Origin of the sequence: Paenibacillus silvestris (assembly GCF_009882985.1) — a bacterium.
In the GTDB taxonomy this organism is placed as follows: Bacteria; Bacillota; Bacilli; order Paenibacillales; family NBRC-103111; genus Paenibacillus_E; species Paenibacillus_E silvestris.
Genome location: NZ_WTUZ01000014.1, coordinates 124,677 through 182,347 on the forward strand (window position 1 = coordinate 124,677; position 57,671 = coordinate 182,347).

The 57,671-nt window shown below is 49.1% G+C and carries 57 protein-coding genes and 1 pseudogene (2 of these 58 cut by a window edge); 17 read left to right on the forward strand and 41 right to left on the reverse strand.

Annotation, left to right across the window (positions count from 1 at the left end; all coding sequences use genetic code 11):
* From GQF01_RS10425 to GQF01_RS10460, 8 genes are all read right to left on the reverse strand, one after another.
* On the reverse strand, positions 1-230 hold the beginning of the coding sequence (locus tag GQF01_RS10425) for a DUF1003 domain-containing protein (protein ID WP_235959398.1). 304 nt of this gene lie to the left of the window's left edge; 230 of the gene's 534 nt are visible here — the first part of the coding sequence; it begins with the start codon at positions 228-230; its stop codon lies beyond the left edge, outside the window.
* A gap of 156 nt (positions 231-386) precedes the next feature.
* The gene (locus GQF01_RS10430) at positions 387-1,244 is read right to left on the reverse strand and encodes a CheR family methyltransferase (RefSeq protein WP_161406855.1); all 858 of its coding nucleotides are present in this window, start codon (positions 1,242-1,244) and stop codon (positions 387-389) included.
* A gap of 5 nt (positions 1,245-1,249) precedes the next feature.
* Complete coding sequence (locus GQF01_RS10435) at positions 1,250-4,045, reverse strand: CHASE3 domain-containing protein (protein WP_161406719.1); 2,796 nt, start codon at positions 4,043-4,045, stop codon at positions 1,250-1,252.
* 93 nt (positions 4,046-4,138) lie between these two features.
* A complete protein-coding gene (locus tag GQF01_RS10440) occupies positions 4,139-4,954 on the reverse strand; it encodes a PPK2 family polyphosphate kinase (RefSeq protein ID WP_161406720.1) in 816 nt (271 codons plus the stop codon).
* Between the two features lie 13 nt (positions 4,955-4,967).
* Entirely contained in the window at positions 4,968-5,735 is a 768-nt protein-coding gene (locus tag GQF01_RS10445; RefSeq protein ID WP_161406721.1) for a sigma-70 family RNA polymerase sigma factor, read from the reverse strand.
* On the reverse strand, positions 5,732-6,190 hold the full coding sequence (rsbW, locus tag GQF01_RS10450; RefSeq protein ID WP_161406722.1) for an anti-sigma B factor RsbW: 459 nt from the start codon (positions 6,188-6,190) through the stop codon (positions 5,732-5,734). Before rsbW (GQF01_RS10450) ends, GQF01_RS10445 begins: the two co-directional genes overlap by 4 nt.
* Positions 6,187-6,555 carry an STAS domain-containing protein gene (locus tag GQF01_RS10455; RefSeq protein WP_161406723.1) on the reverse strand — a complete coding sequence of 123 codons (369 nt, stop codon included), beginning with the start codon at positions 6,553-6,555 and terminating at the stop codon, positions 6,187-6,189. The genes rsbW (GQF01_RS10450) and GQF01_RS10455 overlap by 4 nt, the downstream gene beginning before the upstream one ends.
* 15 nt (positions 6,556-6,570) lie before the next feature.
* The gene (locus tag GQF01_RS10460) at positions 6,571-7,026 is read right to left on the reverse strand and encodes a DUF948 domain-containing protein (protein ID WP_161406724.1); all 456 of its coding nucleotides are present in this window, start codon (positions 7,024-7,026) and stop codon (positions 6,571-6,573) included.
* 185 nt (positions 7,027-7,211) lie between these two features.
* Between GQF01_RS10460 and GQF01_RS10465 the strand changes: the two genes are divergently transcribed.
* Positions 7,212-7,670, forward strand: a complete 459-nt coding sequence (locus GQF01_RS10465) for a Dps family protein (RefSeq protein WP_161406725.1) — start codon at positions 7,212-7,214, stop codon at positions 7,668-7,670.
* A 100-nt stretch (positions 7,671-7,770) separates the two neighbouring features.
* On the opposite strand, the gene rsbW (GQF01_RS10470) is transcribed toward GQF01_RS10465, so the two are convergent.
* The 6 genes from rsbW (GQF01_RS10470) to GQF01_RS10495 all read right to left on the reverse strand — a co-directional run bounded on the left by rsbW (GQF01_RS10470) (position 7,771) and on the right by GQF01_RS10495 (position 14,194).
* On the reverse strand, positions 7,771-8,190 hold the full coding sequence (gene rsbW, locus GQF01_RS10470) for an anti-sigma B factor RsbW (protein ID WP_161406726.1): 420 nt from the start codon (positions 8,188-8,190) through the stop codon (positions 7,771-7,773).
* Positions 8,187-8,519, reverse strand: coding sequence for an STAS domain-containing protein (locus GQF01_RS10475; protein ID WP_145667817.1), 333 nt, complete (start codon positions 8,517-8,519; stop codon positions 8,187-8,189). Before GQF01_RS10475 ends, rsbW (GQF01_RS10470) begins: the two co-directional genes overlap by 4 nt.
* A 140-nt stretch (positions 8,520-8,659) precedes the next feature.
* Entirely contained in the window at positions 8,660-9,754 is a 1,095-nt protein-coding gene (glgD, locus tag GQF01_RS10480; RefSeq protein ID WP_161406727.1) for a glucose-1-phosphate adenylyltransferase subunit GlgD, read from the reverse strand.
* Between the two features lie 50 nt (positions 9,755-9,804).
* A complete protein-coding gene (locus tag GQF01_RS10485; protein ID WP_328803432.1) occupies positions 9,805-11,007 on the reverse strand; it encodes a glucose-1-phosphate adenylyltransferase in 1,203 nt (400 codons plus the stop codon).
* A 7-nt stretch (positions 11,008-11,014) separates the two neighbouring features.
* Positions 11,015-12,916: a 1,4-alpha-glucan branching protein GlgB gene (glgB, locus tag GQF01_RS10490; RefSeq protein ID WP_235959401.1), complete on the reverse strand. Its 1,902-nt coding sequence runs from the start codon at positions 12,914-12,916 to the stop codon at positions 11,015-11,017.
* Positions 12,917-13,054: 138 nt separating this feature from the next.
* Positions 13,055-14,194 carry a SpoIIE family protein phosphatase gene (locus tag GQF01_RS10495; protein ID WP_161406729.1) on the reverse strand — a complete coding sequence of 380 codons (1,140 nt, stop codon included), beginning with the start codon at positions 14,192-14,194 and terminating at the stop codon, positions 13,055-13,057.
* 227 nt (positions 14,195-14,421) lie between these two features.
* Between GQF01_RS10495 and GQF01_RS10500 the strand changes: the two genes are divergently transcribed.
* The gene (locus GQF01_RS10500; RefSeq protein WP_161406730.1) at positions 14,422-14,967 is read left to right on the forward strand and encodes a YtxH domain-containing protein; all 546 of its coding nucleotides are present in this window, start codon (positions 14,422-14,424) and stop codon (positions 14,965-14,967) included.
* A gap of 41 nt (positions 14,968-15,008) precedes the next feature.
* Positions 15,009-15,422, forward strand: a complete 414-nt coding sequence (locus GQF01_RS35905; RefSeq protein WP_202556258.1) for a hypothetical protein — start codon at positions 15,009-15,011, stop codon at positions 15,420-15,422.
* 358 nt (positions 15,423-15,780) lie between these two features.
* Here GQF01_RS35905 and fumC read toward each other — a convergent pair whose 3' ends face one another.
* A complete protein-coding gene (gene fumC / locus GQF01_RS10505; RefSeq protein WP_328803434.1) occupies positions 15,781-17,166 on the reverse strand; it encodes a class II fumarate hydratase in 1,386 nt (461 codons plus the stop codon).
* Positions 17,167-17,373: 207 nt separating this feature from the next.
* On the opposite strand from fumC, the gene GQF01_RS10510 reads away from it, so the two are divergent.
* Complete coding sequence (locus GQF01_RS10510; protein ID WP_161406732.1) at positions 17,374-17,766, forward strand: acyl-CoA thioesterase; 393 nt, start codon at positions 17,374-17,376, stop codon at positions 17,764-17,766.
* Positions 17,767-17,778: 12 nt separating this feature from the next.
* Here GQF01_RS10510 and GQF01_RS10515 read toward each other — a convergent pair whose 3' ends face one another.
* On the reverse strand, positions 17,779-18,348 hold the full coding sequence (locus tag GQF01_RS10515; RefSeq protein WP_161406733.1) for a pyridoxamine 5'-phosphate oxidase family protein: 570 nt from the start codon (positions 18,346-18,348) through the stop codon (positions 17,779-17,781).
* Between the two features lie 196 nt (positions 18,349-18,544).
* Here GQF01_RS10515 and GQF01_RS10520 point away from each other — a divergent pair, with 196 nt between their 5' ends.
* The gene (locus GQF01_RS10520; protein WP_161406734.1) at positions 18,545-18,703 is read left to right on the forward strand and encodes a hypothetical protein; all 159 of its coding nucleotides are present in this window, start codon (positions 18,545-18,547) and stop codon (positions 18,701-18,703) included.
* 173 nt (positions 18,704-18,876) lie between these two features.
* Entirely contained in the window at positions 18,877-19,485 is a 609-nt protein-coding gene (locus GQF01_RS10525; RefSeq protein ID WP_161406735.1) for a DUF3298 and DUF4163 domain-containing protein, read from the forward strand.
* Here the strand turns inward: GQF01_RS10525 and GQF01_RS10530 are convergent.
* A complete protein-coding gene (locus GQF01_RS10530; protein ID WP_161406736.1) occupies positions 19,482-20,498 on the reverse strand; it encodes a TRM11 family SAM-dependent methyltransferase in 1,017 nt (338 codons plus the stop codon). The two genes, GQF01_RS10525 and GQF01_RS10530, sit on opposite strands and share 4 nt — an antisense overlap.
* Before the next feature lie 34 nt (positions 20,499-20,532).
* On the reverse strand, positions 20,533-21,429 hold the full coding sequence (locus tag GQF01_RS10535; protein WP_161406737.1) for a LysR family transcriptional regulator: 897 nt from the start codon (positions 21,427-21,429) through the stop codon (positions 20,533-20,535).
* 127 nt (positions 21,430-21,556) lie between these two features.
* Here GQF01_RS10535 and GQF01_RS10540 point away from each other — a divergent pair, with 127 nt between their 5' ends.
* On the forward strand, positions 21,557-22,627 hold the full coding sequence (locus GQF01_RS10540; protein WP_161406738.1) for a branched-chain amino acid aminotransferase: 1,071 nt from the start codon (positions 21,557-21,559) through the stop codon (positions 22,625-22,627).
* Between the two features lie 377 nt (positions 22,628-23,004).
* On the opposite strand, the gene GQF01_RS10545 is transcribed toward GQF01_RS10540, so the two are convergent.
* The 5 genes from GQF01_RS10545 to GQF01_RS10565 form a co-directional block, all read right to left on the reverse strand.
* On the reverse strand, positions 23,005-24,522 hold the full coding sequence (locus GQF01_RS10545) for a malate:quinone oxidoreductase (protein ID WP_161406739.1): 1,518 nt from the start codon (positions 24,520-24,522) through the stop codon (positions 23,005-23,007).
* A gap of 346 nt (positions 24,523-24,868) precedes the next feature.
* Positions 24,869-25,294 carry a YkvA family protein gene (locus GQF01_RS10550; protein ID WP_161406740.1) on the reverse strand — a complete coding sequence of 142 codons (426 nt, stop codon included), beginning with the start codon at positions 25,292-25,294 and terminating at the stop codon, positions 24,869-24,871.
* Positions 25,295-25,384: 90 nt separating this feature from the next.
* Positions 25,385-26,005, reverse strand: a complete 621-nt coding sequence (locus GQF01_RS10555) for a LysE/ArgO family amino acid transporter (protein WP_161406741.1) — start codon at positions 26,003-26,005, stop codon at positions 25,385-25,387.
* Positions 26,006-26,008: 3 nt separating this feature from the next.
* Complete coding sequence (gene aguB / locus GQF01_RS10560) at positions 26,009-26,884, reverse strand: N-carbamoylputrescine amidase (RefSeq protein ID WP_161406742.1); 876 nt, start codon at positions 26,882-26,884, stop codon at positions 26,009-26,011.
* A 6-nt stretch (positions 26,885-26,890) separates the two neighbouring features.
* Positions 26,891-27,928, reverse strand: a complete 1,038-nt coding sequence (locus tag GQF01_RS10565) for an agmatine deiminase family protein (protein WP_161406743.1) — start codon at positions 27,926-27,928, stop codon at positions 26,891-26,893.
* Positions 27,929-28,182: 254 nt separating this feature from the next.
* On the opposite strand from GQF01_RS10565, the gene GQF01_RS10570 reads away from it, so the two are divergent.
* Positions 28,183-28,818, forward strand: coding sequence for an FMN-dependent NADH-azoreductase (locus GQF01_RS10570; protein WP_161406744.1), 636 nt, complete (start codon positions 28,183-28,185; stop codon positions 28,816-28,818).
* Between the two features lie 325 nt (positions 28,819-29,143).
* On the opposite strand, the gene GQF01_RS10575 is transcribed toward GQF01_RS10570, so the two are convergent.
* Together GQF01_RS10575 and GQF01_RS10580 are read right to left on the reverse strand one after the other, a co-directional pair.
* Positions 29,144-29,878 (reverse strand): metallophosphoesterase family protein, encoded by a 735-nt coding sequence (locus GQF01_RS10575; RefSeq protein WP_161406857.1) that lies wholly within the window; start codon positions 29,876-29,878, stop codon positions 29,144-29,146.
* Positions 29,879-29,899: 21 nt separating this feature from the next.
* Positions 29,900-31,555, reverse strand: coding sequence for a dihydroorotate dehydrogenase (locus tag GQF01_RS10580; RefSeq protein WP_328803435.1), 1,656 nt, complete (start codon positions 31,553-31,555; stop codon positions 29,900-29,902).
* 490 nt (positions 31,556-32,045) lie between these two features.
* On the opposite strand from GQF01_RS10580, the gene hmpA reads away from it, so the two are divergent.
* Positions 32,046-33,260, forward strand: coding sequence for an NO-inducible flavohemoprotein (hmpA, locus tag GQF01_RS10585; protein ID WP_161406746.1), 1,215 nt, complete (start codon positions 32,046-32,048; stop codon positions 33,258-33,260).
* Here hmpA and GQF01_RS10590 read toward each other — a convergent pair.
* The 3 genes from GQF01_RS10590 to GQF01_RS10600 form a co-directional block, all read right to left on the reverse strand.
* A complete protein-coding gene (locus GQF01_RS10590) occupies positions 33,255-33,761 on the reverse strand; it encodes a Crp/Fnr family transcriptional regulator (RefSeq protein WP_161406747.1) in 507 nt (168 codons plus the stop codon). The two genes, hmpA and GQF01_RS10590, sit on opposite strands and share 6 nt — an antisense overlap.
* 61 nt (positions 33,762-33,822) lie before the next feature.
* Entirely contained in the window at positions 33,823-34,338 is a 516-nt protein-coding gene (locus tag GQF01_RS10595) for a hypothetical protein (protein ID WP_161406748.1), read from the reverse strand.
* A 125-nt stretch (positions 34,339-34,463) separates the two neighbouring features.
* Positions 34,464-35,639, reverse strand: a complete 1,176-nt coding sequence (locus GQF01_RS10600) for an ROK family transcriptional regulator (RefSeq protein ID WP_161406749.1) — start codon at positions 35,637-35,639, stop codon at positions 34,464-34,466.
* A gap of 173 nt (positions 35,640-35,812) precedes the next feature.
* Between GQF01_RS10600 and xylA the strand changes: the two genes are divergently transcribed.
* Positions 35,813-37,132 carry a xylose isomerase gene (gene xylA, locus GQF01_RS10605; RefSeq protein ID WP_161406750.1) on the forward strand — a complete coding sequence of 440 codons (1,320 nt, stop codon included), beginning with the start codon at positions 35,813-35,815 and terminating at the stop codon, positions 37,130-37,132.
* Between the two features lie 408 nt (positions 37,133-37,540).
* Here xylA and GQF01_RS10610 read toward each other — a convergent pair whose 3' ends face one another.
* The 6 genes and pseudogenes from GQF01_RS10610 to GQF01_RS35915 form a co-directional block, all read right to left on the reverse strand.
* The gene (locus GQF01_RS10610) at positions 37,541-38,047 is read right to left on the reverse strand and encodes a CBO0543 family protein (protein WP_161406751.1); all 507 of its coding nucleotides are present in this window, start codon (positions 38,045-38,047) and stop codon (positions 37,541-37,543) included.
* Between the two features lie 10 nt (positions 38,048-38,057).
* On the reverse strand, positions 38,058-38,537 hold the full coding sequence (locus GQF01_RS10615; RefSeq protein WP_161406752.1) for a CBO0543 family protein: 480 nt from the start codon (positions 38,535-38,537) through the stop codon (positions 38,058-38,060).
* Between the two features lie 91 nt (positions 38,538-38,628).
* Entirely contained in the window at positions 38,629-38,832 is a 204-nt protein-coding gene (locus GQF01_RS10620; RefSeq protein WP_268894347.1) for a YiaA/YiaB family inner membrane protein, read from the reverse strand.
* 42 nt (positions 38,833-38,874) lie between these two features.
* Positions 38,875-39,081: pseudogene (locus tag GQF01_RS36620) on the reverse strand (YiaA/YiaB family inner membrane protein); the annotation flags it as partial.
* 110 nt (positions 39,082-39,191) lie between these two features.
* Entirely contained in the window at positions 39,192-39,647 is a 456-nt protein-coding gene (locus GQF01_RS35910; protein WP_202556243.1) for a hypothetical protein, read from the reverse strand.
* A gap of 10 nt (positions 39,648-39,657) precedes the next feature.
* Positions 39,658-40,431 carry a hypothetical protein gene (locus tag GQF01_RS35915; protein ID WP_235959404.1) on the reverse strand — a complete coding sequence of 258 codons (774 nt, stop codon included), beginning with the start codon at positions 40,429-40,431 and terminating at the stop codon, positions 39,658-39,660.
* Positions 40,432-40,619: 188 nt separating this feature from the next.
* On the opposite strand from GQF01_RS35915, the gene GQF01_RS10630 reads away from it, so the two are divergent.
* Positions 40,620-41,909, forward strand: coding sequence for a glycoside hydrolase family 18 protein (locus GQF01_RS10630; RefSeq protein ID WP_161406754.1), 1,290 nt, complete (start codon positions 40,620-40,622; stop codon positions 41,907-41,909).
* 61 nt (positions 41,910-41,970) lie between these two features.
* Here GQF01_RS10630 and GQF01_RS10635 read toward each other — a convergent pair whose 3' ends face one another.
* The 6 genes from GQF01_RS10635 to GQF01_RS10660 all read right to left on the reverse strand — a co-directional run bounded on the left by GQF01_RS10635 (position 41,971) and on the right by GQF01_RS10660 (position 49,374).
* On the reverse strand, positions 41,971-43,512 hold the full coding sequence (locus GQF01_RS10635; protein ID WP_161406755.1) for a helix-turn-helix domain-containing protein: 1,542 nt from the start codon (positions 43,510-43,512) through the stop codon (positions 41,971-41,973).
* Positions 43,513-43,609: 97 nt separating this feature from the next.
* Entirely contained in the window at positions 43,610-44,182 is a 573-nt protein-coding gene (locus tag GQF01_RS10640) for a nitroreductase family protein (protein ID WP_161406756.1), read from the reverse strand.
* Between the two features lie 45 nt (positions 44,183-44,227).
* Entirely contained in the window at positions 44,228-45,268 is a 1,041-nt protein-coding gene (locus tag GQF01_RS10645; RefSeq protein WP_161406757.1) for a FecCD family ABC transporter permease, read from the reverse strand.
* Positions 45,265-46,275: a FecCD family ABC transporter permease gene (locus tag GQF01_RS10650; protein WP_161406758.1), complete on the reverse strand. Its 1,011-nt coding sequence runs from the start codon at positions 46,273-46,275 to the stop codon at positions 45,265-45,267. Before GQF01_RS10650 ends, GQF01_RS10645 begins: the two co-directional genes overlap by 4 nt.
* Before the next feature lie 66 nt (positions 46,276-46,341).
* Positions 46,342-47,331 carry an ABC transporter substrate-binding protein gene (locus GQF01_RS10655; protein ID WP_161406759.1) on the reverse strand — a complete coding sequence of 330 codons (990 nt, stop codon included), beginning with the start codon at positions 47,329-47,331 and terminating at the stop codon, positions 46,342-46,344.
* Between the two features lie 333 nt (positions 47,332-47,664).
* A complete protein-coding gene (locus GQF01_RS10660) occupies positions 47,665-49,374 on the reverse strand; it encodes a methyl-accepting chemotaxis protein (protein WP_161406760.1) in 1,710 nt (569 codons plus the stop codon).
* 297 nt (positions 49,375-49,671) lie between these two features.
* Between GQF01_RS10660 and GQF01_RS10665 the strand changes: the two genes are divergently transcribed.
* From GQF01_RS10665 to GQF01_RS10685, 5 genes are all read left to right on the forward strand, one after another.
* Complete coding sequence (locus GQF01_RS10665; protein ID WP_161406761.1) at positions 49,672-52,263, forward strand: Ig-like domain-containing protein; 2,592 nt, start codon at positions 49,672-49,674, stop codon at positions 52,261-52,263.
* Between the two features lie 130 nt (positions 52,264-52,393).
* Positions 52,394-53,011 (forward strand): PH domain-containing protein, encoded by a 618-nt coding sequence (locus GQF01_RS10670; RefSeq protein ID WP_161406762.1) that lies wholly within the window; start codon positions 52,394-52,396, stop codon positions 53,009-53,011.
* 102 nt (positions 53,012-53,113) lie between these two features.
* A complete protein-coding gene (locus tag GQF01_RS10675; RefSeq protein ID WP_161406763.1) occupies positions 53,114-53,503 on the forward strand; it encodes a hypothetical protein in 390 nt (129 codons plus the stop codon).
* A gap of 144 nt (positions 53,504-53,647) precedes the next feature.
* Positions 53,648-54,766 (forward strand): carbohydrate kinase, encoded by a 1,119-nt coding sequence (locus GQF01_RS10680; RefSeq protein WP_161406764.1) that lies wholly within the window; start codon positions 53,648-53,650, stop codon positions 54,764-54,766.
* Positions 54,763-55,674, forward strand: coding sequence for a pseudouridine-5'-phosphate glycosidase (locus GQF01_RS10685; RefSeq protein ID WP_161406765.1), 912 nt, complete (start codon positions 54,763-54,765; stop codon positions 55,672-55,674). The genes GQF01_RS10680 and GQF01_RS10685 overlap by 4 nt, the downstream gene beginning before the upstream one ends.
* A 137-nt stretch (positions 55,675-55,811) precedes the next feature.
* On the opposite strand, the gene GQF01_RS10690 is transcribed toward GQF01_RS10685, so the two are convergent.
* A complete protein-coding gene (locus GQF01_RS10690) occupies positions 55,812-56,390 on the reverse strand; it encodes a nitroreductase family protein (protein ID WP_161406766.1) in 579 nt (192 codons plus the stop codon).
* Between the two features lie 354 nt (positions 56,391-56,744).
* On the opposite strand from GQF01_RS10690, the gene GQF01_RS10695 reads away from it, so the two are divergent.
* On the forward strand, positions 56,745-57,671 hold the 5' portion of the coding sequence (locus GQF01_RS10695) for an S-layer homology domain-containing protein (protein ID WP_161406767.1). It continues 678 nt past the right edge of the window; only the first 927 of its 1,605 coding nucleotides appear in the window; it begins with the start codon at positions 56,745-56,747; the stop codon falls past the right edge of the window.

The following is a 57,671-nucleotide window of genomic DNA, read 5'->3' on the forward strand; positions in this document are numbered from 1 at the left end:
CTGCCGCCAAAAAGCGCGATACGGTCGGCAATGCGGTCTGCCCAGGATGATTTTTTGGCCTGGTGCTGCGTCAAATGCGATTTGACGTTTCCTTGATATTCTCTGACCATGGCAGTAATTCGGGTTAACTGCTCTATATTAAGCTTGGTGTGCGTTTCGTCGTCCAACTCTTGAATCAGCTTGTCGGGCATACGATCATCTGGATATTTATGCTCGTCCTCTGTGCTCATTGAGATCCCCTTCTTTCTGTTGATTTATAAACATTGTTTAACCACTGCGGCTGTAGGCGAAACAGGCGTGGTAGAGCGGACCAGCAGCGCTGCTGGCTACGGCGCAATTACAAAATAAAACCACTCATGACGATACTCTCATCGTCTCAAGTGGTTTTATTTCTTACGATATATCCGTTCCTGTGGAACAAACTCCTCATAATGCACACCTTCCGGCACGAAAAGGATGGACTCCTTCTTGCCTAAACCCAAATACCCTCCGCCTACTAAGCTGCCGTGAAACAAGCTGTGTACCTGGGTCTGCAGCTTATGGTCGAAGTAGATCAAGACATTGCGGCACAATATCACATGAAACTCGTTAAAAGAGCCGTCCGTTGCCAGATTGTGCTGCGCAAACATCAAGTTATCCTTCATGACCGGCTGGAAGTAGGCGTACTGATGATCCGTTGTGTAATATTCGGAGAAGGCCTTCGTCCCGCCAGAATCCAAATAATTCTTGGTGAAGTATTGCATCTGCTTAAGTGGGAATGCCCCTCTTTGCGCAGCATCAATCGCCTTCTCATTCATATCCGTGGCATAGATCTTCGTTCTCTCCGCCAACCCCTCTTCCTGCATTAGAATCGCCATGGAGTACACTTCCTCCCCTGTCGCGCAGCCAGCGTGCCAGATACGAATCTCGGGGTACTGCCTGAGCTCAGGCACGACCAAATTGCGAAAAGCACGGAAAAAGCTAGGGTCCCGGAACATCTCCGTGACGCGGATCGACATGTCATTGAGCAAGCGATCCACAAAGCCAGGTTCATGCAGAACCTTCTCCAATAGTGCAGTGACATTCGGCAGCTTCTCTGCTTTCATGCGATTAAGAACCCGCCTCCGTAAGGAAGATCGGACATAGTGGCGGAAGTCAAATCCGTACATTTGGTACAGGCCTTCTAGGAGGAGATTAATCTCAATGTTTTGTCGTTCTTCCTCATACGATGTTTTCTCCAAATCGACGGGCTCCTCCACAGACATACGATTCAATGTTTCTTCACCTGCTTCGTTAGCCATACCCGCATAAGCGAAAATAGCTGATCCATATTTAGCGGCTTCGTAATATAGTCCGAAGCGCCGGCTTCCAGGCATTTCTCTTTCTCACTTTTCATCGCTTTGGCCGTAAGGGCAATGATTGGCAGCTCACGCATATGCAGCTCTCCTCGAATCGCCTGCATGGCTTCATAACCGTCCATGACCGGCATCATGATGTCCATCAAAATGAGATCGTAGTTGGCATCTTCGCTCAACATCTCCAGGGCATCTTTCCCGTGGTCTGCCACATCCACGGTAACACCCTTTGTCTCCAGCGCTGTAACGAGCGCGAAAACGTTACGCGCGTCATCGTCGACGAGCAGCACCCTCTTGCCGTGGAACAACTGCGTATCCGAATGGATGATTTCCACGTCAGAGATAATCGTTTCAACCGACGACACGCCAGAACTCGGCTCCGCCGATTGTGTGGAAATAATCGGTCGTTCTTCAACGGCTGCGGCAATTTCTCCCTCATGAGGGTCCTTGCCAAGCGTCTCATGATCCTGGTCTGTTTCAAGTGCGTTAGGTACGTAAAGCGTAAATGTACTGCCTTTGTGCACCTCGCTTTTCACAACAATAGAGCCCCCGAGCAGACGCGTAAACTCGCGGCATATCGATAAACCAAGCCCTGTTCCGCCAAATTGGCGGTTTGTTGTCCCATCCACCTGACGGAACGCCTCGAAAATGACCTGCTGCTTGTCGATTGGAATCCCGATACCCGTATCCGTAATCGAGATAGCAACCACCTTCTCTGCTGGGTCCCTGTGCAGCAGCTCCTTCACACGAACCGGGTCAGCAAGCGCTATTTTCATCATGACCGAGCCTTGTTCCGTAAATTTAAACGCATTGGAGAGCAGGTTCTTCAAGATTTGCTGAAGGCGCTGACCATCCGTCTGAATGACATTCGGCACATCCGGTTCCAAGATGACGTCGAAATCGAGCCCTTTTTTCTCCGCAACGGGAGCAAACATTAGTTTCATCAATTGCGGCAGTTCGGTCACATTGAAGTCGTCCGTCATTATTTCTATTTTGCCAGCTTCGACTTTGGATAAATCCAGAATATCGTCGATCAGCGCCAGCAGGTCTTTCCCTGCGGCATTAACCACGCGCGAATACTCCACAATCTCAGACATTTGCAAATCGCCATTATTCTCAGCGAGCATCTGCGACAAAATCATGATGCTGTTCAGCGGTGTGCGCAGCTCATGCGACATATTCGCCAGAAAATCCGATTTGTACTGGGAACTTGTCTCCAGCTTAAGCGAATAATCCTCCAGCTCGTCTTTCGCTTTCTTTAATTCCAACGCCTTTTGCTCAGAGAAATGGTTCTGCTCCTCTAAGAATTCGTTGGTCATGCGAAGCTGTTCCTGCTGCATTTGCAACTCCTCCGACTGCGCTTGAAGCTCCTCGGATTGCGCTTGTAGTTCTTCTGTCAGCATCTGAGACTCGGATAACAGTCGCTCTACTTCCATACGGCTGCGCACATTCGTGATGGCCGTGCCGAATTTCTCCTGCAACGAGTCAACCAAGGTCAAATGCTGAGCCTGAAACGTTTGAAGAGACGCTAGCTCAATCACAGCCTCTGTACGGCCATCCACGAGAATAGGTGCCACCAGCAAGGTACGAGGGGCAGAGTCACCTAAACCAGACGTTAGTTTCACATGATTTTCAGGCAGGTTATCAATCAGGAATATGCGCTGATCCAGTGCACACTGGCCAATCAAACCCTCTCCCAACCGGAAAACAGTCGCAGAAGGATCCTTCCCGGACGCCGCATAACCGGCTATTTTCACATAATGGTCTTGCTCCTCGATGTTCTCTCGCAGGTAGACAACTCCATAAACACTATCAAGCATCGGCGCCAACTTACTTATGAAGGTTCCGCCCAACGTCCTGATATCATTGATTCCCTGGTACAAAGTGGCGACTTCGGCGATATTCGTCTGAACCCAGTTTTGCTTCTCCAAGTCGCCCAACATATTATTAGTGGCTTCTGCCAACTCTCTTATTTCATCATGACTGGTCAATTCAATTCTTGACGCCAAATTTCCTTCGGAAGAAGTAATATAGCGAATCATTCTCGTAACTTGCTTGATCGTATTCGTAATAGAGTTTGATAGGATTAGTGCAACGATAATAGCAAAAATAGAAATGACACCTAGAAGGGTAAAAAGAACAATTCTAAGATTCTTATTGCTTTGAGCAAGCTGATCGGCCCTGGCCTTCGTCAACTGCTTCTCGGCTGCGAGAAACGAATCGAACTGTGTGCGCAGTTGATCCATCAGTTTCTTTCCTGAGTTCTGCTTAAAATATTCGTCGATCGCAGCTTGTTTGTTTTCTTTCTTCAAAAGAATCACATTATCGCCTGCCGTGCGGATCCAGCTCTGGATCGTCGGCTTAATGCGCTCTAAACTCTCCTTCTGAGCGGTGTTGTAGCTGACCAACTGCAGAAGCTTATTATAATTATCGAGCCATGTTTTGTTGGCTGTATCGTAGGGTTCTAGGTACTGCGTGTCTCCAGTAATGATGTAGCCTCGCATGCCGGTTTCCATATCAACCATATTCTTTTGTATGGCGTTGATAAGATCATGCGCTTCCAAATCATGACTGGAGACGAAATCCACTTCCTTCTGCAGCGAACTGACACGACCGCTCACAATGAGAAGAGCGATACCTAAGCATATGATAATAAATACATATCCCATAATAATTTTTGCACGTATATTCATACGAAAAAATTTGCCCATAGCTGCCTCCTAATACAGTTCATAGAGAACGTATGTTAACATTCTACTATACTAACTATACCATAGTTGCGGAGGTAGAGAGAAAAACTACGCCTATTCCTGTAGTTTTTCTAGTATTAAATCCAGCTCTGGATCTGATTCCGGAAATGCTAGATTCATGCTCTCTAGCGCTTCTACGGCAATTTGCAGCACGGCCCAATCCCGGTACCAGCGGTGATTAGCTGGCACAATGTACCATGGCGCTGATTCAGAGCTGCAATGCTTGAATACGGCTTCATAGGCTTCCTCATATTCAGCCCATGACTCCCGTTCTACCAAATCATTCTTATCAAATTTCCAATGTTTGGTGGGGTCAGTCAACCGATTCCGCAGTCTGGCCATTTGGAAATCCTTCGAGATGTGGAGGAAAATCTTCACGATTTTCACACCGCCGCTCTCTAACAATTTCTCAAACCGGTTGATATGCTTGAACCTGCTCTTCACTTCCTCCCCGCTAATCCAATTATGGACTCTCGTGATGAGCACATCTTCGTAATACGAACGAATGAAAGCTCCGATCATCCCCTTGGCGGGTGCAATCTGATGAGCGCGCCATAAGAAGTCATGCGCACTTTCCTCCTCCGTAGGCGCACGGAAACTGTTCACCTTAAACCCCTGCGGATGCAAACCGCCAAGCGCATGCTTAACCAGGCCGTCTTTACCGCTGCAATCCATCCCCTGAATAACAAAGAGAACGGATTGCTTCTTCCCGGCGTACAGCTTATTTTGCAAAGCTTCCAACTGCTCTTTCAAGCTCTTCAATTCAGCTTCTACTTCTTCCCTATCATGCTCAGAACCTGTTTCATTAGGGTCGATACTCGCTAACCGAAATTTTTTCCCATATTCCAATTTAAAACGCTGGACTGGCATAGGCCGGCCTCCTCTAAGGATTGGTTGTAAGAACTGCCTTCAACTTCAGTATTGCCCGCTTCTGAATGCGGGAAACACTCATCTGGGATATCCCTAGCTGATCCGCAATTTGGCGCTGTGAGAGGCCATCTTGATAGATGAGGTGAATGACTTTCTTCTCTTCCTCTTTCAAGCAGGTCATCGCCTCTTCCAAGTCCATTCGTCTTTCCAGTGATAGATACTCGTCGGTCGAACCGGCTATCATATCGCCAATCGTCGCACTATCCCCTTCACTGTTAAGCGGCGTATCCAGAGAGGTGTAGTGGTAATAGTCACGACCAGCCAGAATCTCTATGGTCTCTTCCGTGCTCAGCTCCAAATAAGCCGCCATTTCATCGATATTTGGCGAGCGTTCGAGCTTGACGGTGAGCTCATCCAAAGCTCTCTGGACGAGAGCCCCCTTCTCCTTAATTCGTCGTGGAACCTGTATGTACCATGATTTGTCACGCAAATAGTTCTTCAGGTGACCAATCAGGCTTTTCATCGCATAGGCTTCAAAAGGAGTTTCCAGTGTACTATCGTACTGGGTAAACAACCTGAGCAAAGACATCTGCCCAACTTGATACAGATCTTCATATAAATCAGGACGGCTCCTCGACATCTTGCCGACTGCCATACGAACGATAGGTTCATAGTGCAGCAGCAATGCCGTAGCCGTCTCTTGGCAAGCCGTCTCTTTGTAAATTTTCATTTTCAAATACATGTCATATAGAGGTTTGGAAGATGATGCATTCACATTCATACCATTTCCTCTTTTCTATTCATTTGCCCTGTAAGCTGCTTCTTCAAAACAACCTGCGTACCTCTTCCGCTGTCCGTTAGCACCTGCACATCATCCATTAAAGCCTGCATGAGGAACAATCCTAACCCCCCCACCGCCGCTTCATTAATGGATTTGTGATGCAAAGCAGCCGTATCGGATTCGGCTTGCACATAATGAAAGCTGTTCCCTTCATCCTTGACGCTAATTTGCAAAAAACCATCCTGCTGCTCGTACTGAATCTCAATTGTTCCTGACTGCCCTTGCTCATAAGCATGCAGAATCGCATTATTGCAAGCTTCTGCTACAGCTACTTTCATATCTTCAATATCCTCAAAGGAAAAGCCCGCTTTCGAGGCCACACCGTATAAGGTAAGTCGCACAATATCCAGATATTCCGCTTGCGCCGGGATCGTAAGGCCGATGTATGGGTTCATATAATTTCTTCTTTCCTTTCTGCTCTGCCTTGATTATGGAATTGCAGTTCACCGTCGACAAAATAGCGGGCAACACCCGTGATTTCAAATAAACGCTGAATTCTGGCGGGAATATGCTGAATACGGAAAGATGCCCCCATCGCAGCTCTTACTTTGAGCACCGAGACAATTAAGCCGATCCCTGTGCTGTCAATATAGCGTAATTCTTTTAAATCTAACGTTAAGTTCTGATCGCCTTGGGAGACGACAGAATCTAGGACGGCCGAAAGCTCCGATGCGGCTGACAAATCAAGCTCCCCGCTTAAGTATATAATATTTTCTTCCCCATTCGATTGCTTATAAACCGTAAATTTACGTATGTTCACAAAGATAGCTCCTCTCTATTTCATGCTGCTCATATGCGGTGTCTTCTTGTCCTTGAATTTCTTCCACAACTCTACCGAGACGGCTGCCCCCTGCAAAATGGTTTGCCATCTGCGGCTTAATGTCGGTGTATCCTTAGGCAACCGCGTTTGTTTCACCGCGTCGATGAAGCCTGTCGCTGATTGTTTCATGGAAGATGTTAGCTCGTGCACGACTTGACCGACGTCGTTCACTGAGCTGAATAGATGATTCAGCTTGGCCAGCTTCGAACGAACATCTATAGCCATCTCATTGGTATTGAGAATAACGTCCTGTACTTCGGAAGAAATCTGTGTGACCTCATCTTTCATTTGGCCCATCGTCAGAGTGATCTGATCCAGGGATATCTTCAGTGACTTCAAGGTTTGAATCAAATAGAAGACAAGGAATACGAAAGCTATGGCTGCAAGGACTGCGCTAAGTTCGACTAACATGACAATCACCCCTGTTCGCTTGATTAGTTTACTTGATTACTTATCGTTACCCGCATGGCTGAGAAATGAAACAGCCCTTCACATATTTCCAGATGTTTCTACCTCTGTTTCAAAAGTGGAGCTTCCGGGTAAAGACGAGATAGGAACAATGAAACCAACCTATAAATTGAATGGAGGAATTTCACATGGCGAAAACCGCATTGAAAGAAAATACCCTGACAGAAACGTTGGACAAGCAGGTAGCGAACTTCTCAATTCTATATATGAAATTGCACAACTATCATTGGTATGTAAAAGGTGAGAATTTCTTCACCCTGCATCTGAAATTTGAAGAATTGTACGTAGAGGCTGCGCTGCATCTCGACGTCATCGCGGAGCGAATGCTTTCGCTGCGCGCCATACCAACAGCTACCCTGCAGGAGCATCTCGAGCTTGCTTCCATCAAAGAAGCGAGCAAAGGCGCTTCCGCAGCGGAGATGGTGAAGCAGCTGGCAAGCGACTTCACCCTGATCTGCTCGGAGCTGACCGAGGGTATCGCGCTTGCGGAGGAGAGCAAAGATCAGCCGACGGCTGACATGCTGATCAAGATTCGCGCTTCCCTCGAGAAGCACAGCTGGATGCTGGAGTCTTTCCTCGGCCGCTAAGAGCCGAACATAGCGGAACATAGCGGAACCTAGTTCCCACAACCAAAAAAGGGTTATCTCTTTAAGGTCAAGCCTGACCTCGGGAGATAACCCTTTTGTATTAAACATATTTGATGAGCGTGACTTCAGTCCCTTGCTCGGTGTTCACCGTCACCTCATCCATCAACGCTTGCATGAGATAAATGCCAAGGCCACCAGACTGCAGCTCGCTGACTGTCTGGCCAACCGGCGGTTCCGCCGATTGCTCTTGTTGACTTTGATAATCAAAGCCAGGGCCGTTATCTTTCACTTTCACAATCAGCCTGTCTTCATCAAGCTCATAGCTAATCTGGATTTGCCCCAGAATGGCCGACGTCTCCCCATGAAGCACCGCATTGTTGCAGGCTTCCGATACCGCTACTTTCATATCCTCGATGTCCTCATAGGAAAAGCCCAGCTTAGAGGCAACCCCGTAAAGACTAAGCCTGACGATGTCTAGGTACTCCGCTGCTGCGGGTATGTGCAGACGAACGACGTTCATGCGGTTCCTTCGATCCCTTCGTTAAGAAATCCGGAGATGCCTGTAAGGTCAAAAAGCCTTTTGATACCAGATGGAATATGGCGCACAGCGAACGGCGCTTTCAACTCATCACGTATTTTCAAAGCAGAAACCACAATACCAATCCCCGTGCTATCGATATATGTTAACTCACCTACGTCTAGAATTAACGCTTTATCGGTTCTATGAACAACCGCCTCAAGCGCATGACGGAACGTTAAAGCCGCTGCCAAATCGAGTTCACCACGGATATGAAGCTGTATAGATTTCTCCAATTCTTCTTGATCAACTTGGAACTTTTCTACTGACATGCGCCACACTCCTTCTATGTGATTTGCTCCTTCAAGTGTAACAAGTGCCTAACCTTTACACAAGCTTTATGGCCAAAAGCCTGACCTGTCAGGCTTTTCACAGATAGACAACGAAGCCGGCCTATCCGGCCAGCCTCCTCTTATAACACTCCGCTCTTCTCCGCTACAAACGGATGGGCGTACTCACCGCAAATGATCGCCCCCTGCTCCACCATAACCTGTTTGTCCAAAATAACCCGATCCAAATAAGCGCCTGCCTGGATGATGCAATCCTGCATGATCACGCTATTTTTGACATGGGCCCCTGGATGAACGACAACCCCCGGGAACAAGATGCTATTCTCCACGTAGCCTTCTATTCGGCACCCTGGTGCGACGAACGAATTACGAATCAAGGCTTGCTGATGGCAAGCAATCGCGGCCTCGTCCTCTTTTCGCGTATACACGGATTCTTGATGCTTCATGAACTGCCTCCATCCATGCGGCTGCAAAAGCTGCATACTGTGCGCATAATAGCTGTCGACAGAATCCATGATTGCCATATAGCCATGGTTGGCATAGCCCTGTACATGAAGCTGGGCCAGCTGCTCCCAAATCACCTGTTTCAGATCCATGCCTCTACCGGGCTTCATGCTCATCTCAATGAGATCAATCAGCAGCTTTCGCTCCAGTACCACCGTATCCAGATCAATGTTTTGCGGGGCGAGACTCGGCATCGCATGGTAGGTGTGAGCGGCACTAACAACGCGGCCTTGATCATTCATCTCCAAGCTATAAGCATGTCCAATATGCGCATGGCGGTCCATCTCCGTCAAATGTTTGAAGAGCGCCGTAATATCCGCCCCACTGCTGAGATGGTAATCGATCATCTGCTCATAATGAGAATGATAAATAATCCGGCTGGATGCTAGCAAAACGTACTTTTCATTCCTCGATTTCAAGTAAGTTAGGTGGTTGTCCAATTGAGGCTGATTGCCATGCTGGGCAGTTAGCGTATGCAGCGCCTCCAACCCGTAATGCTGCCCGTTTCCGATATGATGGAGCAGCGATTCCGCCTTCGGAGTCGCCAGCACCACAACCTCATGAATACCTGCATTGCTCATATTGGAAAGGGCAAAATCCGCTAACCGGTAGCGGCCGGCAAATGGCACCGCACCCACACACCGGTCACGGGTAAGTATCGACAAATCACTTTGTTCGCTCATGAGATTAATTAGGCCAAGAACATTCTCCATACGGCATTCCTCCTCCGAATTCTGCTTGGTCAGAACAACTAGACGAGAGCTTAAACGAAATTCAGCCGCGTACCGGTCAATTGAGCAGGTATAGAGGCTGGGTAGTGACGGCCAATCACGGATCTCTCACCGACAACCGTAACACCTGGATTCCCCGGCTTGCCAACAATAGCACCATCTTTAATAATCGAGCCTTCTCCGATAATGGCATTGAGGATAAGCGCATGTCTCCCGATCTGAACGCCGGGCATAATAACGCTGTTGAGCACCCGGCTATGCTCGCCAACCCTCACACCATCGAAGAGAACTGAGTGGCTGACATTCCCATATATGGAGACACCTTCGCCAATTTCGGCATTATTGACCCGCGCGTCGAGCGCCACTTCACTTTTGGGAAGCTCACGCTTTGCCGTCCATACAGGCCATGCCTCCTGATTCAGCTGCAGCCTTGGATAATACCCCAGTAAATCCATGTGAGATTCCCATAGGCTTTCTATCGTGCCGACATCCTTCCAGTAGCCTTCAAAGGGATAAGCCGATACATGAGCCCCCTCAGCCAGCAGCCCGGGAATAATATCATGACCAAAATCATGGCTAGAAGCCGGATTATCTGCATCCTGCTCCAAACGTGACTTCAGGAATTCCCAGTTAAATACGTAAATTCCCATGGAGGCCAAGTTGCTGGCTGCTTTGAACGGCTTCTCGGCAAAAGCCGTAATCCGATGCTGCTCATCAGCGCTAACAATGCCAAAGCGGCTGGTTTCCTCCCATTTCACAGGCATCACCGAAATCGTAGCATCTGCGCCAGTTGCCTGATGATGCTCGAGCATCGTCCGATAATCCATGTTATAGATATGATCGCCTGAGAGGATTAACACATACTTCGGATTATGCTCCTGCAAGTAGGCTAAGTTTTGATAAATGGCATCTGCGGTTCCCTTATACGCATTGGGTGCCCCGGCCTGCCGTTCCAGGATGGAGATGCCGCTACTACCATTATGGCTGCTGTTACCGCCTTCCACCTGCCAAGCGTCCCCGCTCCCGATGTGCGCATGCAGAACAGCCGGCTTATACTGCGTCAGCACACCAACCGTACCGATCCCTGAATTACGGCAATTGCTTAAAGCAAAATCAATCATCCGGTATTTCGCTCCAAAGTGTACCGCCGGCTTCGCCATATACTTCGTTAACGGACGAAGCCTGCTTCCTTCACCGCCAGCTAACAGCATAGCTACGCATTCCTGCTTCTTCATCATCATCTCATCCTTCCATTTGTTTTTTTTGGAAAATGACAGCCGCCAGTGGCGGTATCGTTACCGTAATACTGTAAGGTTGGTTCTGACACGACCACTCTTCCGCAGTCTGTGCAGACTCGTTAATCACGCCCGATCCGCCGAAATCTGAGTGATCACTGTTAAATACTTCTCGGTATTGCGCAGGCTCCTTAACCCCGATACGATAACCTTCGTGAGTCTCAGGCTTGAAATTACAGACCATGATGAGCGCTTCGTCCTCCTTCCCTTTCCGCCCAAACATCACCAGTCCGTCAGTCGTATCCTCCAAATCAATCCCTTCAAACCCTTCAGGCGCATAATCCAGCTCCCATAGAGCCTTCTCCGATATGTAAAAATGATTCAATGCTTTCACAAAATGTTGAAACTGTTCATGTTCACGATCCTGCAGAACGTCCCAAGCGAGCGCCGCTTCCGAGTCCCAATCCTGCTCCTGGCCGAACTCGCTGCCCATGAATAGGAGCTTCTTGCCCGGATGCCCAATCAGATAGGCGTACAGAACACGCAGATTAGCAAATCGCTGCCAATTGTCGCTGCCCGACATTTTACCTAGCAGAGATTTATCTGGGTGAGCCATCTCATCATGCGAATAGGGGAGGATGTAATTCTCATTCCTTCGCTCCTGCAGTGACTTCGTCAACTGCGGCTCCAGTCCGCTGCGCTGCTCTTGGCTCTTCTTCATATAGTCGAGTGTGTTCCACGTAAAACTTAAGTCCCATTTGTAATTGAAACCTAATCCTCCCTGCTGGGCCGGCTCCGTTACTCCCGGGAATGAACTGGAATCCTCCGCCATCATCAAGGCGTTCGGGTATCTGGCGAATATGACGGCATTCAGCTTTTGGAGAAAAGCTATGCCTTCCAAATTTTCCTCGCCACCCTCGTCATTCGTGATGCGTTCTTCTTCGGATCTGTCGAAATTCAGCGTCAGCATACTGTACACCGCATCGACACGCAAACCGTCAATATGATAAACATCCATCCAGAACAAAGCATTGGAAATCAAAAAGCTGTGCACTTCAGGCTTCCCATAATCGAAAATATGAGTCCCCCAAGTCGGATGCTCACCTTTGCGGCTATCCGTATATTCATAAAGGGGCACGCCATCGAATCGGGATAGTCCATGAGCGTCTTTGCAAAAGTGCGCCGGGACCCAATCCATAATGACGCCGATCCCCCTCTGATGGCAGCGATCAACCAAATACATGAACTCCTGCGGCGTGCCAAAACGGCTAGTCACCGAGTAATAACCCGTCACCTGATAGCCCCAGGATTTATCCAGCGGATGCTCCATAAGCGGCATAAGCTCGATGTGAGTAAAGCCATGTTCCACGACATAGTCGACCAGCTCGTCAGCCAATTCTCCATAACTGTAAAAGCCGCCGTCCTCCTTACGCTTCCAGCTGCCCAGATGCACCTCATAGATCAGAAGCGGCTGCTGTAAAAATTGGTGCGCTGTCTTCCTTGCCAGCCAATCTTCGTCCTGCCAAGCATAACCGCCCAAGGAAGTCACAATGGAAGCGGTTCCCGGTCTAAGTTCCGAAGAAAACGCATAAGGGTCTGATTTCAAATAACAATCATCGTTTGACGTAATGATTTCGTATTTGTATAAAGTACCTTCCTTCAATTCGGGGATAAAAAGCGTCCACACACCGTCTGACACCGACATCGCGTGATTTCGGCCATCCCACCCGTTAAAGCTGCCCGATACGTTCACTTGCTTCGCATTGGGCGCCCAAACAGCAAAATGGACACCTCCCACAGCATCCCTTTCTTCCAAATGAGAGCCCAGAAACCGGTAACTTTGATACTGCGTACCCTCATGAAACAGATATAAAGCGTCCGAACTGGGTGACGATGTCATCGTTGTCATCCATTTTCCTCCCCGCCATCGAATAATTGCCTACCTCTTAATACCCCCATTCCCGCCTATTGAAACAAAAAATGCACAAGTTGCCCATTATTTGGGACGAACTTGTGCATGTATCCATTTTTTATAAATAAGTGCCACTTACGAAATGCTGATCATGACCAGGCACATGTCGTCCTGTGGAGCCCCGCTTTTGTCATGCGGGTAGATGCGCTCCACCAGCCCCTCTGGATCGTGTGCGCTGCCAGAAAACTGCAGTCCTTGCTGTATTTTCGCGATACCATCCTGCTCCTCATCATCCAGCCATTCCGATAGACCGTCTGTGAATAGAACAATACGCGCTTCTTTCTCATAACGAATGACGCCTTTCGTCACTTCGATTCCCTCAAAAAAACCAATGGCGCAGCAGCCTTCCGTCAACAGCTTCACCTCGCCGTCGAGCATCGCAATGCCAGCCGGATGTCCCGCATTCACATACTCAATCGTCCGCTCTTCCGTATCCAGCACCATGTAGATCGCCGTGAAATAATAATTGATCAAACTGTCCGATTGATGCAGCTGATTCATCCGTCCGTTCAGCCCCTGCATTACGCCCTCTGGATCGCAAATATGCGTAATGGTATCCTTCAATGCCGAGTAAATATACATACATACTAAAGAAGACGAAATACCGTGCCCCATCATATCCAGCAAAATAACCCCATAGCGGTTCGGTCCAATCGGATACCACGCGTAGAAGTCCCCCGCCAATTCCGACGATGGCTTGTAGACCGCAGAGATTCGGATACCATCCTCCTCTATGGGGCTGCTGAGCACGCTGCGCTGTACTTGCTTCGCCAGATCCAGCTCATATTTAATCCGCTTATCCCGCTCTTTATGCCAGTCCTTCTCATATTTCAAACGGAGTGTCGAACGGATCCGGGCAAGCAGCTCCACCTTATTAATCGGCTTCATCACATAATCAAGCGCCCCTGCATCCAAGGCCTCAGCGAGCTTATTGGAATCCCCCATCGCCGTTACGAAAATAATCGGAATATCCCGCAGCCTCTCATCCGCTTGAATCGTGCGGCAGGCCTCTACGCCATCGATTTCCGGCATCATCATATCCATTAGAATGAGATCTACCGGCACCTCCGCTGGACTGGGTGAATGCATATCTAATAACTGATACAGCTCTTTGGCCGAGGATACCATTTGGAGATCAGTGTATCCGGCTTTAAGCAGAATTTTTTCGATAATTAGTAAATTTGTCGCGTTATCGTCCACAATGACAATACCCATCGTCATAACCCCTTTCGGGTAAAAGTTAACTGGAACCCTCACCTAGTTTACCATAATTTTAAAAAGAAGCTGCTTCTATATGTACTACCCGCGTACAGAAATTTCAATCATTATCAACAGACGTCCACCCGTTAAAAATAACCTTCCCTGTTTCAAAACGACGCAATAGGGTTACAACCTAGTATAAGGCATGACCCACTATACCCCAATCGAAGGAGAGATGACTTATGAGTGAAACAGTCGAAACAAACAGAAGCGGACTATTGTTAGGCCTAGTAATCGGTGGTGCGGTAGGCGCTGTAGCCTCATTGTTATTAGCCCCGAAAAAGGGAGCAGAGCTGCGAGACAATCTCACAACAACCTATCGAAATTTATATGATAAAGCAAATGAATTCGCCGCAGCCCTAGGACAAAAGACAAAGGAAATGGCAGCCAAAACCGGTGACAAAACCGAAGAGATGGCGGAAAAGATGAGCGATAAAGCACAGGACTTGGCCGAAATGGCCGGCGATAAGGCGCAGGAGTTTGGTGAGAGAGCTAGGGATCTTGGTGAGAAGGCTAGGGACATTGGAGAAAAAGCTGGTGAGAGAACGCGGGACTTTGCTGAGAAAGCAAGGGACATCAGTGAACAAGCTGGTGAGAAGGCTAGGGACATTGGCGAGAAGGCTGGTGAGAGAACGCGGGACTTTGCTGAGAAAGCGAGCTCTAAGGTGCAAGAGGTTGCCCAGCCTTTGCAGTCGACGAAACCGGAGTACTCAAGTAATAGACACTAAAACTCAAATCGTTAGTCACCTTTTGAAAGGAGTTGTTTGAAATGGATAAAGGCATGCTGCATCGACAGCTAACCGATCTCGGTTTAGAACGTGTGAAATATACGGAGAAGGCCGTCTATCAATACAATATTTATAGTGAGGCTACAGCAGCCTCCTATCCGCTTACCTTGGTAATGCTCACCTCCGAGCTTGGAAATACCACCGTGCACTTCCATGAGGCTGACTTTCCGGACCATAAATTCGTACCGCTGGAAGTCCGGCGGGCCGCCCTGGACAAGCTAATTGAATTAGAGCGGCTGTGCAACGGTCCCTCGGGTAAAACCTTGGAGGAAGCCAACAACAGCTCCATGGCCCAGGATTTGGAAGAGATCAAGAAGCTCGGCAATGAGATGAAACACATGAAGACCAACAGCGAGCTGATCGAGAAGAATCTGGTCCCGGATCCGATTCAATAAAAAAAAGGTTGGGCAGGAGATTCGTCCTGTCCAACCTTTTTGCGTATAGAGCGGGACTCCATCTCCCCGAGTGGGAACTGGAATCCCCTATTTCGGGGGAATTCGGCCTATTTCCGCTAGTTGGGGAACTAGAGGGGCTTATTTGCCCCTTGTGCCGCCTATTTGCCCCAATTTCGGGTGATTAGCGGATTGTAGTTCCCCTCCACTCGCGAGCAGACTGCTTTGGGCGGGAATAGCGGAACGTAGTTCCCTGGATGACCACGTTTGGGATAACCTGCCACGTGTTAGCACCCAACCTCGCATAGGATCACCGCGAGACTGGTCTGCTGCGTGCGGAGCGAAGCCCCGCACGCAAGCGTCACGCCTTCGGCTGCACCATGTCCTCCGGCCGCACGTAAGTGTCAAATTGCTCCGCCGTCAAGTAGCCGCTGCGCACCGCTGACTCCTTCAACGTCAGCCCTTCCTTGTGGGCTTGCTTCGCAATGCTGGCCGCTTTCTCATACCCGATATACGGGTTGAGCGCGGTAACCAGCATGAGCGACTGCTCGAGATTGCGCTGAATTACCTCGCGATTCGGCTCCATCCCCACGAGACAGTTATCGTTGAACGAGCGCATGCTATCCGCCAGCAGCCGCACGGACTGCAGGAAGTTGTGGATAATCACGGGCTTGAACACGTTCAGCTCGAAATTGCCCTGGCTGGCGGCGAAGCCGATGGCCGCATCGTTGCCCATCACCTGGCACACGACCATCGTCATCGCTTCGCTCTGGGTCGGGTTGACCTTGCCCGGCATAATCGAAGAGCCGGGCTCGTTCTCTGGGATCGTGATTTCACCGATCCCGCAGCGGGGACCGCTCGATAGCCACCGCACATCGTTGGCTATCTTCATGAGGTTCGCCGCGAGGGCCTTCAGCGCGCCGTGAGCGTACACGATCTGATCATGGCTGGTCAGCGCATGAAACTTGTTCGCGGCCGAGACGAAGCGCGTGCGCGTCTCGCGCGAGAGCTCTTCGGCGACCTTAGCGCCGAACTCCGGATGCGCGTTCAGCCCGGTGCCTACCGCGGTGCCGCCAATGGCCAGCTCGCGCATCGTATCCACGCTGCTGCGCACCATGCGCGCGCTCTGCTCCAGCATCGCCCACCAGCCGCTGATCTCCTGCCCCAGCGTCAGCGGGGTTGCGTCCTGCAGGTGGGTGCGGCCGATTTTGACGATGGAGGCATAGGCCTCCATCTTGCTGTGCAGCGTAGCCTGCAAATGCTCGATCGCAGGCAGAAGCTCTTCCTCCACCGCGAGAACGCCGGCAACGTGCATCGCGGTAGGGAACGTATCGTTCGAGCTCTGCGAACGATTCACGTCATCATTGGGATGGATACGCACCCCATTCCCAAGAATGTCGCTGCCGCGATGCGCAATCACCTCGTTGACGTTCATATTCGACTGCGTCCCGCTGCCAGTCTGCCAGACAACGAGCGGGAACTCGCCGCTCAAGCGGCCCTGCACGATTTCGTCCGCCGCTTGCGAGATCGCCTTCGCCTTCTCCGGCGTTAACCCGCCAAGCTCATAGTTGACAACGGCAGCCGCCTTTTTCAACAAGGCAAAAGCCCCGATTAACCGCTCCGGCATCCGCTCGGTTCCAATCTTAAAGTTCTCAAAACTACGCTGTGTCTGAGCCCCCCACAACTTATCCACAGGTACCTTGATTTCTCCCATAGTATCTTTTTCAATCCGAAATCGCTGCTCCACCCAAACTTCCTCCTTTGTAGGCGCTGACCGCCAATACCTTCTGTTAACCAGCCAATAGCTAGCATTAAACACATGAAGCATAGTTTACCCAAATGATGGAACGCTATGAGCCATAAACTGGTTTTCTCCCTTGCAATCGAGCTATAATTAAGGATAACTAATAACAACATGTGCCCTGGACAGGGGTAGATAAAGGAGCTTTTACGCATGGAATCCAGACTTGATATCATCGTCCGCTCAACGGAAATCGATGTGAACGGCCACGTTAACAATGCCAAATACTTGGAGTACCTGGAATGGGGACGTGAAGAATGGTACGAGCTTTCCCAGCTGTCCTACGAGACCTTTGGCTCGATGGGCATTCAAACCGTTACCGTGAACATCAACATTAATTACAAAAAAGAATGCAAGCAAGGTGAACATCTCACCATTACCTGCCGCCCGGATAAAATGGGACGCTCCAGCTACGTGCTGAAGCAGGAAATTTATAACGAGCATGGGGACCTATGCGCAGATGCTCTGGTAACCAGCGTCACAATGGATAGCTCGACACGCAAAAGCGTGGAAGCACCCGAAGCGCTGCGGAAACATTTTACGTGATTAACTATTCCGTTAAAGGCTCTTTGTGGATAACTTTTCCCCCAGTGGTGTCGGCATGCCGTCCATGGTGATCATGTTTTTCTCCTGCCAATAGGCCAGCAGACCTTCCTCGCCTTTATTAACAGCCCATTTCTGCAGCGTATTACGCTCTCCTTCATAATTATAAAAAGGTACGCTGAAACCGCAGGAGGTCTTGACCTCATGGACTTGAACCGTGATGATCTGCCTTGCGCCAGGCAACATCGTGAATAGGGGAGCTAACGCCTCCCACTCCGGGGTTTCCGGCAGAATGACGCGCCCTTGCCCGTATAAGCGCAAAATCATCGGTGGCCCTTCGAACGCCGTGAACATCACCGTAATCCGTCCGTTCTCTTCGAGATGCGCACTCGTTTCGTTCCCGCTCCCGGTTAAATCCAAATAGGCCACTTCATTCGCATTCAGAATGCGCAAAACGTCATGGCCTTTCGGTGATAAATTCACATGCCCTTCCCCTGACAGCGGGGCCGATCCTACGAAAAAGATGTGCTGCTTTGCAATAAATGCCTCATGCTCTGGCAGTATGGCCTCAAATGATTTCCCCATTGCGCTTTCCACCTTTCCATTTTCTTCTATTATGCTCTTCCTTACTCTATTTGTGAAATAGATTTCTTAGACATGCTTTATAGTTATTACCTATGGAGCCGAGGGATACCTTTTAAAAAAACTTGGAAATATTTTGTATAATTCAGAGAACTTGGAGACATACTTAGCTAGTAGAAAAATGAGGAGGTGAGTGTTCATGTCAACGAACAATCAAAACGATGTGGTAAGTCATGCCATCAATGCGGCCCAGGCCAATGCGGAAGACAGCGAGGCGCAGCAGCAGGTGGAAGAGCTAAGCTCAATGCTGCAAAGCTCAACGGCCGATGCCAATGAGGATACGTCCTCTGAAGAGTAGTACAACGCTATTTTTACATGAGACATAAAAGAGCTTTCCCGACAGGTCCATTTTGACCTAGGGAGAGCTCTTTTTATCTATAACAGGACCAGATTCTCTACCTCTGCCCCCATGAACCAAACGCCCATCCGCGGAATAAATTGTAGCAAAAACGTTAGGGATGGATGTTAAACATGGACGGATTAGATCACCCCGTAGGGATACAAACCTATCAACTGGTTCGCGACAAATTAAAATTGTTATACCCTGCCGTCATTCATCACACGCCTTCCACGGCGGAGTACGCTATGAACGTAGCGATTGTTAATGCCGTTAACAAACAGCTTCGCGACCAAGGCTACCCCAAGAATCCGATGACTGATGTTACCGCCTATTATGAACTGAAAAATAATCAGCGGGGCGTGCTCAGCCTGACCTTATGGAATTACGCGTTCTCTGGCGGGGCGCATGGCCTCACGATTCAGAACGCTTTAACTTTCAATACAGAAACCGGTAAAGCTTACGCACTAAAAGATCTATTTAAACCAGGCAGCGATTATGTCGGCAAACTAAGTGAAATCATTCTAGCTGAAATTAAACTGCGGGATATTCCGCTGCTGGTTGATTTTAAAGAAATCCGGCCGGATCAGGATTTTTATATTGCTGATAAGTCGCTCGTTATCTATTTTCAAGTCTACGAGCTGGCAGCTTATGTGTACGGTTTTCTTTATTTTCCTATTTCTGTGTATGCCATTCAAGACATCATTGCCGAAGATGGTCCGCTGGGTAAAATGTTCAGTTAAACGCAGACGATAATTTGTCGGCTGAACTTTCCTTTGTTGACTGCGCAGCGCTCCGCAATGTGGAAGCCTGCCTGCTCGAGGAGCGGATCGATCTGCTCCGTCGTAATAATGACTGCACGCTGTGCCAAGCGGCGAGCGGACTGCAGCATTTCCAGCTGCTCGTCCTCCGGCAGCTTCGAGCATAGGTTGTACGGCATGTCGAGAATCAGCGCGTCATAGCGGCTCTGTGTGCTGCCAGCGAGGGCTGGAGCGGCAGTGTTGGCGGCAGCGGTAGTAGCTGCAGCGACAGAGGCATGGACTGGGAGGGCTGCTGGCAGGCCCAGCGTCCGCATGTCTCCAAGCGTGACCACGTTCGGCATGCCGAAGTGGGCCAGATTCACCCGCGCGCCGCGCACCGCCAGCGGGTTCATGTCATTGCCGACGATGTCGATGCCCATCGACATCGCTTCCACCAGCACCGTGCCGATGCCGCAGCACGGGTCCATGGCCCGCGTGCCCTCGGTGACGGGCACGGCGATGTTCACCACCGCCCGCGCTACGCGCGTGCTCAGGGCGGTGGAATAGTTCTGCGGCTTCTGCTGATGCCGAAGCCAGACGGCTTCGCCGTAGGAGCAGTTGCCGAATAACCAGCGGTTTCCCAGCTGCGTCACGGCGAACCACTGCTCCGGATTCCGCATCTCGGCTTTGCCTCCGAGATGCTGGCCTAGTTCGCGTGCGATATCCCGCCGCCGGTTAGTGCCAACCGGCGTGTCCGTCTCCGCGAACACAACCTTGAACGTTGACCCGCTTACGGCCAACGTCTGGACCTGCGAGACCAGTTCCGGCAGACTGCCGGCCTCGCACGCAACGTCCAGCCGCAGCTTCAGGAATGGGCTGCGGCTCGGTTCCACCCTGCGCGGGCTGATCGCGTAGCCCGCGCCGAGCACGGTACCTGCGCCCAGTAAGGTACGCAGCTCTAACTGACATAGCGCCTGCTCGTCTTCGTGGCAGGCGTAAGTATAGATATGTTCCATAAATAGGTATCCCTCTTTTAAGTGTGACTCTATTTCAAGCGCTGAAGTCTTTGCTTTCGCTTAGGAATTGCTGTGTGACCTGCTTCATGAAGGTTTTGGTCGTCTGGCACAAGAACATGTCCTTGCGATAAACGATGCCAACGTCCTTTTGTGGTACAGGGTTCATAATCGGAATGCAGCGGATCTCGCTGCTCTGAATGCTTGCCACGTAGGAACCGGGCAAAACCGCACCGCACACATTATTTTTAGCCATTTGCAGTAAAGATTCGAGCGTGGACAACTCCAACACTGGCTTACATAGCAGATCTGCTTGCTCGCAGCATGCCTCTATCATGTACCGGACGTAAAATTTCTTGGGCAGCATAGCTACTGGCAGCTGAACAAGGTCCTCTAGCTGAATCGACTTGGCGCCAGATAACGGATGATCCTTGGAGACGACTAGCAGTAGTTTTTCGTTATACAAGGGAATCTGAACAAGCTGCTCATTCTCTTCCGGCAAAAAAACAACGCCTAAGTCCAGCTGATTATTCAGCAAGCCTTCTATCGTTTCTTCGGTGGCCAGTTCGGCTACCGACAGCTCTATTTTCGGATACTCCGCATGAAAAGCCATAATCGTAGCCGTCAGCAGATGATTACCGGAGCAGCCAACCCGCAGCCTTCCCCGCTGCATGCCTTGGATCTCATTGAAAGCAGCCTGTGCTTGGTCCAGCTCATGGAAAATATTCCGGCTATGTTTAAGCAGAATCTCTCCTGCTTCTGTCACGTAAACCTTTTTGCCGATACGCTGAAAAAGAGGTGAACCAATCCGCTGCTCTAGGACGCGAATTTGCTGACTTAACGTCGGCTGGCTAATCCCCAGCTTCTCGGCGGCTTTCGTGAAATGCAATTCTTCACAAACGGCCAGAAAGTATGCCAACAACCGATAATCCATCTCATAGGCCCCCGTTCATAGCGATTAACTATGATCGTAATTGAAATTTCACAATTGATCAATGATTGTTATTTTTCTATAGTATAGAATAACGGTTAAGATCGTAAACGAAAGGTGGTTACTTGCCATGTATGGACAAATTCGATTTGAACGCAATCCGCACCTCAAAACAAAACCAGGCATCCAGGATGACTTAGGCTTTGGGCGTATCTTTACTGACCATATGCTTGTGCTGGACTACGAGGAAGGACAAGGTTGGCATGATCCGCGGATCATTCCTTATGCTCCGCTGTCTTATGACCCTGCCGCGATGATTTTTCATTATGGGCAAGCTGTTTTTGAAGGGTTAAAAGCATTTCGGACCGAAAGCGGCGAGATCCAGATTTTCCGCCCCGACCAGAATGCCAAACGACTTAACCGTTCGAGTGAACGGCTTAATATGCCTCCGATTGATGAGACATTCATCGTAAATGCTATTCAGGAGCTCGTTCGTGTTGATGCTGACTGGGTGCCAAGCAAACAGGGCGCTTCTCTCTATATTCGTCCCTTCGTAATTGCTACAGAAGCCGGTCTAGGTGTCCGCCCTTCTTCGCGCTACTCCTTCGTTGTCATTATGTCGCCTGTTGGCGCTTACTATGAGGAGGGGCTTCAGCCCGTCAAAATCCTCGTAGAGAGCCATTATGCAAGAGCCGTTCACGGCGGTACCGGCGGTGCCAAAGCTGCTGGCAACTACGCAGCCAGCTTGAAGGCGCAAGTGCTTGCTAAGGAGCATGACTGCGCTCAAGTGCTATGGCTGGACGCTATCGATAAGAAAAGCCTAGAGGAAGTCGGCAGCATGAACGTCTTTTTCAAAATTGGCGGGGAAGTTATCACGCCAAGCCTCAGCGGCTCCATCTTGGAGGGCATCACCCGCAAAAGCATCATCCACTTGCTAAGCGATTGGGGCATCCCCGTCACGGAGCGGAGAATCTCCATCGACGAAATCGTGCAAGCGTATGAGAACGGCACGCTGGAAGAAGCCTTCGGCACCGGCACAGCCGCTGTTGTCTCGCCTATTGGCAGCCTGCTGTGGCAGGACACTCCAATGGTCATTAACAATGGCGAGATCGGGGAGCTTGTGCACAAGCTTTACGACACGATCACAGGCATCCAGTATGGCCGTATCGCAGATAAGCACGGCTGGATGGTAACTTGCTAAACATACCAAGCATATTGAAGAACCTTTCCTTCCACGCAGGTGGCTTGAAAGGTTCTTTTTTTTCGTCCCCATTTGAAGGTGAACACGTTGCGAGCTTGTGGGCTACCGAATGAATCGTTTCCCTGAAATTAACGCCGATTACTCCTGCTATTGCATTCCTCGGGCCGGGCCAGCGCAGATTAACGGTAGATTTTCCTGTTATTGCAACTGCATGGCATCGTATCAGATCACCCCATAGGAACAGGGCTACCAAATGAACCGACTCCTTGCAATTAAAGCCGATTCCCTCTGCTATTTCCCACATCTTGCGTCAATTAATGACCTGTATCAAGAAAAACAAAATAAGGGTCAAGCCTCTGCTTAACCCTTAAGTCACTTTATGATACGGTGCGGCTAGCTACCTTTAACGGCAAGTTCTCAACTAGACCAAGCGCCCGTGCTGTTGAAGAATCAATTTGTTTGATCAGCTCAGGATTTTTCAGAAGGGATACGCCGAAAGAAGGAATCATCTCTTTGATTTTCGGTTCCCACGCTTTTGCGTGTTGCGGGAAGCACTTTTTGATTAAGTTAAGCATAACTGAAACCGCCGTAGATGCCCCTGGAGAAGCGCCTAGCAAAGCTGCGATTGAACCGTCAGCGGCACTAACCAGCTCTGTACCAAATTGAAGCGTTCCTTTGCCAGCAGCCGTATCTTTGATAACCTGCACGCGCTGCCCAGCAACCACCAAATCCCAATCCTCGCTTTTGGCATTCGGCACAAACTCACGCAAAGCCTCCATACGCTGTTCTTTGGATAACATAACTTCCTTGATCAGGTATTTGGTTAATGACATGTTTTTGCTGCCTGCCGCTAGCATCGTTACGAGGTTATCCGTTTTTACGGAAGTGATTAAGTCAAACATGGAGCCGGTTTTCAAGAACTTCGGTGAGAAGCCAGCGAACGGTCCAAAGAACAATGACTTTTTCTTATCGATAAATCTCGTGTCCAAATGCGGAACCGACATCGGAGGAGCACCCACTGGTGCTTTGCCGTATACTTTTGCAAAATGCTGATCTACGATTTCCGGTTTCTGACACACCATAAATATGCCGCTTACCGGGAATCCGCCGATCCCTCTTCCTTCAGGGATACCGGATTTCTGCAGCAAATGCAAACTTCCTCCACCTGCGCCGATGAAGACAAATTTCGCCGTATGGTGATCGACGTTACCGTTATCGAGATTACGGACTTTCAACTCCCACGAACCATCGTTCGTACGTTTCATATCATCCACGCTATGTTTGAACTTGATATCGACGTTTTGACTCTTTAGGTGAGTAAACAAGTTGCGCGTTAATGCGCCAAAGTTCACATCAGTGCCCGATTCGATTCTTGTTGCTGCGATAGGTTCATTCAATTCCCGATCTTTCATAATAAGTGGAATCCATTCCGCTAGTTTAGACGGGTCATCGGAAAATTCCATTCCTTGGAACAATGGATTGCTTGTCAGTGCTTCAAAGCGTTTTTTCAAAAATGCTACATTTTGCGCCCCTTGTACTAGACTCATATGAGGCAGTGGAGCGATAAAGTCTTGCGGATTGCGGATCAAATTACTATTGACCAAGTAAGACCAGAACTGTTTGGAAACCTGAAACTCTTCATTCGTTTTGATAGCTTTGCTAATATCTATGGATCCGTCCGCTTGTTCGACGGTGTAGTTAAGCTCACATAATGAAGAATGTCCCGTTCCCGCGTTATTCCATTCGTTAGAGCTTTCCTCTCCAGCGCTTGCGAGTTTCTCAATCACTGTAATTTTCCATTCCGGCACTAACTCTTTCAACAGTGACCCCAAGGTCGCACTCATGATTCCGGCACCAATTAAGATAACATCTGTTTCAATTTGTCTGTTGCTCATTTTAACCGTCCTTATACCCTAAGATTTGCAGAAAGGATGTAGGCGTTCTTGGTTAGACGCTACAGCAAGCCAGGGAGCAAGCTAGTCACACATCTTTTCTGGATCAAAACTAACCCATTTTTATAAAATATTTATTTAACTATTATATGATAGTTATAAGCCATACGACAAGAAGTAAGGCAAAGAAGCCTTGCAGGATAATCCTTACAGCCTGCGAATATACTTCCACGAAAGCTATTTCAATGACATTTACGCCTATCTTTACTTAGTATTTTGATCCAATTTATCGTATTTAACCCCGCAGTAGTAAACTGCGGGGCGAATTCTGTTACAGCGACGTGAACTCTCAGTGCTGCTCAGGTGCCTCTTTCTTTTCCTGATCAGCTACGATTTTCCCGTCAATATCGATAATATCCTTGGACTTCACAGCTTCATCTCCGAAAAAGTCCCTCAGTTTACTCTTTGCTTTGAACTTCACGTCGTCATCGATGTTCTTCGCGACAACAGCGAGAGCTAATCCAAGCGCGCTCAAATCATCGACATAGCCAACAATCGGCAGCAAATCCGGGATAAGATCCAGCGGCAGGATGAGATAGCCCAGTGTCCCGTAGATTTGTACTTTAGCTTTGAGCGGTGTTCTTGGACTTTCTACCGCATAGTACAGCAACAAACCGCTGTAGACTGCTTTGCTTCCTACCTTTTTCGCGCCTTTTTTCAGTTTGGACCAGAAATCTTCCGGATTAAAATACTTTTGATATTTAGAAGCGTCCATTTCGTGATCACTCCATTCTTATGGCCACTATTATACCACAACGCTAGCAATGAGCTAAATCGCGTCCTCTCACACCTGCAATATAAAAGGCTACTCCCCTAGGAGCAGCCCGATGATGGCCACAAGGCCAAATATAGTTAAAGTGACACCCGATATCCGGTTAATCCAGCGATACACAGAAATAGGCATGCGATCGCGAAACATCCCAATCACGAAGCTAAGCGCTAACCACCATAAGGCGGAACCAGCGAATACGCCAATCACCAGAGCGATGGCCGCAGCCATGCCGGTTTGTGCGCCACCCATGCCTAAACCAGCAAAAGCGCCGAGGAAAGACATAATGGTCATCGGATTGGTGATCGTGAGCATGAGGGTCGACGCATACGATTTGAGCAGCGTATCACCTGAAGCTTTGGCCGCTTCTGTAGCAGGCCGAGAACGAAAGGTTTGCGCGCCCAAATAGATCAGGAATAAACCGCCTACCGCTTGCAGCAGCACCTTTTGATCAAGGAGAAAGCTCGTGACAAGTGTCAGACCGAATCCGGCGATAAACCCGTAGAAAGCATCTGCTGTTGCTGCCCCCAGACCGGACAAAAAGCCATGCAAACGGCCCAATGTGATTGTTCTTCGAATGCACAAAATACCAATAGGTCCTACCGGCGCTGCGATCGAGAGCCCAAGTAAAATACCTTTCAACAATGGAATCAGCATTACTTACAGCACCTGATCTCCATCGTAGGTAGTAATTTTTTTGTAAAGATCCGGACGACGGTCGCGGAAAATGCCCCACTCGATCCGTTGAATTTCTAACTGATCCAGGTCGAATTCAGCGACAAGCACTGTCTCTTCCGTGCGGCCTGCCTCCTCGATCATGTTGCCTTGCGGGCCAGCAATGAAAGATGATCCATAGAAGTCGATGCTGGAATCCTCATCCACTTCTTTACCAATGCGATTCGAAGCAATAACCGGCATCAAGTTCGATGCGGCGTGTCCGCGCATGCACATTTGCCAGTGATCTTTCGAATCAATGGAGCCGTCCTGCGGTTCAGAGCCGATTGCCGTTGGGTAGAACAGCAGCTCTGCCCCCATCAAAGCCATCACTCTCGCTGCTTCCGGGTACCATTGATCCCAACAAACGCCTACGCCTATTTTGGCGTAACGGGTTTTCCACACTTTGAATCCAGTATCGCCAGGATTGAAGTAGAACTTCTCTTCATACCCCGGACCGTCCGGAATATGACTCTTGCGGTAAGTGCCGAGCACTTGACCATCGGCATCAATCACAGCTAGCGAATTGTAGCGTGCATAATTCTTTTTCTCATAAAAAGAAATCGGCAGCACTACCTCAAGCTCTTTGGCAATCTCACGGAAATAATTGATTGCTTTATTATTCTCCAATTCGGTCGCGTAAATGTAATAATCCGATTTTTCTTTTTGGCAGAAATACGGCGTCTCGAACAGCTCTTGAATCAAAATAATTTGCGCGCCTTTTGCAGCAGCTTCGCGAACTAAAACCTCCGCTTTGCGAATGTTTTCATCTATGTTTGTCGTGCAACTCATTTGCGTTGCCGCTACTTTTACGTTTCTCACAATGGATCACCCTTTCTTACTTGCAGGCATTTGTTGCGTTGTGCAGTGGACGTTTCCGCCTTCTTTGATAATCGACATACCGTTGATTTTGCGAATTCTGCGATCCGGGAACGCCGCGCTCAGCACTTCTTCTGCTTTGCGATCCGTCTCCGCTGCTGTCCCGCCGAACACTGGCAAAATGATACCGCCATTTACAAAATAAAAGTTCAAATAGCTTAGCGTTAAACGCTGCTCTTCAAAAAATGTGAGGGGTGGCTGTTCGATTTGGATAATCTCGAAGGAACGGCCTTTGGCATCTGTCGCATTGCGCAGAATCTCTAGATTTTCCTGTGTGATGGCATAATTGGCATCGGAAGGGTCATTGCATACTTGCAAAATAACTTTACCTGGAGCAGCGAAGCAGGCGATGTTATCGACATGACCGTCCGTTTCATCTCCGTCAAGTCCCTTGTTCAGCCAGATGATTTTCTCAACATTCACGAAGTCCTTAACAAGCTCTTCAATCGCCTCACGACTGAGTTCCGGGTTACGGTTCGTATTAAGCAAGCATTCTTCTGTCGTCAAAAGCGTGCCTTCTCCATCGACATGAATGGAGCCGCCTTCCATCACTAACGGAGCGTCAAAACGCTTCACGCCATGATGCTCCAGAATTTGTGGAGCCACGTTATCATCCAGGTCCCAAGGCGCATATTTGCCGCCCCAAGCATTGAATTTCCAATTCACCGCGGCAATCTCTTGCTGTTCATTCAACAAAAAGGTAGGACCATTGTCGCGGAACCAGGCATCATTATGTTCAATCACTAGGAAATCAACATTAGGCTCAGTAAACATCGCCTTAACCCGCTCTGCATCAGCAGGATTGACAATAATGGTCACAGCCTCGAACTCAGCAATAGCTTTCGCCAAATCCGCATAGCCCTTCGTTACAACAGCGTGATCTTCCGGGTACACCATAGAAGCTTGGACAGGCCACGAAATAAATGTGCGTTCATGTGTTGTCCACTCTGCGGGCATTTTATAGAGTAAATCCTTAGGTTTCGTCATTTCATCCATCTCACTTTATATGAATTTATTGGGTTGATCCTGATTAATACGAATTTGAGGCCAAAAAGCACCGTCTTTCATCATATAACAAAAGGGGCTTCCACTCAATGTATAGAGGTTTACAATTTTAGAATGTCATGCTAACCATCCCTATGCAAATTCCATCCATAATTAGCTTCGTATAGTTTACTACCCGTTAATGAACATTAAAAAGGCTTGAAAAGCGCACAACACCTTAAGGAGGATGACCGACTTTGGCAACTATTTTACACATTACCGCACACCCTCATGATCATCAGGCTTCCTACAGTATGGCTGTAGGTAAAGCCTTTATCGACGCTTATCGGGAAGCGAATCCTAACGACGAAGTGGTCCCAATCGACTTATACAAAATCTCGGTACCGCACATTGACGCCGACGTGTTCAGCGGATGGGGCAAGCTAAGGAGCGGCCAGGAATTCAATTCGCTAAGCAAAGACGAACAAGCCAAGGTGGCTCGACTCGGTGAATTAACCGACCAATTTGTTGCCGCGGATAAATACGTTTTTGTAACTCCGATGTGGAACTTTTCCTTTCCTCCTATTATGAAAGCCTACCTCGACTCGTTGTGTACAGCAGGTAAAACCTTCAAATACACAGAAAGCGGTCCTGTCGGCCTATTGCCTGGCAAAAAGGCGCTGCATATCCAAGCCCGAGGCGGCGTGTATTCGGAAGGCCCGGCAGCTGCTATGGAGATGGGCCATCGTTATATTGGCATCATTATGTCTTTCTTCGGAATTACCGACTTCCAAGGGATTTTCATAGAGGGACAAGCTCAGTTCCCTGATAAAGCGGAGCAAATTAAAGAAGATGCGATTGCTAAGGCCAAGGATTTGGCGAAGAGTTTCTAAAGACACACAAAAAAGAGTCTGTTCCTGAAGCAGCTAATCGCAGCACTTCTGGAACACACTCTAGTTAGGGGCTAAGCGGCTTGTATGTGCTTAGCTCCTTTATTTCGTTGAGGCCAGCGCAGAGCGGGCATTGCCGCTGTTTTTCAGGGCTGTAACGTTGAAAAACAACGTGACAGTGCATGCCTGCGGCGGCTGTGGCCGCTTTAACGATGTATAACATCGTTATAGTCAGCGCAGAGCGGGCAACGCCGCCCTTTTTCAGGCTGTAACGTTGAAAAACAACGTTACAGTAGTCCCTGCGGATGTTGTAGGACAGAGACATCGTTTACGGTTTTTTGCGTCCCCGGTATTGCCCTGTTCGCAGCTCCAGAATGTAAGCATCGGCATCCAGCATCTGCTCATCCTTCGCATGCTGCACAGCCAGCTCGATATCGTACGGAACCCTCACATGCTGCAGATTAAACGTACCAGGCTGCTTGCTATGATAATGCCCTTCCAACAGGACATAAGAAGCCTGCGTCATATCCAGCGGGTTGCCTACGCTGCCGGTATTGAACAGCATCCGTCCCTTGAGAATTTGCAAAAAAGCATTGTGAACATCGGCGTAGCCTGCCACATCCGCTTCCCTGGGATCTCCGCAAGCCTCTGAGGATTCGAACATCGACATACGGCTCTCCATAGAATCCCAAGGCTGGATACGTTCGTAGACGCTCCTCGGTGAAGCGTGGAACAATCTCACGAACTTACCACTCATCCAAAATTCATAGGAAAAAGGCAGCTCTTTTAAATACGTCGTTCGTTCTTTCCCTAACCGTTCCTGCTGCCAAAGTAAAATCGGGTCCGTCACCTTGTTTCCAATGAAATCATCCCAATTTCCTTTGATCACCACATCACAGGTTTCCCGTACACGATCCACGACCTGTTTGGAATGCGGCCCTTTGCCGACGAGATCGCCGAGACAAATGATTTGTGTCACATTCCTTTCCTGAATATCGTGCATGACCGCTTCATATGCAGGCATATTGCCATGGATATCTGAAATAAGGGCTAGTTTCTCCATCAAGCCGCACCTGCCTTTAGGTTAAAATGGTTCCTCCGCTTGTCTTGCTGATACTGGCAATTCCGCCCCTTTACCTGCCCTCCGAACCAGATATGGGTACATCAGGTATAGGCCAAATCCATACAGCAGCACAGCTATGTAAACAGGAAGCAAATGAATGAAATCTGTATATCCAATATGAAAATGGACCAGTAACCCCGCTGTAAAACCTGGTATTCCACCCCATAGAAATGTCCACCACAGCCAGCTTTCGCCTTGGTTCACTCCCCAGAGAGCCGAACCTGCAATCGCTACAGCCAATGAAAATAATGCGCCCCCAAAACCTGCCCTGTCATGCGCAATAAGCGGAATAAGATGCTCATTCCAATCTGCAAGCATCTGAGCGGTTACACCGAGATACGCTAAATCGGTCGGCACGAACACTTGGGTGATCCCGACGAAAGCAATGATCAGCCCGCCAATCCCCAGACCAAATCCAAGCACGACAAAGCAGCATTGCCCCCACTGGGCTCTGCGCCAGACCGCGTCATTGCGTAAGCCCGGCGGCTTTCGCGAAGGGTAATCTTTCAATCCGCGCAAAGTGAGAAGCAGCATGGGAAGCAGCACAGCGGCCGCGATAGCATGCAGTGGATCGAAATAGCCGTAGCCGAGATACAGGAAAAAGCTGCTGAACCCTACTGTACATGAGGCAAGGAGAGCAGTGCGGGCCCAGTGCAAGCCAAACCGCAGACCATGTGTAGCTAGTTGGTAATAAAAAATGCCCAGCGAGATCATCGTCCCCGCCAAGGTAATACGGTCATGGGACATGAAATGTATAATATGCCCATTAAATCGATTTATGACACTTCGGCTCACGCCAAGGAAGGTTTCATCATAGGGCAAAAGCACGCTGGTTGAGGCGATCAGCCAAGCCAGCACACCGCCGATCATCATGGCAATGCCGAGAAGGCTCATCCAGCCCCAATTCGCCCAAAACGACGGCGGCTCCGGCTCCTCTGTTTCACGAATGCGCTCATATAGAATCGCTTCGTTCATTCGCTTGGGCAGCCCTGGCCCCGCGTAGACAAGCCCGCTGTGCAGCTGCACGCTATTCGCGCCTGCGGCCAGCAGCTCTAGCGCATCCTGCGGCTGGCTGGCAGCGCCAGCCGCAACGATCGTGGCCGCCCCAGCTGCGCGGAGCCGGCGAACCAGGCTCAGCTGTGCGCTGAGGACAACACCGCCGCCTACGCGGATGCGGTGGCTGCCCTCCTCGCGCAGCGCTTCGCCGACGACGACCCCGCTCCAGCTCGCCAGCTGGGCGGTTAGTTCCCGCAGCATCCCTTCGGGCAGCTGCGGCGGCACGTACAGCAGCGCAGGCTTACCCGCTGCTGCTGCCAGCTGGCGTACCTCCGTGAGGTACGCCCAAGCTTCATCCGGTGGCCAGCCTTCGGCGAGGCCATCGATGTAGAAGCCCGCCGCGCACGGCGCCAGCTTCTCCAGCAGCTCCTGCTGCTGCAGCAGCGCTTCGCGCGGCGTGCTGCCCGGCATCGCTCGCAGCCGCACGAAGTGCGGCAGGCGATGCCCCGTGCCCTTGCGCAGCCGCTCGGCGAGCGCATCTGCGCCAGCGTTGGCATAGCCATTGGGGTACACGATGGCTTCCTGCGCCGGCACGCACTCGATAGGCGCGTCGCAGCGCACCTCGCGCACTGTGACGGGGCCGAGCTCGATGAAGCCGATCCCGAGCTGGGCGAACGCTTTGTGCGCGGTGCCCTCTGGATCGAGCGCTCCGCTCAAGCCGATGGGGCACGAAATAGGCACGCCCGCAATGTCGTCTTGCAGCAGGGTCGACTGCTCGAAATGTCCCATCGTTTTGATAACGAAGGTACCACCCGGCATGCGGCTTAGACCGCCCATTGTCTGTAAAGTGAGATCTCTCGCGATCTTAGACGGCAAACGAAACAAAATGGGTTTGAATATCGAATGATAAGACCAGTCAGGCATCTATGCACTCCTGTCTCTTATAATGATATGGAAATTTGTTCATTTCTAGTATAACGCGAAAAAGATTGAAATGAATACAGACACAGATTGTTGTCTTTTCATGTGATTACAATCACATCTCAGCCATTTGCTTTTTCGTATACTTACCTCATAACCACCAAAACTTTTGGAAGTGAGGCGATTCCCTATGCTAAGTCAACATGCGATCAATATCATTAAATCCACGGTTCCCGTATTAGAAATACATGGTACAACCATTACGAAACGCTTCTACGAAATGTTATTCACTTCACACCCGGAACTGCTCAACATATTTAACCATGCTAATCAAAAACAAGGCAAACAGCAAACAGCTTTGGCTAATGCGGTTTACGCGGCTGCGCTGCACATTGACCGGCTTGAAGCCATTTTGCCCGTAGTGAAACAGATTTCCCATAAACACCGCAGTCTTGGGGTGAAGCCGGAGCATTACCCGATTGTCGGCCAGCATCTCCTTGCCGCCATTCAAGAGGTGCTTGGAGATGCGGCTACGCCAGAGATTCTTCAAGCATGGGCCGAAGCCTATGGCATCATCGCTGATGCTTTTATCGGAGTCGAAGCAGATATGTATCACCAAACCGAAACTCAAAAGGGCGGCTGGTCGGATTTCAAACGTTTTCGAATTGCTCGGAAGGTGAAGGAAAGCGATGTGATTACTTCCTTCTATCTTATGCCTGAGGACGGGGCTCCACTCCCGACATTTGAACCGGGGCAATATATCAGCATCAAGCTTGAGATTCCGGGCGATACGTACACCCATATCCGCCAGTATAGTCTATCCGACGCTCCAGGAAAGCCCTACTACCGAATTTCTGTGAAACGGGAAGATCCGATGGCAGACCGGCCTGAGGGGAAAGTTTCGATGTTCCTGCACCAAGGAACTAAGGAGGGCGATGCCGTACTGCTCTCTGCACCAGCTGGAGACTTCACGTTGGATCAACAAGATAGCCGTCCTGTCGTGCTTATCAGCGGCGGCGTAGGATTGACACCGATGGTCAGCATGCTGCAAACACTAACTGCCACGAATCCCGAGCGCCAAGTAACGTTCATTCACGCCGCTCAGAACGGTCAGCATCATGCCTTCAAGGGATCTATTGAAGAGCTCGCCATACAACATCCAGCACTTAACGTTTATTGGTGCTACGATAAGCCAACAGCTTCGGATCGGGCAGAGAACACTTTTCATAGAGAGGGTTACATGACACTGGACTGGCTTCAAAGCGTAGTGCCAACGTCCGCAGCAAGCTTCTACTTCTGTGGTCCTGTTCCTTTCATGAAAACGATCAACAACGCCCTGCGCGAGTGGGGAATTCCTGAAGAGGATCGACGCTTTGAGTTTTTTGGTCCTGCCGGAAGCTTATAATTTAGCAACTTTCTCCCGCAGGAGCCGGTTCACAGTCTCCCGCCGCAGCCCGATCAATTGGCCGATCTCTTCTTGTGTTAGCACATCTGTTAAAATCGTGGTGCCTAGGTAACTATGCATCCACTGCTCTAGCTTTTGCAGTTTCACCGTCGGTGTTACTTCGGTCAATTGATCAATGCGCTGCTGCATCATCCTTAGCTTCTCTTGGAGCTGCTGGGCAATGATTCGGAAGCGCTCAGGGTTGTGATCCAGCTCACGGTACCATTCCTCGGATGGAATGGTTTCGATCTCACTTGCCACTAGAGCAACCGCCGTCCCGTAATAGGGCTTGGGGCTAATCAGAGAATGGTGAGGAATCGTCTCCTCTGGCACAATGATATTGACGAGTGTGGCATGGCCGTCTTCATGTACGCGAACAATTTTGAGCAGTCCGCTCTTGAGCCGGTACAAGCCTCCTGATTCCCCTTGGCGAAACAGCGTCTCGCCTTTATGCAGCTTCATACTTCAGTCTCCTCTACGAGAAAAAGCGACAGCAGTTCTTATGCTGGTCGCTTTTATTTGTTTACAGTTCTTTTTTGATAGCCGTTGGTGTTGGCGCCAATTTGCTCAGTCTGCTGCGAAACTGCGACAAAGCGTCCGACCATTTCGTGATAACCGGCACTTGCTCGACTTTCCCAATGAGCCAAACAAACATGATTAGACCCAGCAGGGAAACCAGAACGGCAATTGGCAGAGCCCAAATCGAAGTCGCATGCGCAAAAAAAGGAATGAACGACACCGACAAGATCGGAGCTGCGTTCCATTTAAACACTTGAATAAGTGAAATCGTGATAATGGATGTAAGAAAAAAAGAGAGCGTACCGTTACTAATGCTGTACATCACACTTCCGAGGGTGACCGCAATAATCGCTCCCATCGTAATTCGCCCGACATCTTTAATTTGATCAACCCGATGCATGAACAGGAAGCTGAAAGCACCCAGCGTTGGATAAAAGACCATCCTCATTGATGGAAAATGATAGGATGCCCAGTAAGCACCCATTAAATAGCAGCAAACGACGAGCGAACGTAAAAGCATCGTTGATTTCCGTCCTTTAATTATCAGTCATAAGAGGCTTCAAAACCCTTCTTATTTTACAAAAGATCGGATAGGGGGTCAAATGCAATTTCATATATCTCATCCATGATTAACCACATTAATTACTAATTACCATCGATTGAAACCGTCGTTGAAGCAAAAAACTTCGATACCGCAAAGGAGGCCGCACCTAGAACGGTTGAACGGTCGCTAAGCTGGGAGAACTCCACGTTCAGCCGCTTCCGCGGAAGCGGCAAGGAGCGTTTCTCTAACAGCTGAAGCAGCGGCTTCATGAGCCACTTCTCTGCTCCGGCCAACCGGCCTCCGAGAATGATGAACTCGGGGTTATAACCGTTAATGATGTTAACGACACCAACGCCGAGGTAATACCCAAGCCGCTCGAACAGCGCGATGACCTTCTCATCTCCAGCTTCCGCCTTGCTCAGCAGTTTATCCAGCTGAGCGGGTTCCCCCAGCTCTAGGCGGGCTTGCTCCAGCAGCGCGTGCTCGGACGCGTACAGCTCCCAACAGCCTAAGCTGCCGCAGCGGCACTTCGGTCCGTCATGCTGGATCGAAATGTGCCCGATCTCGCCCGAGAATCCGGTCGCTCCACGGTACAGTTCTCCCTTAATAATGATGCCTGCGCCGATCCCGATCCCAATCGAGATGTACACGAGGTTCGCAGTGTCTTTCCCCGCCCCGAACTGTTTCTCTCCTACGGCTCCCGCATTCGCTTCATTATCAATAACGACAGGAATATGGAAAGTTTCCTCGATATCCTTTTGCAGTGGCACGTTCTCCCAGCTGAGGTTAGGAGCGAAGAGCAGATTTCCGTCATCATCGCAGATGCCTGGCACACCAATACCGATGCCTATGATGCCGTAGGTGCTCTGCGGCGCGCTGTCGATCAACTCGCGGATTGTTGTCCTCAGAAGCTGAATGACCGCTTCAACGGATGCGTTGTCATGCTGTACTCTTTTTTCGCTGATCACCTTGCCCGTTAAGTCTGTCAAAACAGCCAGTATATCATGGACGCCCAGATCGACACCGATGGCATATCCTGCCGTCCCATTGAACAGCAGCATCATCGGCTTACGGCCTCCGCTGGACTCGCCAGCGCCGATTTCATCGACTAGGCTGCTTTCAATCAACTCGTTCACGAGGCTGGATACCGTCGCTTTCGTAAGCCCTGTAATCTCCGCGATCCGTGCGCGGGATATAGGCGAATCTGTGCGAATATGGTGCAGCACAATGGATTTATTTATTTTTTTCACTAAATTCAGATCGCCTGTTTGTTTCATATCTAGCCCCCACACCGCTCCAATAGCTTATCTTTTCTTGTAATTGAACTGATTTTAACACGAATGACATCCTCACGCACTAACTAAGTTTGTTTAATGAATTTACAAACTTTCCGAATGATGCTATGATGACTGCATAAGCATTTATAAACTCATTTTTGGAGGCTGAATTCATGAGCTACTTTGATAACGTCCAACCAATTAAATACGAAGGCCGCACATCGACGAACCCGCTGGCATTTAAATTTTATAACCCTGACCAAGTGATTCTTGGCAAAACCATGCGTGAACATATGCGTTTTGCAATCGCTTACTGGCACTCCTTCTCTGCTAACGGCTCTGACCCATTCGGCAGCGGTACAGCTGTTCGTGGTTGGGATCAATACGCCGGCCTGGAGCTGGCAAAAGCGCGCGTTGACGCATGCTTCGAACTGCTGAACATTCTTGATGTTGACTACTTCGCTTTCCATGACCGCGACATCGCGCCAGAAGGCAGCACACTGCAAGAAACGAATCAATACCTGGATGAGATCGTAGGTCTAATCAAAGACAAAATGCAAGCTACAGGTAAAAAATTGCTATGGAACACAGCGAACATGTTCACGAACCCGCGTTTCGTGCATGGTGCTGCTACGACTAACAATGCTGATGTTTTTGCTTATGCGGCTGCACAAGTGAAAAAAGCTTTGGATCATGCTAAAGAACTTGGCTCTGAGAACTATGTTTTCTGGGGCGGTCGCGAGGGTTATGAAACACTGCTGAACACGGATCTGGGTCTGGAGCTCGACAACCTTGCCCGCTTCTTGCACATGGCAGTTGATTATGCCAAAGAAATCGGCTACACAGGCCAATTCTTGATCGAGCCTAAGCCGAAAGAGCCATCCAAGCATCAGTACGATTTCGATGCCGCTACGACGCTTTCATTCTTGCAAAAATACGACCTGCTTCCGTATTTCAAATTAAACCTGGAAGCTAACCATGCTACGCTGGCTGGTCACACTTTCGAGCACGAGCTTCGCGTTGCCCGCATTAACGGCGTTCTTGGTTCCATCGATGCGAACCAAGGCGATCTATTGCTCGGCTGGGATACCGACGAGTTCCCGACAGACCTGTACGCGACGACACTTGCGATGTACGAAATCCTTCTTAACGAAGGCGGAATCGGCAGCGGTGGCGTGAACTTCGACGCCAAGGTTCGCCGTACGTCCTTCGAACCTATCGATGTGGTGTACTCTCACATCGCAGGTATGGACTCTTTTGCACGCGGCTTGCAAGTCGCTGCCAAAATGATCGAAGACCGCGTATTCGATAACATTCTCGACACGCGTTACGCTTCCTTCAAATCCGGCATCGGCGCGGATATCGTGTCCGGCAAAGCAAACTTCAAGACGCTTGAAGCTTACGCGCTTGAGAACAGCCACAACATTGTTAACCAATCCGGCCGTTTGGAATTGATTAAGGCTACGGTTAACCAGTACCTGATTAACTCATAATTACCTTTACCAGGCGGAACTAACTCACGCCAGTAAAACCATAAGACTGTCCCTTAGATCAGAAATCTTAGGGACAGTCTTTTTCTTCTGCCCATCCGTTGCTTGAAATAACGCAGGTGGGCTTGATTTTAGTGCCTCAACTACCTCTCATATTGTACTTTGTACAACATAATTGCAGGTTTATGAGGCTTTCCTTCCCCTTCATTGTATAAAGTGCAATGAAATCACTGGATTTCGGCTCAACCATCAGCCATTGAGGGCAAATGGTTGCACAAAGTGCAATGTAGCTTACCCCTGCCTAGCAATTACGGCTAAATAGTTGTACAAAGTGCAACATACGTGGTACAGGCCATTCCGAGGCGAGACTCGGCGTTGGGATGAAGGGCTCGTTTTAATGCCAGCTTCCACTTAAGCTTGCTTAGCCCCGGGAACATCCACCTGTGCCTCTCCATCGTCACGTCCAAAAAACCAACGATTAAACACAAGCGAAAGCAGCAAAGTCGCCCATATGCTAATAAACGTCCAATACCAGCTCCAGGCATGATATTTGATTAGCTGGGTTTGCGTTTCAAGGATCACTTCAATCACCGTAATGGCTGTCGGAAAGGCCAGCACGAAGAAGAAGCGAGCCCATCCCTTTTTTACCTTCGGATAATAAATATTCAAATACACAGCAATGATCGGATACCCGATAAATTCAAACGTTAGACTCGAATAATTGCGATGAAGCTCTCTTACCGGATATTCCAGCCACTTGTGTTCCACAACGACAAGACCCAGAATCCAGTTTAAAAACTGCTGAAATAGAAAAGCAACATGCGCTTTACGACGGTAGCGTTTGGGCACAAGGAGCATTCCAATGGCAGAAATCGCCCACACAGCTAAGATAATGAGATAGTCTACCTTAACATTCATACCCGTCGTTCTACCCTTCCTTCTGTATCTTCCTTTGAAAAAACCATTCCGCATACCTTCTTACCGCATTCAAGACTAGCCATAAGAGAACTATGTGAAGAACAATATTGAAATGCACATATCTCAGAATTTCTGTATAGCTGGAAATTAACATTAAATAGATCGCCAAGAATATGACGACACGAAGGTGATAAAAAAACCTGATGACCCCCGAGTTCTGACTTGGATAATAAAGTGCAAACAGTGTTGAAACCAGCGGGAAAAAGAGATAATTATTAGTGAAGTTGCTCCCCGAGGCAATCGGAAATTCACGAACTGGATTCTCAATGGCCTGCCATTCGACTAACAGCAAGCTCATGATCCAAGTGATCATCTGCGTAAATAGGAATATCAGAACGGCCTCCCGAGTTCGATGTTTCGGTATCTTGATCGGTATGATAATGAGACAAACGATCCAAACGATGATCAAAATAACTCGTTCCATTGTCATGGTTCTCAGCCTTTCTGCATGAAATCTCCTAATTCCCAATATGCCCGAATTGCTTCCAATTATCCCCGAGGTGAAAAAGAAGAGCTTTAACTTACAGCTCTTCGATATTTTTTTCTATAGGTTGCAGCGGCTCATCGTCGTTGTTGTCACGCACTGTTTTTTGGAGCACGAAGGAAGACATGGTAAGGAATAAGGCCGTAACTGCGTAATACCCTTTGACAGAAAGCAGTTGTTCGAGATTAATGATGCCGATGAACATGCCCAGCAGTGCAAGTGCGAAGGAGCTCCAGGCCAAGAAAGTGAAAGCCGATGTGTTGCGTTTCCGGGAATCGTAGCCGTCTTCTAAATTATCACGGATGACTTTCTGCAGCACGAACGCAGACATCGTCAGGAATAAGGCGCATACCGCGAAATAACCTTTTACACTTAGTGACTCCTCTAGCGTATATATCCCGATAAACATGGCCAGAAAAGCGCCGATAAATGATGCCCATGCCATAAAAGTAAATGCCGTTGTATTCCGTTTGCGCGTACTCTGTATCATCTCGGAAATCCCCCTGCGGCTGCTGCTGCAGCCAATTAGTATCTTGCTCTTGATACTTATTATAGGAGAATGAAAACATTCCAAATAGTACTATTTACCAATAGTACCCCTCAATCGCAAACAGCCACACCTAACGCCATATGCTCCCAGAACATCGTCTGGATGTACTTGGCCTCTTCCTTGGTACAGTTGACGAGAACGACCACTTCGGTCTTCTTGCCCGGTGCTGGATTCTTCACGCCTTTCTTCTTTTTATGCAAAATATCAATAATGAGCCCTAACGTGAACCCCACAGCCGCGCCAATCAGCCCCCAAAGAATCGCTCCGCCTTTTAATATAAACCCATAAGTGGAACCTATAACTGTGAAGGCTGTGGCCAAGGCCGCGCCCGCGTCAAATAAACTAACGCCATCAGATCCATGGATGCTGTCGAACATCCTCTTCTTGCTTGGTCTTTCCTGTAGCGGGACCGCATAAATGTTTTCCTTGAGAATACCTGCTTCTTCAACAGCCGTTATCGCAAGCTCCAAATAAATTGAATGTTCAAATGACGCTATGACATGCATGGTATCCTCCTCATTTTCGCAGCGGTGATTTAGGAAATGAAAATTGCCCAGGCTGGTAGCTATTTTTTAACATGACCGCCTGTTCGTGATCAAATAGCTTGTTGTACTCGACCGTATTCACGTAAGCATCGTAAACGGCGAATCCATAAATGGAAGGCAGAAAGAGAATCCAATGCATATGTAGAACGCTGCCTGCTCTCGTTAGATCCCAATACAGGAGATAATGAATTCCTTCAAGCAGATGAGACCAATAGGATACAAGGATCCAGTTACCCAGAACAAAGAAGGCATTAATAATACGATGGGTATAAAGCTGCCCCATTCCCGGCATCAGCAAGGACCAGACAATTGCTAGCCAAGGGGCGCGTTTGTCTAGATAGTTTATTTCCATTCCGGACATTTTGAACGGTTCAATGGGTGCATTTTCCCGCCTGGCAAGCAAATATTGATGATTCATATCCACTGCCGTGCGATAAGTATCATAGATAGAAAATAAATAAACAGGAGCATAGAGAGACATCCACCGGATGTTTAACACCTCATTGGCCCTATCGAACTGCCCTGTAAAGGTGTACACAATAGCTTCGTTTAGATGCATCTGACTGTTAATCAGCATCTCCCAGCCAATCAGCATAAAGCCGCGAAAGTACTTGGATAACAGCAAATGTCCGAAGCCTGGAAAAGCCGCAGACCACCAAGCAATAATATAGGGATTCCGCAAGTGCAGCTGGGTAATGCCTAATAAACTGACGAAAGCAATTTGGCGGCGCGGTTTCTGTGGCATGTGCAGCATCCTTATGAAGAATAAGTTTCCAGTTATTCTATTATCTTCGCTAGCGAGCAAGATATGCATCCGTTTTCGACAATTGTTTATGTGTAGACATACACCCACCTGCCTCACTTGGAATATGGTAAAGAAATAAGTAGGCTCGGATATGGTTCCTTGCTTACGTTAGAAAGTGAGGAATCCCCATGCAAATCCACGTTGTCCAGAGAGGACAGACGTTATATCGCATTTCGCAAACATACGGTGTGTCCGTGGATACGATTGCCGCAGCCAATGAGATGACTCCCAGCCAATCGCTGGTGATCGGACAGGCATTGGTCATTCCAATCGTAGGCTCGTACTATTGGGTGCAGCCCGGCGAAAGCCTCTATTCGATTACACATAGGCTCGGTCTTGATCTCCATGAGCTCGCATCTATCAATGGGCTTACCTTGTACCAGCCATTGCCCGTTGGCTTCCGGCTCTATATCCCTCCCACTCCCCGCACACAAGCCGAAGTCAATGCCTACTTGGAAGCACGGGGAAACGAGGTCTCCCCCGTCCTGCTTCAAGCCGCTAGGGAAGCAGCCCCACACCTTACGTACCTAGCCCCCTTCTCCTTTCGCATTAAGCGGGATGGCACCTTGCAGCCTCCACCTCTCAACGATCTTGGTGGAATCGCCTCGCAGAACGGCGCCACGCTGATGATGGTTGTGACCAATCTGGAGAATGATCAGTTCAGCGCGGAGCTCGGGCATATTATTCTCACGGACGAAACCGTTCAGAACCGCTTGCTCCAAACCATTTTGTCCACAGCTAAGGAGCTTGGCTTCCAGGATATTCATTTCGATATTGAGCATCTGTACCCGGATGATCGCGATGCTTATAACCGCTTCCTGCGGAAAGCGGCGGATCAAATTCATCAACAAGGCTACTTGATGTCCACAGCCCTCGCGCCCAAAACCAGTGCAGCCCAAGCCGGCGAATGGTACTCCGCTCACGACTACAGAGCGCACGGCCAAATCTCGGATTTCGTCGTGATCATGACGTACGAATGGGGCTACAGCGGCGGTCCCCCTATGGCGGTCTCACCCATCGGCCCCGTGCGCAAAGTGCTCGAGTATGCCATCAGTGAAATGCCGGCATCCAAAGTCATGATGGGCCAGAACTTGTACGGCTATGACTGGACGCTGCCCTTCGTGAAAGGCGGCCCATTCGCCAAAGCCGTCTCTCCGCAAGCTGCGATTGATTTGGCTCGCAAATATAACGCACAAATTTTATACGATTACACAGCGCAGGCTCCTCACTTCAACTATTGGGATGATGCCGGCAAGGAGCATACGGTCTGGTTTGAAGATGCCCGCTCCATTCAGGCCAAGTTCCGTTTGCTGAAAGAACTGGGCTTACGCGGCATCAGTTACTGGAAGCTGGGGCTTAGATTCCCACAAAACTGGCTACTGCTGGAGGAGAATTTCAAAGTCGTCAAACGTGCATGACGGCAAAAAAACGTCAGGAGTTTGACTCTCCTGACGTTTTGACTATAACAACAAGGCTGGATTACTCCTCCCATTGCTCCAAGCTATCGATGATTTGATGCTGACCGGTCGGCACCCAGCTCATTCTGACCCAGTTCGGTATGAGATGCGTTCTAAGATGCTGCGCAGCTAACGCCCCGTGCCCGGTTGGTACCTTCAGCAACTGACTGTCCGCAAGTGAGTCCTCGTACACCAATAAATAATCGGTTTCGAACGACATCAGGCTCTCATACGTAACATCCTTATTCCTTTGGTTCCAGGGCACACAGCTGCCCGGCTGCAGCCCCAACTCGGCGTAAAGGAGATCACTCAATGGGTGGTCCTTTCTCCCTTGGAGACGAATCTTTCCGGCTTGCAGCCTAATCATGGAAACTGTTCTATTGCCGAACGTATGGAAGAGACGCTCCCTCGCTGTTGACACTCTGGCAGCAAGTTGAAGGCAGTTCTGCCTTGCCTCCGTTTCTCGACCAATCAATTCAGCCAATTGCATATAGGCCGTCCGCCAGTCCATGCTGAGACGAAGAACAACCGTAGGGGCAATCTGTTTCAACTGCTCATAGATAGGCAGGTGCCTAACATCAGCAAGGATGACGTCCGGGCTATACTCCCGCATTTGCTCCAGTTGAAGCTCCACAAGGTGCCTATCCTCGCCTGAACGTATAAACCGATATCCACTCAACTCAAAAGTATCCTCAACACCCAAGGAGTGCAAGCAATCCTTATATCCGAAGCAGGAGGCTGAGGCTACCTTCAATTGTTTTCTTCTGATATAAAACGCTGGAGATAAACCTACAGACTTCTTGAACATCCTGCTAAAATAAAACTCGCTGCCCATGCCGACGGCGCTGGCGGCTGATTTGACCGAGCATCCGGGTTCGTCCAAGAGCCGTTTGGCGGAATCTATGCGGATTTGGTTCAGATATTCAACCGGAGACATATTCTTGGCTTTCTTAAAACTCCTCGAATACGAGGTAGGCGTAAGGCCTACGAGATTCGACAAGGTCTCCAGCTTGATCTTTTCATTGTAATGCTGATGCATATAGCTAAGAGTCTCATCAATGCCGACTGAGGTCTCCCCTGCTTCACACTGCGACCCAAACTTCTCATTCATCTCACATAAAAGGCTCTGGAAACGCATCTGCAGTCCGGCATCCGTTAAGCTGCGGCCCTTGCTCTCTTCATACAGGCTTTCAACATCGTCCAGCAACGGCCTCATCATAACAGAACTCAGCTTGCCTAACGGCTTAGCAGTCTGCGGCGAGCAGCTCCAATCACCTTTGCGCCTTGCCACTGTCAGCTTATGGACGGCAAGGAGATAGACTTCCACTGTCTCCGACTCTTGGAGCACGTCGAACGCCTGGCCCGGCATTAGCCATAGGCATAGCCCCGGCTTAATGGGAACCGTTTGCTGCTCGGTGTAGAGATAGCCCTTCCCGTGAATGACGATGACCAGCAGCTCGCCTGGACTTATCCTTGTCTGCAAGGAATTCCTGTTGTGATAGCAGCGCTTACGGATCGAAGAGAAATAGACGAAAGCGAATTCGGAACCCGAAGCCGGAAACATGCAGCATTTCCCCCTTTTCAAATCGAAGAATGAGAATCATTATCATATACTTCCTATCATATATGCTCGTTCCCGACTTGAAAAGGTTTTTAGTCGTTTATTTATCAATAATCGTTAGCAACTCTTCTGCAGGGGTGCGCTTCTGTACGGATGGAATGACTTCCGGATAGCCAATATGCAGGACACCAACAATCTTCTCCTCCGGCTGAATGCCAATCGCTTCCCGGAAATTCGCCTCATAGTTATAGTGGTTTGTTTTCCAAACGACGCCTAGGCCTTGTTCCCATGCAGCGAGTTGGAAATTTTGAATGAGCGCGCAAGCAGCTGCGTAGTCTTCATCCCACTGTTTTTGACGTGTATCCTCTTTCAGCACCACGACTAGATGGACAGGCACCTCCAGAAAGTATTCACGCTTGCGTTTCCCATACTTTACTCTTTCTTCGCCAGAGTAGGTTTCCAGCATCGCATCTGCCAGAGCAGCCCGCCCTTCACCTTTGTACAAAAGAAAACGCCAGGGCTGTCTGTTCTCGTGATTCGGCGCCCAAATCGCCACATTCAGCAGTTCCAACAGCAATTCGTCTGAAACCGGTGTGTCCTTAAACGTCCTAATTGTTCTTCTACCTTTAATAACCTCGGCAATAGGGCTGCCTTTAGATTCGGATAAGCTCATCTTCATGCTCCTCTCTCGTTTCGGTAAAATAAGCAAACACTTCTGTCATGAGTTCCGTTTGGTATACAGCAAATAAATGAAGAATGGCGCACCGATGGCAGAGGTAAATACCCCAACCGGAACATCAAGCGGAAGGAAAAGCGTGCGGCCCACAAGATCCGCCAGCATGACAACCATACCGCCGAGCAATGCAGCGACGGGCAGCACATTTTCAAAGCTGGAACCGACCAGCTTCCGGGCCATATGCGGCGCAATCAGACCAACGAAGCCTACGCCGCCCGCTACGGAGACGGCCGAACCGGCAAGCGCTACACTGATCAGCAGCAGGATCAAGCGATTTCTCTCCACAGCGCTGCCGGCGCTTGCAGCGAGATCATCACCTAGCTGACCGATATTGATATGCCGAGCCATGATGAACGCAAGCGGAAGCAGCAGCACCGTCCATGGCAGGACGGTGAGAACATTTTCCCAATTCGACGCGTACACCGAACCTGTCAACCATAGATACACTTGTGCTGGATCATTCGTTGGGCTGAACACAAGCATCATTGTTGTCGCCGCCGACATCAAGGCAGCCATACCGACACCGACTAGAACCAGTCGGACCGGCGTGATCCCTTTTTTCCAAGCGAGCGAATAGAGGATGATAGAAACAATGGCCGCCCCCAGCATCGCCGCAACAGGCAGCCAGCGGATACTGAAGACGCCAAGAAAATACGTCAAGAAGGTCACTGCACCGACGGAAGCTCCGCCAGTGACGCCCATAATATCAGGTGAGGCTAACGGATTACGAATAATGCCTTGCAGAATAGCACCTGCCGCCGCCAAAGAAGCGCCAACCAAGAGGGCTACGATGATGCGGGGAAGACGGATCTTCTGAATCACCATCGTGTGATCCTCCGCCCCCATGCCGAAGAGGCTGCGTACTACATTCAGCGGAGAAATGACCATTTCCCCGAGCCCCGTGCTAACGATCGCAATGACAATACAAGCAATCGTCAGCATGAACATGATGCGTAGGGATTTCCGATGTACGAGTAATGAGATGGCTCCGCCCTTGAACCGAATTGTGTTGTATAGCTTCATGATTTGGCCAGCCCCTTCCGCGCTATATAGATGAAGAAAGGAACTCCGATGACTGCGGTCATGACCCCAACCGGCATTTCCTCGGGAATTGCAATGAACCGTGCGCCAATATCCGCCACCATGAGCAGAATCGCTCCGAGCACCCCGCAATACGGAATCGCCCATCGATGGTCTAAGCCGCCGAAAAACCGTGACATATGCGGGATAACGATACCGATAAAGCCAATAGGACCTGCAACCGATACGGAGCAGCCAGCTAGCACAACAATGAAGATGCCGGCGATGGATTTAATAAACACCGTCTTCTGCCCTAGCCCTTTCGCCGCTTCTTCCCCCATCTGCAGCAGATTCATATCCTTGGACAGCAGCCAAGCGCCAACCCATGCGATAGCCAAGTACGGCAAAACGGTAATGAGAAAATCAGGAGAACGCCCTGCAACCGTACCTGTCAGCCAGAAGAGCACCGTACCGATCCCCTGCTGGTTCAATACTAGAACAGCTTGAGTAAACGATGCGAACAGCGCCGTCATAGCAGAGCCGGCCAGCACGATCTTAAGCGGCGTCAAACCGTCCCTCCCGATAGATCCCAGCATATAGACCGTGACAGCACCTACCGCCGCTCCGATAAAAGCAATCCACATCAACACTTGCAGCGATGAAACGGAGAACGTAACCGCAGCCAGTACGACGAAGAAGGAGGCTCCTGCATTCACGCCCAGTACGCTCGGCGACGCCAGCGGATTGCGGGTCAGCGTCTGCATGAGCGCACCGGCAATTGCCAAGCTCGCGCCGACGGCTGAGGCGATGCAAGCTCTCGGTAATCTTGTCGTGCGCAAAATAATTTGCTCATTCACTGTCTCGTCATAGTGAAAAATCGACGCCCACGCCGTCGCCAAATCGTACCGCGTGGTGCCAAAAAGAATGCTCGCGACGAAGCAGCCGAGCATAACAAGGACAAAAACCAACAACCAACCAGCTCTCCATAAGCTCGTTTTATTAAGGTTCATCTTGAGAGTCTCCCTATGCTCGTAAAGGAATGAGCGATTAGATCGCTCATTCCTTTACGTATTTCATTATTTAATATCAAAGTATTTGTAGAGATCAGCCAACATGGCCTGCGCAGCCATCGAGCCTCCCGCCAAGTTCCATGTAATTGCGTCAACTTTGAAGTACTTGCCGTTCTTAACGCCTTTAAGATTTTTCCAGAGCGGATGCGCGGTCCAATCATTTTGGGATTTCTCAACCGCTGGCTCTTCAGCATTCAGCCTTGTGATGTCAAATATGTAATCCCCATCCAGCGATGGCATCTGTTCCTTGGTCGTCAAGTTCAAAACAGCCTTGCCTGGTTCAAGAATTTGCGCTTTCGGACGCGCTAGGCCTAATTCTTTGAAGATCGTACCGGCAAATCCTGTTGCATAGAAGCGTGCGCTGCCGTCTCTTTCGAAGCGGACGATCGAAACTTCTGTTTTCGCCAGTTTGTCGCCTACTTTTTGTTTGAATTCGGCAACCTTCTTATCCCAATCTGCGAGGATTTTGTCCCCTTCTTCTTTTTTGTACAGTGCGTCAGAAGCATATTTCAAATTCGCTTTCCAGTCGAAGATTTCTTCTGTAATAATCGTTGGCGCGATGCTGCTAAGCTGCGGGTAAAGCTTCTCATGACGAGCTTTCGTCCCGATAATCAGATCCGGCTTAAGCGCAATGATTGCCTCAATGTTCGGCTGCGTCTCTTCCCCAAGATCCTTCACTCCGTCCATCTTGGCGCGAAGATAGTTGTACCATGGCTTCTCTTCCCAGGATTGAACCGAACCTACCGGTTTCACACCTAGATGAGCCGTAATATCCGTCATGCCGTTGAACAAAACGACAACGCGCTCAGGTTTCTTCTTGAGCGTCACTGTACCCATCGCATGCTTGATCGTTTTCTCTCCTGCATCCGTCTGTGGTGCCGCAGTTGCTGCCGGTGCAGCAGGACTTGCGCTTTCCTTCGCTGTCGGTGCGGATGCACCGCAAGCCGATAGTGCAAGTGTCAACACTAAGACAAGTATTACTTGTAATGCTCTCATTTTCTTTCTTCCTCCTTGTTCAGCAAGGCAACCAAAGACGATGATCGAGTCATCTCTATTTGAATGCGAATGCCAGTCCCTATTTAATTGATAATAATTATCATTATCATTATATAGGTGTAATATGGCATTGTACATATCCGATTTTATCTATTTTCTTGTCTTATTCTTTCCTGTGTGACTTTCTCTACCGATTTTAGCCGGCCAAAACGCAGCGCAGCAGCAGGGCGTGGGTGCCGTTTCCGGGATAATAAATTCTTCTCATTCAAAAAAAGGACAGAATGTCAGCGGATAAACTGACTTTCTGCCCTTCCTGTCCTTCATACCCTCCGTCTACACCCGGAAACGGTCAACTGCTTGGTGAAGCTGCCCTGCCATGTCAGACAACGTCCTGGAGGAGGTAGAGAACTCCTCCATCATAGCGAGTTGTTCTTCATTCGCTGCTGCTGAATCCTGACTTGCAGCTGCTCCTATATTCGCTGACTCCGTAACGTGCTCCATATGCGTAACGACTTCGTCGCTGCGGGTCGTGACCTGAGCAATCGCCGCGCTCACATCCGCCACTTTCATCAAGACTCCGCCAAATGCTTCTTTCATCGATAATAGTGAATCATTTACTTGCTGTGAAGCGATCACACCATCCTCCGTCAGCTTCATCCCTTGACTCATTGCCGTATCTAAGTCCCCTGCTTTGCCCTCAATCTCATTCAGAAGATTAGCGATTTGTTTCGCCGCAACATTCGTTTGCCCAGATAACTTCTGCACCTCTCCCGCTACAATGCTGAATCCTCTGCCCGCTTCCCCCGCTCTGACAGCTTCAATAGCCGCATTCAAGGCCAACATGTTTGTCTGCTTCGCAATCTCCGTAATAACACGAATGATGGAGCTTATTTGGCCACAGCTGTAGCGCAGTTCGTTCGCAGTAGTCCCCGCCGCCGAAACTTTGTCAGAAACAAGCCCAATCCGCTCCCGCATTCTCTCTACAGCATCCATTCCGGCTATTGACACCTCTGCCGCCGATTCTGCCAACTGCGCCATATGACGACTGTCTTCACTAATAGCAGCCATTTCGTCTTTCACAACCTGTATGGTATGCAAGGTCTCTGTGACAATCGCTACCTGCTCTTGGATGCCTTGCGACAAAGAGTCTGTCGATACAGCAATCGTCTCCGCAGCCAGCTTGCTTTGTTCCGCATTGCTGGCGAACTGGTCAGCCTGCTGTGTGAGGACATGCGCGCCTTGTTGAACATTGCCGATAAATGCTCGCAGACTGATTAACATGGATTGGAACGAACGTTGTAGATTGCCAACTTCATCTTTAGAAGCAACGCTATCTAATGAAATGGAAAGATTGCCTGCTTCCGCTTCAGCCATGAGGAGCTGCATCGCATGCAGCGGTCTGACAATGAGTGTTGACAGCCATCTGCCTATCACATAAAAAATGCCGATCGCGCAAATCGAGGTTATAATCAATGTCCACATCAGGCGCTCATACTGCTGGTTACGTTCTTTGTTTAACGTTTCTGAAGTTTCCAACCGGTCATTCAACAAGCTCTCCACATAACCATGAATGTCTTCCATTGTGCCTTTAATGTGTGTTTTATAAGACTGATAAGCCTCACTCATCTGTCCTGAAGCCGACAGAGCCTCCACTTTCCGCTGATCTTCCTCATAAGCGATTAGCGCCTCTTTTAACTTGGACATCCATAATGTCGCAACGGGTTCCCCTTCCAAGGATACTTCGTAATCTTGCAACAATTGACTGGTTTTAACCCGCGTTTTGTTAATCTCATTACCCAAGACGTCCTTGTAGTGGCTGTCAGGTGTTAGGATATGTTCCAGGAGCCTATCGTTCATGGTATGAATATTGCTCTCGACTTCATTAATCCAAGTTGTTGGCAAATAATCGCCTTGATACATCTTTTCCGCTTTTTTGTTGATATCACTGAGAAAAAAGAAGCTCGTCACCGTCAGGACGATGAGAAAAACGACAGCCAACACATTCAACACCAAAATTTTCATGCTAATTTTTAAATTTCCCACGATGTCCCTAAACCTGCTCTTCTTCACTATCTCATCTCCCCATGTGTAATCTGCTTTTAAATATACAGGGCATTCAAAGAGTTAACAATAAACACAATTAAAATTTATTTATTTTATTTTCATTAATTGGTTTACGTTGTTTTGTGAAAAAAAGAAACGTTATTTATCATCCCAAGGTTAAAATTCGGTAGATATTGTGACAGCTATTCATTTCGTCCTCTTATTATCCGATACTAAATAGGTTCCCAGTTTTTTATTCATAACTTATTACGGAACGATATCGGAGGGATTATTAACGTGAGGTTTAGACACAGCAAGTGGTTATCCTTGGTCTTCATTTTCATTCTAGCCAGTCAATCTTTAGTCGCAGGAAACGCCTTTGCCGCTGATGAGATTTCCAAACTCGTCCTGAACAAGAATGAGCTTGCTTTGCAAGTTGGGGATACTGCGAATCTGACAGCAACCGCTATTTTCGTAAGTGGTTCTACCGAGAATGCAACGGTCAAAACGGATTGGAATTCCGGCACGACAGAAGTTGCTTCCGTCTATGCAGGTGTAGTGACAGCCAAAAAAGAAGGAAAAGCCGTTATTACCGCTACTTATATGGGTAAAACCGAGATCGTGAATGTCACTGTAAGTAAAAAAGTAAAATCGTTAACAACAGACAAGCGCTCCCTTGAGCTGCGTCTCAATGCCACAGAACAACTATTAATTACCGCTTACTATGATGACGGCACATCCGAGAATGTGACCAGCAAAGCAGACTACACGGTAGATACAAGCTCCATCGTTACTGTTACAAACGGTTTGGTTAAGGGACAAAACCCCGGCAGTGCAACCGTAACGGTCAAATATATGAATCAATCACTAACTCTGCCTGTCGATGTTGAGGTTGTTCGACGCATTGACGCTGAGAGCTCAAACGTATCCTTGCTGCTAAACGGAACAGCAGATATCAAAATTATGGCAACTTATCCGAATGGCGACATTGCCGACGTCTCAGAGAAAGTTGTCTGGGCGACAGACAAAGCCAAAGTTGCTGATGCTATCAAGGGTAAAGTTACAGGTTACAGTGTGGGTACAGCTAACTTAACGGCAACCTACGGCACGAAATCTACAACAATTACTGTTGACGTAGACAGTACCCTCAAGCTTGAATTAGATAAACAGAATTTGCTTCTGAAGAAAGATGCCACTGGTGTCTTGAAGTTAACCGCTACATATGCTGACGGAAAAACGGAAGATATCACAGATCGCGCCGAGTGGGCGACCAGTGACGAGAATATCGTCCAGGTTTCAAAAGGAAAGCTTTCGGCCATCGCGATCGGCGAAGCCAAAATTTACGCAAAATACGGCGATAAGGCCGTTGTGGCCAATGTAGACGTGGAAGTTCCGCGCCGATTGGTTGTAGATACGGAGCTTGTTTCCTTGCAAACGGGACAAGAGCAACTCCTAGTCCTTCACGCTACCTATGCCGACGGCACAAGTGCAGTCGTTACGGAGAGCGCTGAGTGGAGCGTGGATGATGAGAATGTGGCTTTCGTTACCAAAGGAAAAGTTACAACTTACAAAGCTGGTGTCGCTACAATTACCGCGAAATACGGCGGCAAAACTACGACTACGAAAGTAGAAGTCGACATCCCTACCATCATCAAGCCAAGCAAAAAAGCCGTTAATTTACAAATCGGCGGATCTGAAAAAATCACATTGATGGCCTCTTTCAAAGACGGCCGCGAGGTGGATGTCACGAATAAAGCCGAATGGACTACCAGCAACAAGGATATTGCCGAAGCACGCGGTGGCGAAATCTTCGGTCTTGCGACCGGTGCAGCGACCATTACGGTGAAATATGGAACACGCACAGCGGTTATTCAAGTATCTGTAGGCGTTCTGAAGAGCCTTAAGGTCAGCCAAGAAAAACTGACGATGAAAAAAGGCGACTCCGTTACTTTGACAGCCGAAGCTCTTTATACCGATGAGACGAAGAAAGATGTTACCTCCGACGTGATCTGGACCAGCAGCAATGTGAAAGCTGCCACAGTTGACGGCGGAGTCGTGAAAGCTATAGCTTCTGGAGAAACTACACTAACAGCTCAATTAGATAACAAAACAGTAACGATTCCTGTTCAAGTCGATATGGCAAGCGATCTTACAGCGAATGTAGCTAACCTAGTTTTTGATTTGAATGAAACACGCACGATCGTTCTGACGGCTACCGATTCCTCAGGAGCACCGCGTACGGTCACCAACGATGCAGAGTGGAAAACAAGCAATAGCGCGATTGTGTTAGTCTCCAAAGGGGTTGTGACTCCGGTAACACGAGGGAAAGCGACGATTACAGCCACTTATGGCGGCAAAAGCATTTCTATCCCGGTAGAAATCGGTGTAGTTGCAGGACTCGTGGCAGATAAGACTTTCATCGTGACCAAAAGAGGCGATCAAGTCCAAATAAAATTGACAGCAACGCTCTCGAACGGCACAACCAAAGATGTTACGGAAACAGCGACATGGAAAGTAAACTCCTATAAACTGGGTACCGTTACGAATGGACTTTTCACACCAACAGCTTCAGGTAAAACGACAATCACCGGATCCTTTGGCGGCAAAACAGTTGCCATTCCAGTGGAGATCGACTCCCTGAAATACTTGAAAACCGATGTGGTCAAAGTCCAGCTTACAGAAGGCAGCACGGCCAACGTCGTAGCTCTAGCCACATACACGGACGGATCTGAAGAGGACGTCACGAAGCCAGCTTTGTGGACATCATCGAATATCATGATCGCGGATGTGAAAGACGGCGTCATCAAAGCAACCGGCAAAGGAACTGCGAGAATTACGGTGACGTATTCTAACATGAGAACAACGGTTCAAGTGACAGTTACCAAATAAAACAAAAGGCTATCCTCAAGTAGAGGCATCTACTTGGGGATAGCCTTTTTTATGTCATAAGACTCGCCTGCCTGCCATAATTTGTACTATACTTAATAGGTATTTATTTGCTCAGGAGAGGATTGATCATATGTTCGGTAGAGTAGCAGCTGACATTCTGGGGTTAAGTGATGTAGGTTCCGTAATCAAGCCTGAAAATTATGATAAGGTTGATGCCGATGATTACGTTCTGCATGAGGATAACGAGAAGATTTTCTTTTTGATTAAGTCCAAATCGGATGAATATTGCTTCACGAACCAAGCTTTAATTCATCTCGACGGCACGAGCGCCGTTAGCAAGAAACGCGTGCTGCACCGCTATCCTTACAGCAAATATGCTATTTCCCAAGTTTCTTTGGAAACAGCTGGCACAGTGGATCTCGATGTAGAGATCAAATTCGTACTGGGTTCCGTCATTTTCTCGATTGATGTGCACAAGAAGCATGTTGAAGAACTGAAAGATCTGTATAAAGCTCTGATCAAAATTTCAGAAATCACACAAGAAAATGAGCACTTCCTTGATTATGCGAAGCAAAGTATCGAACTGGCTTCCGCGACATTAAACCGTACGACGAAAACCGAGGGGCAGCAGCTATCCGAGGAATTCAAACAGGTGAATCAAGGCGCTTTCGACTGGCTCGTGAGCACCCATAAACAGTACAAAGTAAAGGATTTCGGCTTCGTTTTTGAGAAATTCATTAATCAATAAAATTGTCCTCATAGGCTTGTACATAAGTTTTCGTACATAGGGGAATATATCCATACCTGCATTAACAGGCAACTATTTAAGAACTGCTTGGAGGTATGGACCATGTTTCCCCGATTTGTGAAACTAGCTTTGATTTCTTTTCTGTGCATTACCGTCCTGCTTGGGGCTCATCAATATCGTACGCATCCGCATAATCAGCAAACGATATCCAGTGCTGAAAGCTGGGAGGCAGCCAAGCAAGGCTCGCCTACTTTTTATCAGACAAATCCCTTCGGCATGCCTGGCGCAGATGCAAGGCTGCATATGACTACGGATAGGAATCAGCATGCCGCGGCATATGGTCTTACACCGCCAACCTCGATGAAGGCTTTGATGATTCATACGCAGGAAAAAACGGATAAGGGATGGGGCGGTTGGAGTTATATCGGCCTGTTGGGATTACTAGGGATGCTCGGCATCAGAAGCCGTTCGGAGTCTACTTATTCAGAATAAGCGATTAAAGGAGCACTGTTTCCAGTCTTGGGGAGCAGGCTCTTTTTCATTTGCGAGCGCACTACGGACAAATGTTTTATTGTTGGACATTTGTCTGAGGTCGTTATAAACTAGAGATAGTCAACGATCGAAAGGAGCCATTTCATGGATCGTGAACAGCAAATTTTAGCGCTCATTCGTCAAAATCCATTCATCTCTCAGCATGAAATGGCCAGCATCATCGGTATTTCAAGGTCCGCTGTCGCCGGCTACATCGCTGCCCTAACCAAGAAAGGGACGATCCGCGGGCGTGCTTACGTGACATCGGATGAGAGTACGGTCATGTGTATCGGCGGTGCGAACCTAGATAGCAAAGCGACTAGCAAGCAAGCCATTCGCCTAGCCTCATCGAATCCAGTCACCGTAACGGAATCCTGCGGGGGCGTCGCGCGCAATATCGCGGAGACGCTGGCAGGATTAGCATGCGGGGCTGCGCTGCTCACGGTGGTAGGCGATGATAAAGCCGGCCAATGGGTGTTAGAAGAAACGCGGAAGAGCGGCGTTGATGTCAGTCAAGCCATCGTACTCCAAGGTGAAAACACCGGGACGTACACGGCTCTGCTCGACGCCACAGGCGAGATGTTTCTCGCTTTTGCTAATATGGACATCTACGATAAATGTACACCTGCCCTGCTCCGGGACAAATGGCCGCATGTCGCTTCTGCCAAGCTCATCATTGCGGATACGAATTTACCCGCTGAGACACTTGCCGAGCTGATTGATCGGTGCAGGGAAGAAAACCTGCCGCTATTTATTGATCCTGTCTCTTCAGAAAAAGCCAAAAAACTGCCGCAAGAGTTGCACGGTGTAACAGCGATCTTCCCCAATTTGGAGGAAGCTTGCCAACTGGCAGGTATCGCTTCCGGTGGCAATAATAGCAGCAATTATAGCCTGATTACAGGAGCAATCCGCGCACGCGGCGTCCGTCACGTCTTCATTACGCTTGGCAGCCAAGGCGTGATGTATGCTGGCGAGGAAGGCGAGCGGCATTTCCCGCCTATTCCCACCAAGGTCGTGGAGGTCACCGGCGCAGGCGATGCTTTTGTCGCCGGTATTGCTTATGGGTTCATGCGGCACTCCACCTATATGGAATCCTGTATTTACGGACTCGCCGCCTCTCATATTACACTTCAAACCGATCAATCTGTCGCGAGCGAGCTGACGGAAGAACGACTGCAACAAACCTTACTTCACCTGACAAAAGGAGACGAATCCCCCCTATGAATACAACTTACTTAACGTTTACTGATGAAGTTAAAGAGGCTTTGGCAAACAATAAACCTGTCGTGGCTCTAGAAACTACGATTATTTCTCACGGGATGCCTTATCCTCAAAACATAGAAATGGCCAAAAAGGTCGAACAAATCATCCGCGATAACGGTGCCGTTCCAGCAACGATCGGGATCATGGATGGCAAGATCAAAATCGGCTTGAACGAGCAGGAGCTCGAAGCTTTCGCGACGAACCCCCATGTGGAAAAAGTCAGCCGCCGCGACTTCCCTTACATCCTCTCATCGGGCCAAATCGGCGCCACAACCGTCGCAGCCACAATGATCGGTGCCGCACTGGCGGGCATCGAAGTGTTCGCTACCGGCGGCATTGGCGGTGTTCACCGTGAAGGCGAAGTGACGATGGACGTCTCCGCCGACTTGACTGAACTGGCACAGACGAACGTAGCGGTTGTCTGCGCAGGCGTGAAGTCCATTCTTGATATTGGCCGCACGCTCGAATATTTGGAAACCCACGGCGTACCCGTGGTTGGTTACAAGACGAGCGAGTTCCCGTCGTTCTACGCCCGCGAAAGCGGCTACGGCGTAGACTTCCGCCTCGATGAGGCAGCTGACGTCGCGGCCATGCTCCGCACGAAGTGGGAGCTCGGCCTTGCCGGCGGCGCCATCATCGCCAACCCGGTCCCTGCGGAATCCGCCATGGACCATGTCGAGATCGAAAGCTTCATCCAGCAGGCGCTAGCTGAAGCCAAAGATCAGAACGTGACCGGCAAGAAGGTCACGCCTTTCCTGCTAGCGCGTATCAAACAGCTGACCGAAGGTCGCAGCCTGGAGACGAATATCGCGCTGGTGTACCACAATGCCGAAACCGCCGCGAAGGTTGCGGTTGCGCTCAAGAACTAAGACCAAACCCTGCATGCCCACGTTGATTGTGGGCATACAGGGTTTTTTCACATGCAAAAAGTGCAGCAAATTCAGCTCGCGCCAGCTTAAGCACGGAGAATTTGCTGCACTCTTTGCAGTAATTTAATTAGCGAACTCTATTCGCTAACCCAAAGTGTTTTTTGCTCAAACGGGGTACGCGTTGCTTTCGACGGCGGAGCCATGTCCGGGTAGCCGAGGTAGACGAAGCCGACGAGTTCTTCTTTCGCGCCGAGGCCGAAGACTTCTTTCATCTTCGGATGATAGGTCGGCGCTCCCGTCCGCCAGATCGACCCCAGACCAAGCGCGTGCGCGGTCAGAATCATATTGTGTACGGCGGCATGTGCAGCCGCGTATTCTTCAATCTCCGGCACCACGGCTTGTGCCGAAGGCGTAACTGCCACGGCGATGACCACTGGCGCGCGGAATGCTTTTTTGATCTGTGCACCTTTCAGCACAGCCAACTCTTCCTCAGTCAATGCCGGATCAGCTTCTGACGCCGCTACCTCAGCATAACCTTTCCCCAGTAGCCCACGGCCTTCACCTGTCATCACCCAGAACCTCCACGGTTCAGTATGGCAATGGTTAGGCGCCCAAGTGCCTGCTTCCAATATCTCTTCAATCAGCGCTTTGTCAACAGGGTCTTGTTTCACTTTCCCGATACTCCGGCGATTGCGAATTGCTTCTTTTAGTTCCATGCTTCTCCCACTCCACTCTTTGAGTTACACTTCATTTTTGTTTCCTATTATAAGTCTATTGTGATATGAGCGATCCTGCAACAGCAAACATACAACTGATTCAAAAATTATCGATTGAGAATGAGTTGAGACAATAAAAAACCTGACGGATTGAGTGAATCTCCATCAGGCTTTCATCTACTTTATGAGGGACAACTTGCCCCAACTTACTTTTAGCACTCTTCTACCTCGACTGCCAAGAATTTGACAATGACATAGACTATCAGGCAAGCTATAGTTATAGCAACAGAACGACGCACGATTGCTTGCTAGATTCATAGCTTCATATTTTATTCAAATCCTAGGAGGTACTAGATGAAAAAACTAACAATGATCGCAACAGCTGCTATGGCTTTCTCTTTGTTCACTTCCGCTGCGCTAACTCACCCTGCATCTGCTGCTGGCAAAACTAGCGCTGATTTCACCGACTTAGCTACTATCGACGCTTCATTAAAAGCCAAAATTGACGCTATGCTGGCGTCCGATATATTCGAAGGCGTATCCGACAACACATTCGGTATCACGCAAAATATGACTCGCGCACAATTTGCAAAAGTAGCAACTCTCATCTATGACATTAAAGTAGATCCTTCCGTTAAGGTGTCCAGCTTTACTGACGTTCATGCAGATGATTCCGCTAACGGATGGGCAATTCCTTACATCGAAGCTGCCAAAAAAGCTGGACTGATTGACGGCGTTACCGATACAACATTCGTCCCTGGTGACTCCGTAACTGCTGGTCAACTTGATACCTTGCTTCTTAAAGGACTAGGCAAAAAAGTCTCCGTAGCTGGCACGCCTTGGTACACGGATGCTGTCAAACAGGCAACTGATCTTGGGATTCATCCAACTGGGAAATCCGGAGATCAAGCAGCTAACCGCGCTGACCTTGTTCAAAGCTCTTACGCGGCGCAGCAAGCTTTTGACAACCAAACACTCATTTCGATCACAAAAGTTCAAGCTTCAACCGACAATAAGCAAGTCACCGTTTCTCTGAACAAAAAAGTGGACACAGCTAAAGCAACATTCACGCTTAAAAATGGCACGACAACGGTTCCTGCAACAACAACATGGTCGGCAGATGGCCTTACAGCAACCATCGCTGTTGACGCTGCGCTTCCAGCGGGAGATTATGTAGTAACGCTTGGCGGGCTAGACGCTTCTACGATCAAAACAGCATCTGGAAGCTTCAACGTAGCTGCAGCTAACACTGGCAACATTTCAATTGTTGGTAATTACACG

Excerpts from the sequence above, each read along its gene's own strand:
- GQF01_RS10655 (WP_161406759.1), bottom strand. The coding sequence starts at position 47,331 with ATGAGAGCATTACAAGTAATACTTGTCTTAGTGTTGACACTTGCACTA.
- GQF01_RS10680 (WP_161406764.1), top strand. The coding sequence starts at position 53,648 with ATGGATCGTGAACAGCAAATTTTAGCGCTCATTCGTCAAAATCCATTC.
- GQF01_RS10430 (WP_161406855.1), bottom strand. The coding sequence starts at position 1,244 with ATGTCTGTGGAGGAGCCCGTCGATTTGGAGAAAACATCGTATGAGGAA.
- GQF01_RS10510 (WP_161406732.1), top strand. The coding sequence starts at position 17,374 with ATGGAATCCAGACTTGATATCATCGTCCGCTCAACGGAAATCGATGTG.
- GQF01_RS10500 (WP_161406730.1), top strand. The coding sequence starts at position 14,422 with ATGAGTGAAACAGTCGAAACAAACAGAAGCGGACTATTGTTAGGCCTA.
- GQF01_RS10525 (WP_161406735.1), top strand. The coding sequence starts at position 18,877 with ATGGACGGATTAGATCACCCCGTAGGGATACAAACCTATCAACTGGTT.
- GQF01_RS10530 (WP_161406736.1), bottom strand. The coding sequence starts at position 20,498 with ATGGAACATATCTATACTTACGCCTGCCACGAAGACGAGCAGGCGCTA.
- GQF01_RS10440 (WP_161406720.1), bottom strand. The coding sequence starts at position 4,954 with ATGCCAGTCCAGCGTTTTAAATTGGAATATGGGAAAAAATTTCGGTTA.
- GQF01_RS10575 (WP_161406857.1), bottom strand. The coding sequence starts at position 29,878 with ATGGAGAAACTAGCCCTTATTTCAGATATCCATGGCAATATGCCTGCA.
- GQF01_RS10670 (WP_161406762.1), top strand. The coding sequence starts at position 52,394 with ATGTTCGGTAGAGTAGCAGCTGACATTCTGGGGTTAAGTGATGTAGGT.
- GQF01_RS35905 (WP_202556258.1), top strand. The coding sequence starts at position 15,009 with ATGGATAAAGGCATGCTGCATCGACAGCTAACCGATCTCGGTTTAGAA.
- GQF01_RS10435 (WP_161406719.1), bottom strand. The coding sequence starts at position 4,045 with ATGGGCAAATTTTTTCGTATGAATATACGTGCAAAAATTATTATGGGA.
- GQF01_RS10485 (WP_328803432.1), bottom strand. The coding sequence starts at position 11,007 with ATGAAGAAGCAGGAATGCGTAGCTATGCTGTTAGCTGGCGGTGAAGGA.
- rsbW (WP_161406722.1), bottom strand. The coding sequence starts at position 6,190 with ATGAACCCATACATCGGCCTTACGATCCCGGCGCAAGCGGAATATCTG.
- GQF01_RS10600 (WP_161406749.1), bottom strand. The coding sequence starts at position 35,639 with ATGAAACAAACAGGCGATCTGAATTTAGTGAAAAAAATAAATAAATCC.
- GQF01_RS35910 (WP_202556243.1), bottom strand. The coding sequence starts at position 39,647 with ATGCATGTCATAGCGTCATTTGAACATTCAATTTATTTGGAGCTTGCG.
- GQF01_RS10520 (WP_161406734.1), top strand. The coding sequence starts at position 18,545 with ATGTCAACGAACAATCAAAACGATGTGGTAAGTCATGCCATCAATGCG.
- GQF01_RS10550 (WP_161406740.1), bottom strand. The coding sequence starts at position 25,294 with ATGGACGCTTCTAAATATCAAAAGTATTTTAATCCGGAAGATTTCTGG.
- GQF01_RS10615 (WP_161406752.1), bottom strand. The coding sequence starts at position 38,537 with ATGACAATGGAACGAGTTATTTTGATCATCGTTTGGATCGTTTGTCTC.
- GQF01_RS10635 (WP_161406755.1), bottom strand. The coding sequence starts at position 43,512 with ATGTTTCCGGCTTCGGGTTCCGAATTCGCTTTCGTCTATTTCTCTTCG.
- GQF01_RS35915 (WP_235959404.1), bottom strand. The coding sequence starts at position 40,431 with ATGCCACAGAAACCGCGCCGCCAAATTGCTTTCGTCAGTTTATTAGGC.
- GQF01_RS10685 (WP_161406765.1), top strand. The coding sequence starts at position 54,763 with ATGAATACAACTTACTTAACGTTTACTGATGAAGTTAAAGAGGCTTTG.
- GQF01_RS10590 (WP_161406747.1), bottom strand. The coding sequence starts at position 33,761 with ATGAAGCTGCATAAAGGCGAGACGCTGTTTCGCCAAGGGGAATCAGGA.
- GQF01_RS10545 (WP_161406739.1), bottom strand. The coding sequence starts at position 24,522 with ATGAGCAACAGACAAATTGAAACAGATGTTATCTTAATTGGTGCCGGA.
- xylA (WP_161406750.1), top strand. The coding sequence starts at position 35,813 with ATGAGCTACTTTGATAACGTCCAACCAATTAAATACGAAGGCCGCACA.
- GQF01_RS10535 (WP_161406737.1), bottom strand. The coding sequence starts at position 21,429 with ATGGATTATCGGTTGTTGGCATACTTTCTGGCCGTTTGTGAAGAATTG.
- rsbW (WP_161406726.1), bottom strand. The coding sequence starts at position 8,190 with ATGAACGTCGTTCGTCTGCACATACCCGCAGCAGCGGAGTACCTAGAC.
- GQF01_RS10595 (WP_161406748.1), bottom strand. The coding sequence starts at position 34,338 with ATGCTTTTACGTTCGCTCGTCGTTTGCTGCTATTTAATGGGTGCTTAC.
- glgD (WP_161406727.1), bottom strand. The coding sequence starts at position 9,754 with ATGGAGAATGTTCTTGGCCTAATTAATCTCATGAGCGAACAAAGTGAT.
- GQF01_RS10460 (WP_161406724.1), bottom strand. The coding sequence starts at position 7,026 with ATGTTAGTCGAACTTAGCGCAGTCCTTGCAGCCATAGCTTTCGTATTC.
- GQF01_RS10645 (WP_161406757.1), bottom strand. The coding sequence starts at position 45,268 with ATGAAGCTATACAACACAATTCGGTTCAAGGGCGGAGCCATCTCATTA.
- GQF01_RS10610 (WP_161406751.1), bottom strand. The coding sequence starts at position 38,047 with ATGAATGTTAAGGTAGACTATCTCATTATCTTAGCTGTGTGGGCGATT.
- glgB (WP_235959401.1), bottom strand. The coding sequence starts at position 12,916 with ATGACAACGATGACATCGTCACCCAGTTCGGACGCTTTATATCTGTTT.
- GQF01_RS10690 (WP_161406766.1), bottom strand. The coding sequence starts at position 56,390 with ATGGAACTAAAAGAAGCAATTCGCAATCGCCGGAGTATCGGGAAAGTG.
- GQF01_RS10515 (WP_161406733.1), bottom strand. The coding sequence starts at position 18,348 with ATGGGGAAATCATTTGAGGCCATACTGCCAGAGCATGAGGCATTTATT.
- GQF01_RS10650 (WP_161406758.1), bottom strand. The coding sequence starts at position 46,275 with ATGAACCTTAATAAAACGAGCTTATGGAGAGCTGGTTGGTTGTTGGTT.
- hmpA (WP_161406746.1), top strand. The coding sequence starts at position 32,046 with ATGCTAAGTCAACATGCGATCAATATCATTAAATCCACGGTTCCCGTA.
- GQF01_RS10540 (WP_161406738.1), top strand. The coding sequence starts at position 21,557 with ATGTATGGACAAATTCGATTTGAACGCAATCCGCACCTCAAAACAAAA.
- GQF01_RS10475 (WP_145667817.1), bottom strand. The coding sequence starts at position 8,519 with ATGTCAGTAGAAAAGTTCCAAGTTGATCAAGAAGAATTGGAGAAATCT.
- GQF01_RS10565 (WP_161406743.1), bottom strand. The coding sequence starts at position 27,928 with ATGACGAAACCTAAGGATTTACTCTATAAAATGCCCGCAGAGTGGACA.
- GQF01_RS10675 (WP_161406763.1), top strand. The coding sequence starts at position 53,114 with ATGTTTCCCCGATTTGTGAAACTAGCTTTGATTTCTTTTCTGTGCATT.
- GQF01_RS10445 (WP_161406721.1), bottom strand. The coding sequence starts at position 5,735 with ATGAATGTGAATGCATCATCTTCCAAACCTCTATATGACATGTATTTG.
- GQF01_RS10495 (WP_161406729.1), bottom strand. The coding sequence starts at position 14,194 with ATGGGTATTGTCATTGTGGACGATAACGCGACAAATTTACTAATTATC.
- GQF01_RS10630 (WP_161406754.1), top strand. The coding sequence starts at position 40,620 with ATGCAAATCCACGTTGTCCAGAGAGGACAGACGTTATATCGCATTTCG.
- GQF01_RS10555 (WP_161406741.1), bottom strand. The coding sequence starts at position 26,005 with ATGCTGATTCCATTGTTGAAAGGTATTTTACTTGGGCTCTCGATCGCA.
- GQF01_RS10465 (WP_161406725.1), top strand. The coding sequence starts at position 7,212 with ATGGCGAAAACCGCATTGAAAGAAAATACCCTGACAGAAACGTTGGAC.
- GQF01_RS10640 (WP_161406756.1), bottom strand. The coding sequence starts at position 44,182 with ATGAGCTTATCCGAATCTAAAGGCAGCCCTATTGCCGAGGTTATTAAA.